The sequence below is a fragment of the Massilia niastensis DSM 21313 genome (assembly GCF_000382345.1).
Classification (GTDB): Bacteria; Pseudomonadota; Gammaproteobacteria; order Burkholderiales; family Burkholderiaceae_D; genus Telluria; species Telluria niastensis.
This window is the reverse complement of record NZ_KB908121.1, coordinates 1-49,728: the sequence shown is the minus strand read 5'-3', so window position 1 is coordinate 49,728 and position 49,728 is coordinate 1. Positions and strand designations below refer to the sequence as shown.

60 protein-coding genes and 1 tRNA gene are annotated in these 49,728 nt (G+C 64.5%); 15 read left to right on the top strand and 46 right to left on the bottom strand.

Translation table 11 applies throughout. The annotated features are described in order from the left end of the window. Nucleotides 1-255, top strand: a 255-nt coding sequence (locus H162_RS35020; RefSeq protein WP_211223737.1) for a hypothetical protein, incomplete at its 5' end; no start/stop codon positions are given. 71 nt (nucleotides 256-326) lie between these two features. On the opposite strand, the gene cyaY is transcribed toward H162_RS35020, so the two are convergent. Beyond that, nucleotides 327-656, bottom strand: coding sequence for an iron donor protein CyaY (cyaY, locus tag H162_RS0122330; protein WP_020655716.1), 330 nt, complete (start codon nucleotides 654-656; stop codon nucleotides 327-329). Between the two features lie 28 nt (nucleotides 657-684). On the opposite strand from cyaY, the gene lptM reads away from it, so the two are divergent. Both lptM and lysA read left to right on the top strand, forming a co-directional pair. Then, nucleotides 685-876, top strand: a complete 192-nt coding sequence (gene lptM, locus H162_RS33460; protein ID WP_084677094.1) for an LPS translocon maturation chaperone LptM — start codon at nucleotides 685-687, stop codon at nucleotides 874-876. 2 nt (nucleotides 877-878) lie between these two features. Next, nucleotides 879-2,156, top strand: coding sequence for a diaminopimelate decarboxylase (gene lysA / locus H162_RS0122325; RefSeq protein ID WP_020655715.1), 1,278 nt, complete (start codon nucleotides 879-881; stop codon nucleotides 2,154-2,156). A gap of 331 nt (nucleotides 2,157-2,487) precedes the next feature. On the opposite strand, the gene ilvD is transcribed toward lysA, so the two are convergent. From ilvD to H162_RS0122295, 6 genes are all read right to left on the bottom strand, one after another. Continuing rightward, entirely contained in the window at nucleotides 2,488-4,350 is a 1,863-nt protein-coding gene (ilvD, locus tag H162_RS0122320) for a dihydroxy-acid dehydratase (RefSeq protein ID WP_020655714.1), read from the bottom strand. Nucleotides 4,351-4,468: 118 nt separating this feature from the next. After that, on the bottom strand, nucleotides 4,469-5,089 hold the full coding sequence (msrQ, locus tag H162_RS0122315; RefSeq protein WP_020655713.1) for a protein-methionine-sulfoxide reductase heme-binding subunit MsrQ: 621 nt from the start codon (nucleotides 5,087-5,089) through the stop codon (nucleotides 4,469-4,471). Nucleotides 5,090-5,092: 3 nt separating this feature from the next. Further along, nucleotides 5,093-6,070: a protein-methionine-sulfoxide reductase catalytic subunit MsrP gene (gene msrP / locus H162_RS0122310; protein ID WP_020655712.1), complete on the bottom strand. Its 978-nt coding sequence runs from the start codon at nucleotides 6,068-6,070 to the stop codon at nucleotides 5,093-5,095. A 79-nt stretch (nucleotides 6,071-6,149) separates the two neighbouring features. Beyond that, complete coding sequence (gene ccsB, locus H162_RS0122305; RefSeq protein WP_020655711.1) at nucleotides 6,150-7,310, bottom strand: c-type cytochrome biogenesis protein CcsB; 1,161 nt, start codon at nucleotides 7,308-7,310, stop codon at nucleotides 6,150-6,152. A 24-nt stretch (nucleotides 7,311-7,334) separates the two neighbouring features. Next, on the bottom strand, nucleotides 7,335-9,425 hold the full coding sequence (locus tag H162_RS0122300) for a cytochrome c biogenesis protein ResB (RefSeq protein WP_020655710.1): 2,091 nt from the start codon (nucleotides 9,423-9,425) through the stop codon (nucleotides 7,335-7,337). Between the two features lie 184 nt (nucleotides 9,426-9,609). Next, a complete protein-coding gene (locus tag H162_RS0122295) occupies nucleotides 9,610-10,272 on the bottom strand; it encodes a c-type cytochrome (RefSeq protein WP_026354951.1) in 663 nt (220 codons plus the stop codon). 154 nt (nucleotides 10,273-10,426) lie between these two features. On the opposite strand from H162_RS0122295, the gene yihA reads away from it, so the two are divergent. Beyond that, entirely contained in the window at nucleotides 10,427-11,158 is a 732-nt protein-coding gene (gene yihA / locus H162_RS0122290) for a ribosome biogenesis GTP-binding protein YihA/YsxC (RefSeq protein WP_020655708.1), read from the top strand. An 18-nt stretch (nucleotides 11,159-11,176) separates the two neighbouring features. After that, the gene (hemB, locus tag H162_RS0122285) at nucleotides 11,177-12,190 is read left to right on the top strand and encodes a porphobilinogen synthase (RefSeq protein WP_020655707.1); all 1,014 of its coding nucleotides are present in this window, start codon (nucleotides 11,177-11,179) and stop codon (nucleotides 12,188-12,190) included. A gap of 78 nt (nucleotides 12,191-12,268) precedes the next feature. Here hemB and H162_RS0122280 read toward each other — a convergent pair whose 3' ends face one another. From H162_RS0122280 to H162_RS0122260, 5 genes are all read right to left on the bottom strand, one after another. Then, entirely contained in the window at nucleotides 12,269-13,180 is a 912-nt protein-coding gene (locus H162_RS0122280) for a hypothetical protein (protein ID WP_020655706.1), read from the bottom strand. 189 nt (nucleotides 13,181-13,369) lie between these two features. Then, nucleotides 13,370-16,465: an efflux RND transporter permease subunit gene (locus H162_RS31580; RefSeq protein WP_040787922.1), complete on the bottom strand. Its 3,096-nt coding sequence runs from the start codon at nucleotides 16,463-16,465 to the stop codon at nucleotides 13,370-13,372. Nucleotides 16,466-16,467: 2 nt separating this feature from the next. Continuing rightward, on the bottom strand, nucleotides 16,468-17,631 hold the full coding sequence (locus tag H162_RS0122270; RefSeq protein ID WP_026354949.1) for an efflux RND transporter periplasmic adaptor subunit: 1,164 nt from the start codon (nucleotides 17,629-17,631) through the stop codon (nucleotides 16,468-16,470). 97 nt (nucleotides 17,632-17,728) lie between these two features. Beyond that, on the bottom strand, nucleotides 17,729-19,093 hold the full coding sequence (locus H162_RS0122265) for an ATP-binding protein (protein ID WP_020655703.1): 1,365 nt from the start codon (nucleotides 19,091-19,093) through the stop codon (nucleotides 17,729-17,731). Further along, a complete protein-coding gene (locus H162_RS0122260) occupies nucleotides 19,090-19,818 on the bottom strand; it encodes a response regulator (RefSeq protein ID WP_020655702.1) in 729 nt (242 codons plus the stop codon). Before H162_RS0122260 ends, H162_RS0122265 begins: the two co-directional genes overlap by 4 nt. A gap of 192 nt (nucleotides 19,819-20,010) precedes the next feature. Between H162_RS0122260 and H162_RS0122255 the strand changes: the two genes are divergently transcribed. After that, nucleotides 20,011-20,541: a Spy/CpxP family protein refolding chaperone gene (locus H162_RS0122255; protein WP_020655701.1), complete on the top strand. Its 531-nt coding sequence runs from the start codon at nucleotides 20,011-20,013 to the stop codon at nucleotides 20,539-20,541. Between the two features lie 138 nt (nucleotides 20,542-20,679). Here H162_RS0122255 and dsbD read toward each other — a convergent pair whose 3' ends face one another. From dsbD to H162_RS0122110, 30 genes are all read right to left on the bottom strand, one after another. After that, nucleotides 20,680-22,539 (bottom strand): protein-disulfide reductase DsbD, encoded by a 1,860-nt coding sequence (gene dsbD, locus H162_RS0122250; RefSeq protein ID WP_026354948.1) that lies wholly within the window; start codon nucleotides 22,537-22,539, stop codon nucleotides 20,680-20,682. Nucleotides 22,540-22,667: 128 nt separating this feature from the next. After that, nucleotides 22,668-23,063 carry a 50S ribosomal protein L17 gene (gene rplQ, locus H162_RS0122245; protein ID WP_026354947.1) on the bottom strand — a complete coding sequence of 132 codons (396 nt, stop codon included), beginning with the start codon at nucleotides 23,061-23,063 and terminating at the stop codon, nucleotides 22,668-22,670. A 216-nt stretch (nucleotides 23,064-23,279) separates the two neighbouring features. Beyond that, complete coding sequence (locus H162_RS0122240) at nucleotides 23,280-24,257, bottom strand: DNA-directed RNA polymerase subunit alpha (RefSeq protein WP_026354946.1); 978 nt, start codon at nucleotides 24,255-24,257, stop codon at nucleotides 23,280-23,282. A 288-nt stretch (nucleotides 24,258-24,545) separates the two neighbouring features. Then, the gene (gene rpsD / locus H162_RS0122235) at nucleotides 24,546-25,169 is read right to left on the bottom strand and encodes a 30S ribosomal protein S4 (RefSeq protein ID WP_020655697.1); all 624 of its coding nucleotides are present in this window, start codon (nucleotides 25,167-25,169) and stop codon (nucleotides 24,546-24,548) included. 273 nt (nucleotides 25,170-25,442) lie between these two features. Continuing rightward, nucleotides 25,443-25,847 (bottom strand): 30S ribosomal protein S11, encoded by a 405-nt coding sequence (rpsK, locus tag H162_RS0122230; RefSeq protein WP_005663404.1) that lies wholly within the window; start codon nucleotides 25,845-25,847, stop codon nucleotides 25,443-25,445. A gap of 14 nt (nucleotides 25,848-25,861) precedes the next feature. Beyond that, nucleotides 25,862-26,227 (bottom strand): 30S ribosomal protein S13, encoded by a 366-nt coding sequence (rpsM, locus tag H162_RS0122225; protein WP_020655696.1) that lies wholly within the window; start codon nucleotides 26,225-26,227, stop codon nucleotides 25,862-25,864. A gap of 16 nt (nucleotides 26,228-26,243) precedes the next feature. Then, nucleotides 26,244-26,357 (bottom strand): 50S ribosomal protein L36, encoded by a 114-nt coding sequence (gene rpmJ / locus H162_RS33455; protein WP_005663407.1) that lies wholly within the window; start codon nucleotides 26,355-26,357, stop codon nucleotides 26,244-26,246. 37 nt (nucleotides 26,358-26,394) lie between these two features. Beyond that, nucleotides 26,395-26,613 (bottom strand): translation initiation factor IF-1, encoded by a 219-nt coding sequence (infA, locus tag H162_RS0122220; RefSeq protein WP_005663428.1) that lies wholly within the window; start codon nucleotides 26,611-26,613, stop codon nucleotides 26,395-26,397. 20 nt (nucleotides 26,614-26,633) lie between these two features. Then, nucleotides 26,634-27,968 carry a preprotein translocase subunit SecY gene (gene secY / locus H162_RS0122215; protein WP_026354945.1) on the bottom strand — a complete coding sequence of 445 codons (1,335 nt, stop codon included), beginning with the start codon at nucleotides 27,966-27,968 and terminating at the stop codon, nucleotides 26,634-26,636. 28 nt (nucleotides 27,969-27,996) lie between these two features. Continuing rightward, entirely contained in the window at nucleotides 27,997-28,428 is a 432-nt protein-coding gene (gene rplO / locus H162_RS0122210; protein ID WP_020655694.1) for a 50S ribosomal protein L15, read from the bottom strand. Nucleotides 28,429-28,454: 26 nt separating this feature from the next. Further along, nucleotides 28,455-28,634, bottom strand: a complete 180-nt coding sequence (gene rpmD / locus H162_RS0122205) for a 50S ribosomal protein L30 (RefSeq protein ID WP_020655693.1) — start codon at nucleotides 28,632-28,634, stop codon at nucleotides 28,455-28,457. 11 nt (nucleotides 28,635-28,645) lie between these two features. Beyond that, nucleotides 28,646-29,164 carry a 30S ribosomal protein S5 gene (rpsE, locus tag H162_RS0122200; RefSeq protein WP_026354944.1) on the bottom strand — a complete coding sequence of 173 codons (519 nt, stop codon included), beginning with the start codon at nucleotides 29,162-29,164 and terminating at the stop codon, nucleotides 28,646-28,648. A gap of 12 nt (nucleotides 29,165-29,176) precedes the next feature. Beyond that, nucleotides 29,177-29,539, bottom strand: coding sequence for a 50S ribosomal protein L18 (rplR, locus tag H162_RS0122195; RefSeq protein ID WP_020655691.1), 363 nt, complete (start codon nucleotides 29,537-29,539; stop codon nucleotides 29,177-29,179). 12 nt (nucleotides 29,540-29,551) lie between these two features. Beyond that, a complete protein-coding gene (gene rplF, locus H162_RS0122190; RefSeq protein ID WP_026354943.1) occupies nucleotides 29,552-30,085 on the bottom strand; it encodes a 50S ribosomal protein L6 in 534 nt (177 codons plus the stop codon). Nucleotides 30,086-30,095: 10 nt separating this feature from the next. Further along, nucleotides 30,096-30,491 (bottom strand): 30S ribosomal protein S8, encoded by a 396-nt coding sequence (gene rpsH / locus H162_RS0122185; RefSeq protein ID WP_020655689.1) that lies wholly within the window; start codon nucleotides 30,489-30,491, stop codon nucleotides 30,096-30,098. A gap of 14 nt (nucleotides 30,492-30,505) precedes the next feature. Next, nucleotides 30,506-30,811, bottom strand: a complete 306-nt coding sequence (gene rpsN / locus H162_RS0122180) for a 30S ribosomal protein S14 (protein WP_020655688.1) — start codon at nucleotides 30,809-30,811, stop codon at nucleotides 30,506-30,508. A gap of 4 nt (nucleotides 30,812-30,815) precedes the next feature. Beyond that, entirely contained in the window at nucleotides 30,816-31,355 is a 540-nt protein-coding gene (gene rplE, locus H162_RS0122175; RefSeq protein WP_020655687.1) for a 50S ribosomal protein L5, read from the bottom strand. Between the two features lie 5 nt (nucleotides 31,356-31,360). Then, nucleotides 31,361-31,675 (bottom strand): 50S ribosomal protein L24, encoded by a 315-nt coding sequence (gene rplX / locus H162_RS0122170; RefSeq protein ID WP_020655686.1) that lies wholly within the window; start codon nucleotides 31,673-31,675, stop codon nucleotides 31,361-31,363. 9 nt (nucleotides 31,676-31,684) lie between these two features. Beyond that, complete coding sequence (gene rplN, locus H162_RS0122165; RefSeq protein WP_020655685.1) at nucleotides 31,685-32,053, bottom strand: 50S ribosomal protein L14; 369 nt, start codon at nucleotides 32,051-32,053, stop codon at nucleotides 31,685-31,687. A 235-nt stretch (nucleotides 32,054-32,288) separates the two neighbouring features. After that, nucleotides 32,289-32,561, bottom strand: a complete 273-nt coding sequence (gene rpsQ / locus H162_RS0122160; protein ID WP_020655684.1) for a 30S ribosomal protein S17 — start codon at nucleotides 32,559-32,561, stop codon at nucleotides 32,289-32,291. Continuing rightward, a complete protein-coding gene (rpmC, locus tag H162_RS0122155; protein ID WP_005663455.1) occupies nucleotides 32,558-32,749 on the bottom strand; it encodes a 50S ribosomal protein L29 in 192 nt (63 codons plus the stop codon). The genes rpsQ and rpmC overlap by 4 nt, the downstream gene beginning before the upstream one ends. Nucleotides 32,750-32,761: 12 nt before the next feature. Beyond that, nucleotides 32,762-33,181, bottom strand: coding sequence for a 50S ribosomal protein L16 (gene rplP / locus H162_RS0122150; RefSeq protein ID WP_005663456.1), 420 nt, complete (start codon nucleotides 33,179-33,181; stop codon nucleotides 32,762-32,764). A 2-nt stretch (nucleotides 33,182-33,183) separates the two neighbouring features. After that, nucleotides 33,184-33,981, bottom strand: coding sequence for a 30S ribosomal protein S3 (gene rpsC, locus H162_RS0122145; RefSeq protein ID WP_020655683.1), 798 nt, complete (start codon nucleotides 33,979-33,981; stop codon nucleotides 33,184-33,186). An 11-nt stretch (nucleotides 33,982-33,992) separates the two neighbouring features. Beyond that, a complete protein-coding gene (gene rplV / locus H162_RS0122140) occupies nucleotides 33,993-34,325 on the bottom strand; it encodes a 50S ribosomal protein L22 (protein WP_211223736.1) in 333 nt (110 codons plus the stop codon). Continuing rightward, nucleotides 34,322-34,597 carry a 30S ribosomal protein S19 gene (gene rpsS, locus H162_RS0122135; protein ID WP_026354942.1) on the bottom strand — a complete coding sequence of 92 codons (276 nt, stop codon included), beginning with the start codon at nucleotides 34,595-34,597 and terminating at the stop codon, nucleotides 34,322-34,324. The genes rplV and rpsS overlap by 4 nt, the downstream gene beginning before the upstream one ends. A 10-nt stretch (nucleotides 34,598-34,607) precedes the next feature. Then, a complete protein-coding gene (gene rplB / locus H162_RS0122130; RefSeq protein ID WP_026354941.1) occupies nucleotides 34,608-35,435 on the bottom strand; it encodes a 50S ribosomal protein L2 in 828 nt (275 codons plus the stop codon). Further along, nucleotides 35,435-35,752, bottom strand: a complete 318-nt coding sequence (gene rplW, locus H162_RS0122125) for a 50S ribosomal protein L23 (RefSeq protein ID WP_020655679.1) — start codon at nucleotides 35,750-35,752, stop codon at nucleotides 35,435-35,437. The genes rplB and rplW overlap by 1 nt, the downstream gene beginning before the upstream one ends. Beyond that, entirely contained in the window at nucleotides 35,749-36,369 is a 621-nt protein-coding gene (rplD, locus tag H162_RS0122120; protein ID WP_020655678.1) for a 50S ribosomal protein L4, read from the bottom strand. The genes rplW and rplD overlap by 4 nt, the downstream gene beginning before the upstream one ends. 3 nt (nucleotides 36,370-36,372) lie before the next feature. Beyond that, nucleotides 36,373-37,029, bottom strand: a complete 657-nt coding sequence (rplC, locus tag H162_RS0122115; RefSeq protein WP_020655677.1) for a 50S ribosomal protein L3 — start codon at nucleotides 37,027-37,029, stop codon at nucleotides 36,373-36,375. Between the two features lie 267 nt (nucleotides 37,030-37,296). Next, nucleotides 37,297-37,373: transfer RNA gene (locus H162_RS0122110), tRNA-Val, on the bottom strand. Nucleotides 37,374-37,685: 312 nt separating this feature from the next. Here H162_RS0122110 and H162_RS0122105 point away from each other — a divergent pair. Then, nucleotides 37,686-38,792 (top strand): mechanosensitive ion channel family protein, encoded by a 1,107-nt coding sequence (locus H162_RS0122105; protein ID WP_020655676.1) that lies wholly within the window; start codon nucleotides 37,686-37,688, stop codon nucleotides 38,790-38,792. Here the strand turns inward: H162_RS0122105 and H162_RS31575 are convergent. Next, nucleotides 38,789-39,820, bottom strand: a complete 1,032-nt coding sequence (locus tag H162_RS31575) for a LacI family DNA-binding transcriptional regulator (RefSeq protein WP_229452190.1) — start codon at nucleotides 39,818-39,820, stop codon at nucleotides 38,789-38,791. The genes H162_RS0122105 and H162_RS31575 overlap by 4 nt on opposite strands. A 187-nt stretch (nucleotides 39,821-40,007) precedes the next feature. On the opposite strand from H162_RS31575, the gene H162_RS0122095 reads away from it, so the two are divergent. The 7 genes from H162_RS0122095 to H162_RS0122065 are packed head-to-tail and all read left to right on the top strand — an operon-like array spanning nucleotide 40,008 to nucleotide 46,794. Further along, nucleotides 40,008-40,583 carry a TerD family protein gene (locus H162_RS0122095; protein ID WP_020655674.1) on the top strand — a complete coding sequence of 192 codons (576 nt, stop codon included), beginning with the start codon at nucleotides 40,008-40,010 and terminating at the stop codon, nucleotides 40,581-40,583. A gap of 56 nt (nucleotides 40,584-40,639) precedes the next feature. Continuing rightward, nucleotides 40,640-41,659, top strand: a complete 1,020-nt coding sequence (locus tag H162_RS0122090; protein WP_020655673.1) for an ATP-grasp domain-containing protein — start codon at nucleotides 40,640-40,642, stop codon at nucleotides 41,657-41,659. After that, nucleotides 41,656-42,840 (top strand): phosphoribosyltransferase domain-containing protein, encoded by a 1,185-nt coding sequence (locus tag H162_RS0122085; protein WP_020655672.1) that lies wholly within the window; start codon nucleotides 41,656-41,658, stop codon nucleotides 42,838-42,840. Before H162_RS0122090 ends, H162_RS0122085 begins: the two co-directional genes overlap by 4 nt. Next, the gene (locus H162_RS0122080; protein ID WP_020655671.1) at nucleotides 42,818-43,570 is read left to right on the top strand and encodes an HAD family hydrolase; all 753 of its coding nucleotides are present in this window, start codon (nucleotides 42,818-42,820) and stop codon (nucleotides 43,568-43,570) included. The genes H162_RS0122085 and H162_RS0122080 overlap by 23 nt, the downstream gene beginning before the upstream one ends. Next, complete coding sequence (locus H162_RS0122075) at nucleotides 43,567-44,652, top strand: cysteine protease StiP family protein (protein WP_020655670.1); 1,086 nt, start codon at nucleotides 43,567-43,569, stop codon at nucleotides 44,650-44,652. Before H162_RS0122080 ends, H162_RS0122075 begins: the two co-directional genes overlap by 4 nt. Continuing rightward, a complete protein-coding gene (locus tag H162_RS0122070; RefSeq protein ID WP_020655669.1) occupies nucleotides 44,645-45,550 on the top strand; it encodes an HpcH/HpaI aldolase/citrate lyase family protein in 906 nt (301 codons plus the stop codon). The genes H162_RS0122075 and H162_RS0122070 overlap by 8 nt, the downstream gene beginning before the upstream one ends. Continuing rightward, a complete protein-coding gene (locus H162_RS0122065; protein ID WP_020655668.1) occupies nucleotides 45,547-46,794 on the top strand; it encodes a TerD family protein in 1,248 nt (415 codons plus the stop codon). Before H162_RS0122070 ends, H162_RS0122065 begins: the two co-directional genes overlap by 4 nt. A 17-nt stretch (nucleotides 46,795-46,811) precedes the next feature. On the opposite strand, the gene H162_RS0122060 is transcribed toward H162_RS0122065, so the two are convergent. Next, nucleotides 46,812-47,720, bottom strand: a complete 909-nt coding sequence (locus H162_RS0122060; RefSeq protein ID WP_020655667.1) for a hypothetical protein — start codon at nucleotides 47,718-47,720, stop codon at nucleotides 46,812-46,814. 172 nt (nucleotides 47,721-47,892) lie between these two features. Between H162_RS0122060 and H162_RS0122050 the strand changes: the two genes are divergently transcribed. Further along, a complete protein-coding gene (locus H162_RS0122050; RefSeq protein ID WP_156885749.1) occupies nucleotides 47,893-48,330 on the top strand; it encodes a hypothetical protein in 438 nt (145 codons plus the stop codon). Between the two features lie 107 nt (nucleotides 48,331-48,437). Here the strand turns inward: H162_RS0122050 and rpsJ are convergent, their stop codons facing one another. Both rpsJ and H162_RS0122040 read right to left on the bottom strand, forming a co-directional pair. After that, the gene (rpsJ, locus tag H162_RS0122045) at nucleotides 48,438-48,755 is read right to left on the bottom strand and encodes a 30S ribosomal protein S10 (protein WP_005663509.1); all 318 of its coding nucleotides are present in this window, start codon (nucleotides 48,753-48,755) and stop codon (nucleotides 48,438-48,440) included. A gap of 187 nt (nucleotides 48,756-48,942) precedes the next feature. Then, nucleotides 48,943-49,728, bottom strand: a 786-nt coding sequence (locus tag H162_RS0122040; RefSeq protein WP_020655664.1) for an elongation factor Tu, incomplete at its 5' end; no start/stop codon positions are given.

Sequence of the window (49,728 nt, the reverse complement as noted above, 5' to 3'; positions counted from 1 at the left end):
CGCTTCCGCGGATTGGCCAAGGTAAAGGCACAGGCGCTGCTTGCCGCTGCATGCCAGAACATGAAGAAGATGGCGTGCCTGCTGGAACAGGCCTTGCGCCTATTTTTGCGCCGAAAATCAGGCTCACCGCGCCATCACAAGCTCTCGTATGGACTCCACACGGACTTGTTGCGGTACCAGCGAATTTTTTCGCCAGGTACGCTCCCAATGTCCTGGGCAAGCTGCCTCAAAATGCAACAAACCCTGCCTTCGTAAAAAAGACGGGGTTTGTCAGCGGTCTGAGGCGGCCACCGGCCGCCTTTTTCATTGCTTCGCCGGCTCGCCGCTTACACCAGCGACACCTGCGCTCCGCCCTGCTCGCCCGCATAACGCGACAGCGAGGCAAACAGCTCGCTGTCGTCGCGGGTGTTGCGCCACTCGTCGCCCACGCGCTTGTAGTGGAAGCCGCCCGAACGCGCCGCCACCCACATCTCCTGCAGCGGGGCCTGGCTGTTGACGATGATCTTCGTGCCGTTGTCGATGAACTCGATTTCCAGCACGTTGCCGCTGCGCTTGCACTCGACATCGAGCGTGTCTTCGTCGTTCAGGCGGTCGAAGGCTTCTTCGATCCGGTTGAGGGTGCTTTCGGCCAGGTCCAAAAATTCGCTTTCGGTCATGCTACACTCCAAAATCTGCCAATAAACCATGATTCTAATCGTGAAGTCCTCCATCGCGCTCCTTCCCGGCGCTGCCCTGCTCGCGCTAGCGCTGTCCGGCTGTGGCCAGACGGGTCCGCTCTACCTGCCGAACCCGCCCGCCAAGCCGGCCACCACCGCTTCGCAACCGCCCCAGCCTGTCCCGTCCAATAACGCCTCCGTCCCTGCCCCGACCAAATAATCATGTCGCATTTTTCGTACCAACACGGCGTCCTGAACGCCGAAAGCCTGCCTTTGCCCGAGATCGCCGAAGAGTTCGGCACCCCGACCTACGTCTACTCGAAAGCCGCGCTGCTCGAGAACTTCGGCGCCTACCACGACGCCTGCAAGGGCCGTGACGCCCTGGTCTGCTATGCGATGAAGGCCAACTCGAACCTGGCGATCATCGACCTGCTGGCGCGCGAAGGCGCGGGCTTCGACATCGTGTCGGGCGGCGAACTGCTGCGCGTGATCGCGGCCGGCGGCGATCCGGGCAAGACCATCTTCTCGGGCGTCGGCAAGACGGTCGAGGAAATGCAGCTGGCGCTGGAAAAAGGCATCCTCTGCTTCAACGTCGAATCGATCCCCGAACTGCACCGCCTGAACGACGTCGCCGGCCGGATGGGCAAGCGCGCGCCGGTATCGCTGCGCGTGAACCCGAACGTGGACGCCAAGACCCACCCGTACATCGCGACCGGCCTGAAGGCCAACAAGTTCGGCGTGGCCTTCGACGACGCACTGGACACCTACCGTACCGCCACTTCGCTGCCGCACCTGGAAGTGGTCGGCATCGACTGCCACATCGGCTCGCAGCTACTGGACGACGCGCCGCTGCTGGAAGCGCTGGACAAGCTGATCGAGCTGATCGACACCCTGGAAACCGAAGGCATCCGCCTGCACCACCTGGACATCGGCGGCGGCATTGGCGTGGACTACGGCGCGGCCGGCGACAAGCCGCCGGTGCCGGTCGGCGAGTACCTGGGCCGCCTGTTCGCGCGCATCGACGCCTGGCGCAACGAACGCCACGGCGGCCAGCCGATCAAGGTGATCTTCGAGCCGGGCCGTTCGATCGTGGCGAATACCGGCGTGCTGGTGACGCGCATCGAATTCCTGAAGCCGGGCGCGGAAAAGAACTTCTGCATCGTCGACGCGGCCATGAACGACCTGATGCGCCCGACCCTGTACCAGGCCTGGATGGGCGTGCAGGCGGTGACGCCGCGCGATGGCCAGGCGCTGACCTACGACCTGGTCGGTCCGATCTGCGAGTCGGGCGACTGGCTGGCGCGCGAGCGCGACCTGGCGGTCGAGCCGGGCGACCTGCTGGCGGTCATGACGGCCGGCGCCTACGGCATGACGATGGCGTCCAACTACAACACCCGCGGCCGCGCGGCCGAGGTCATCGTCGACGGCGGCCAGGTCCACCTGGTGCGCAAGCGCGAGAATCCGGCCGACCTGTTCGCGCTGGAGTCGATGATCAAGTAAGCAAAACAAAAAACCGCCTCCCGGCGGTTTTTTTGGGTTCTTCAAGCATTCAGGGTCAGGTCTGTCATTCGGACACCGATAGTGCACTTTTGCTCTATCTCAAAATGCTGGCTTGTTTATCTCAAACCCGTCAATGCCCGATTCCCATTTATCACCGCAACCCGCGCATCACGGACCATGTCCGAAAGAGGAAAAAAGTCTCAGCATACTTAAAACCGTTCTGAGATTTCGCAAGAACTGTGCGTCCATGTCCGAATGACAGACCTGACCCTGAATGTCCAGGAAGAAAAAAACCGCCTTCCGGCGGTTTTTTTTTGCCTCTGGCGCCGGGTTAGCGCTTCAGCTGCGACAGGTCGCGCACCGCGCCGCGGTCGGCGGAGGTGGTCAGCGCGGCATAGGCCTGCAGCGCCTGCGAGACATAGCGTTCGCGACCCACCGGCTGCCATGCGTCCTGGCCGCGCGCTTCCATCGTTGCGCGGCGCTGCGCCAGCTCGGCGCTGTCGACGCGCAGGTTGATGGTGCGCGCCGGGATGTCGATGTCGATCATGTCGCCCTCTTCCACCAGGCCGATCGCGCCGCCTTCCGCCGCTTCCGGCGAGGCGTGGCCGATCACCAGGCCCGACGAGCCGCCCGAGAAGCGGCCGTCCGTGAACAGCGCGCAGGCCTTGCCCAGTCCCTTCGACTTGATGTACGAGGTCGGGTACAGCATCTCCTGCATGCCCGGACCGCCCTTCGGGCCTTCGTAGCGGATGATGACGACGTCGCCCGCATGCACGGTGTCGCCCAGGATCGCTTCCACCGCCGCGTCCTGGCTTTCGAACACGCGCGCCTTGCCAGAGAACTTCAGGATGCTTTCGTCCACGCCGGCGGTCTTCACGATGCAGCCCTTTTCCGCGATGTTCCCGTACAGGACGGCCAGGCCGCCATCCTGCGAATACGCGTGCGCGCGGTCGCGGATGCAGCCGGCGCTGCGATCGAGGTCGTTGGCGTCGAAGCGCTCCGACTGCGAGAACGCCACCTGGGTCGGCACCCCGCCCGGCGCCGCGCGGAACAGCTGGTGCACCTCGCGGTCGTCGCTACGGCGGATGTCGTACTTCTCGATCGCTTCACCCATCGTCGGGCTGTGCACCGTCGGCAGCGACGTGTCCAGCAGGCCGGCGCGCGCCAGCTCGCCCAGGATCGCGATGATGCCGCCGGCGCGGTGCACGTCCTCGATGTGGTACTTGTCCGTCATTGGCGCCACCTTGCACAGGCACGGGACCTTGCGCGAGATGCGGTCGATGTCGGCCATCGTGAACTCGACCTGCGCCTCGTGCGCGGCGGCCAGCAGGTGCAGCACGGTGTTGGTCGAGCCGCCCATCGAGACGTCCAGCGCCATCGCGTTCTCGAACGCCGCCTTGGTGGCGATGTTGCGCGGCAGGACAGAGTAGTCGTCCTGCTCGTAGTGGCGCTTGGCGATGTCGACGATCAGGCGGCCGGCGCGCAGGAACAGTTCCTTGCGGTCGGAGTGGGTAGCCACGATGGTGCCGTTGCCCGGCAGGGCCAGGCCCAGCGCCTCGGTCAGGCAGTTCATCGAATTTGCCGTGAACATGCCCGAGCAGGAACCGCAGGTCGGACAGGCCGAGCGCTCGATTTCCGCGACGTCGGCATCGGACACCGAGGAGTCGCCGGCCTTGATCATGGCGTCGATCAGGTCGAGCTTGATGACCTTCCTGTCGTTGTTGACGACCTTGACCACCTTGCCCGCTTCCATCGGGCCGCCGGACACGAACACCACCGGGATGTTCAGGCGCATCGCGGCCATCAGCATGCCGGGCGTGATCTTGTCGCAGTTCGAGATGCAGACCATCGCATCGGCGCAGTGCGCGTTGACCATGTATTCGACCGAGTCGGCGATCAGGTCGCGCGACGGCAGCGAGTACAGCATGCCGCCGTGGCCCATCGCGATGCCGTCGTCGACGGCGATGGTGTTGAATTCCTTGGCGACGCCGCCGGCCGCTTCGATCTCGCGCGCCACCAGCTGGCCCAGGTCCTTCAGGTGCACGTGGCCCGGCACGAACTGCGTGAACGAGTTGACGACGGCGATGATCGGTTTCTCGAAGTCGCCATCCTTCATGCCGGTGGCGCGCCACAGCGCGCGCGCTCCCGCCATGTTGCGGCCCTGGGTGGTGGTACGGGAACGGTAAGTCGGCATGGGATCTCCTCGAACGGCAAACAAAATGGGAGTATCAGGGTGCCGCCTGCGTCACGAGTTGTCCAATATTTGATTCAGCAGCCTGTGATTCATTTGGCATATCACAGACTGCGTCAGCTCAGGCGCGCGCCGGCTGGGCCTGGGAGCGCGCCCAGTACACTCGCACCCCGAGCAGCACGGCCACGATCGACCCGAGCAGGATCGGTTCGGCGAAATCGCTCTTCCCCGCCCTCATCCACCAGAAATGCAGGATCGCCAGCGGCGCGATCAGGTAGATCAGGCGGTGCAGCCAGCGCCAGCGCTTGCCGCCCAGGCGCCGGATCATGCCGTTGGTGCTGGTCGCGGCCAGCGGGATCAGCATCACGAAGGCGATGAAGCCGACCGTGATGAAGGGCCGCTTGAGCACATCCTTCCACATTTCGGCCAGGTCGAAGAAGTGGTCGAACCACAGGAAGGTGATGAAGTGCAGCAGCGCGTAGAAGAAGCAGAACAGCCCGAACATGCGGCGCAGCTTGATGACCCAGTTCCAGCCGGAGAGGCGCCGCAGCGGCGTCACCGTCAACGTGATGCACAGGAAGTACAGCGCCCAGTCGCCGGTGGCGTGCGTGATGTAGGCCAGCGGCTCGGTCAGTTCGCCCTGCACCGTCAGCCATGCGGTGCGCGCGAACGGAACCAGCGACAGCGCGAACAGCACCGCCTTGATCCAGCCGAGCTGCCTGTCGTTCGGGGTGGTCGCCATCGCTCAGTAGAACTTCTTCAGGTCCATGCCGGTGTACAGCGACGCCACCTGGTCGTAGCCGTTGAACATCAGGGTCTTGCGCTTGGGCTGGAAGAAGCCGTCCTCGCCGATGCGGCGCTCGGTCGCCTGCGACCAGCGCGGGTGGTCGACATTCGGGTTCACGTTCGAATAGAAGCCGTATTCGTTCGGCGCCGAATCGTTCCAGGCGGTGCGCGGCTGCTTGCCCAGCAGGCGGATGCGCACGATCGACTTGGCCGACTTGAAGCCGTACTTCCAGGGCACGACCAGGCGCACCGGGGCGCCGTTCTGGTTCGGCAGCACCTGGCCGTACATGCCCACGGTCAGGAGGCTGAGCGGATGCATGGCTTCGTCCATGCGCAGGCCCTCGACATACGGCCAGTCCAGCACCCGGCTGCGCAGGCCCGGCATCTGGCTGCGGTCGGCCAGGGTGGTGAATTCGACGAAGCGCGCGTTACCGGTCGGCTCGACCTGGCGCAGCAGGTGCGACAGCGGATAGCCGACCCAGGGAATCACCATCGACCAGCCTTCGACGCAGCGCAGGCGGTAGATGCGCTCCTCGAGCGGCGCCAGCTTGAGCAGGCGGTCGATGTCGAGCGTGACCGGCTTCTTCACTTCGCCCTCGATGGTCACCGTCCACGGACGGGTGCGCAGGGTGTGGGCGTTTTCCGCCGGATCGGATTTGTCGGTCCCGAACTCGTAGAAGTTGTTGTAGCGGGTGGCGTCCTTGAAGGGCGTCTGCTTTTCGCTGGTCGACAGCGCAGGGTTGGCCTGCGCGGCCAGGCGCTGGCCGGCGGCCTGGGCGAAGGCCTCGCGGTTGGCCATCTCCCAGATGCCGGTGCCGACCGCGGCCGTGGCCGCGATACGGGCAAGAAAATCGCGCCGCCCTTCGTAGACTGCGCGCGGCGTGATCTCGGACGGGAACGGGAGATCGATCCCGTTCGGAGGACGTTTGATGAACATGGTGAACCCCGCAAGCAGAGAGAATCTTCACCATACACGAATTGGCTTAAGCAGGCGTTATGGCCTGCTTGAGCTCGCCTTACAGCTCGCCGTAGGAGTGCAGGCCCGACAGGAACATGTTCACGCCCAGGAAAGCGAAGGTCGTCACCAGCAGGCCCACCAGCGCCCACCAGGCCGCCGCGCGGCCGCGCAGGCCCGACATCAGGCGCATGTGCAGCCAGGCCGCGTAGTTCAGCCAGACGATCAGCGCCCAGGTTTCCTTCGGGTCCCACGACCAGTAGCCGCCCCAGGCTTCGGCCGCCCACAGCGCGCCCAGGATGGTGGCCACGGTGAAGAAGGCGAAACCGACCGAGATCGACTTGTACATCACGTCGTCCAGCACCTCGAGCGCCGGCAGGCGGTCGACCAGGATGCCGTGCGACTTGAGCAGGTAGGCGGTGCCGACCATCGCGGCCAGCGCGAAGGTGCCGTAGCCGATGAAGTTGGCCGGCACGTGGATCTTCATCCACCAGCTCTGCAGCGCAGGCACCAGCGGCTGGATCTGGGCGGCGTCGCGCGACACCGTGTACCACAGCAGGAAGGCGACCGCCGCCGAGATGATCAGCATGACGAAGGCGCCCAGCTGGCGGGTGCGGTAGTGCTCTTCGTAGTACAGGTAGAACATCGCGGTGATCAGCGCGAACAGGATGAACACTTCATACAGGTTCGACACCGGGATGTGGCCGACGTCGGGCCCGATCAGGTAGGACTCGAACCAGCGCACCATCATGCCGGTCGCGCCCAGCACCACGCCGGCCCAGCACAGCTTGGCCCCGACGGCGCCGCCGAAGCTGCTGCGGCCGATCAGGCCGATCCAGTAGAACGCGGTCGAGAACACGAACAGTGCGCTCATCCACAGGATGGCCGACTGGCTCGACAGCATGTACTTGAGGAAGAATTTCTGGTTGGCCGCCTCCAGGCTGTCGCCGTAGAGCGCGATCGCCCCCAGCGACAGCGCGCCGACCAGCGGCAGCAGCCAGCGCATCGGCTTCCAGTACCAGCCGAGCGCGGCGAACACCGGCGCGCTGCACAGCAGGATCGCCTTTTCGTAGATATCCATGTAGTCGGCGTAGCGGTTCAGCGCGAACAGCGCGGCCGCGAACAGGCCGATACCGTACAGCCAGTCGATGGCATTCAGGCGCCGGAAGTAACCCGGTTCCTCCTGATAGGTTTGAGACTGGCTTGCTTGAGACAAATCCATCGTTTCCTCCAGTTCGCCACCAGCTTACGCCGGTTGCGGCAGCTTTGCTTTCAGTTCTTCGTATTCACGCTCGAAGTCGAGCGTCTTGCGTTGGGTGCTCATCGCCATCAGCGCATGCGCGCCGCCGTCGACATTGCGGACCCAGACCCAGATCCGGCGTTCGCGGATATAGAACATCGCGAATACCCCGGCCACCAGCAGCAGGCAGCCCAGGTAGACCACATTCTTGCCCGGCGAGCGCGTCATCTGCAGCACCGAGGCCTTGACCTCGGTGAATTCGTCGAGCTGCAGGTAGACCGGGGCGCCGTACAGGAAGCTGTCGGCCAGGGCGTTGGTGGCCAGCTGCAGGAAGCGGCCATTCGCCTCGTTCGGCTCGGCCGCCTTGCCGCCGGCCCCCTCGCGCGCCACCTGCCACAGTTCCCACATGGAGCCGTTGAGCATCTTCATGAAGATATTCGCGGCCTTTTCCTGCTCGGCGGCCGGGATTTTTTCGAGGAATTCCGCGACCGCGACGAAACCGCCGCGTCCGCCCTCGCCGGCGAAGATCGTCAGGGTGCGCGTCGCCGAATCCTGCAGCTGGGCGGACAGCTCGGCGTCGCGCTGGGATGGCGAGAGTGCGCGCTGCGCATAGCGGCGGGCGGCCTCGGCGCGCGCCTTCGGATCGGCGAGCGCGGCGCGCAGGCGCATCCAGTCGCCCACGCCATGCTGGTCGTCGACCGGGATGCGCAGGAAGCTGAACGGCTCGGACGGGCTGGAACGCACGCCCGCCAGGTAGACCTGGGCGCCGTCGACCGTCACCGGCTGCATGTAGTTCAGGAATTCGCGCGCCTGGCCGGTCTTGTCGCGCAGCTTGTACTGGACGCTCGGGCCGACGTTCTTCATGTCCTTGTCGTTGGCGTTCTTGCCGGCCGAGCCGGACGCCTTGCCGAGCGTGGCGGCGAACTGCTCGTTGAACGAGGTGTTCTTGGCGACGGCGCGCGCATCGTTGCCGGCGGCGACGTTCTCGACGTTGAACGGACGGAAGCCGGACCATTCGATCGCATAGGTGTCGTCGCCAAGCTTGAGCGGGGTGGAAGCGTTGACCTGGCCCTGGATCGGGAAGGTCTTGGCGCCCGCCCCCGTCATCGGGAAACCGGTCAGCTTGAGCTTGCTGCCGCCATCGTCGAAGCTCGACTGGTAGACGGCGATGCCCTTGTAGATCAGCGGATGGTTGACCTTGATGCTGGCCGGGAAGCTCTTGCCGTTCTCGGGATCGTGGACCACGACTTCGCTGGCGAACAGCTTGGGCATGCCGGTCGAGTAGAACTCGATGACGAACTTCTTCAGCTCGATGGAGAACGGCAGTTCCTGCACCAGCACGCCGGACGGCTGGTTCAGGATCGCGGTATTGCTGGTCTGGCCTTCCGAGATCGCGGTATTGCCGCGGAAGCTGGGATTCGCGGCGCTCAGGCGGTGCTGGGCCGGGATCTCGGCGATCACGCCGCTGCCGGTAAAGGGGGTCTTGCCGAGGAACCACTGCTGGAAGCGGACGGGCAGCTCGGAATCGAACACGCCGCCCAGCAGGATCACGATGATGGCCGTATGCGCGAAGATATAGCCGAACTTGTTGCCGGCGCCCTTCTTCGCCGTCACCAGGGTGCCGCCATCCTTGGCCACCAGCTTCACCGCATAGCCGGCATGGCGCAGGCGGGCCTGGGTCTGGGCGGCGAGCTCGGCGCCGCCCAGCGGCGCCTGCCATTCGGCCTTGTGGTGGAAGTTGCGCAGCGAGTCTTCGCGCACGTGCTCGCGCCAGCTGCGCATGTCGCGCATCATCTTGGGAGCATTGCGCACGACGCACAGGCCGGTCGAAAGGATCAGCACCGCCAGGATCAGCAGGAACCACCAGGTCGTGTACACGCTGTACAGGCCGAGCATGCCGAACACTTCGAACCAGAACGGCCCGAACTGGTTGACGTAGTTGGTCATCGGCTCGTTCTGCTTGAGCACGGTACCGAGGGCGGAGGCGATCGCGATGATGGTCAGCAGGCTGATCGCGAAACGCATCGAGGACACCAGCTCGACGGTTTCGGCAAGCCAGCGGCGACGGGTATTCAGTTCAATTCCGGTGGTACTCATCTTCTACAACTCATCTGGTGTGCCGGTCGGGGCGCGGTCCGGACTACGCTCCCCGGCCACGCACGCCGCGCAGGCAGGCTGCGCAGGAAACCGGAGCATACAGCAAAAAAGGGCGCCAACTTCCGCGGACACCCTTTCTTTTTGTCAATATTTTGTAATTACAGGAACTATCGGCGGCGCCCGTTCAACGCAGGCCGGCGATGTAATCGGAGACCGCCTTCATCTCTTCCGGCGACATGCGCTGCGCCAGGGTGGTCATCTGCGGGCTGTTCTTGCGCACGCCGTTCTTGAAGGCGTCGAGCTGGGCGAAGGTGTAGTCCTGGTGCTGGCCGGACAGGCGCGGATATTGCGCCGGGATGCCGCCGGCGTTGGCGCCGTGGCAGCTGGCGCAGGCCGCGACGCCCTTCTCGGCGATACCGCCGCGATAGATCTTGCGGCCCAGTTCGACGGTATCCTTGTTCTTGGCCGCGCCCGGCTTCTGCTTCTGCATGGCGAGCCAGGCGGCGATGTTCTTTTTCTCGTCCTCGGTCAGCATCTTGGCGTAGGTCGTCATGACCGGCTGCTGGCGGTTCGGCGTCGTGAAGTCGATCAGCTGCTTGTGGGTGTATGCTTCGAACTGGCCGGCCAGCTTCGGGTTGGCCACGATGGTCGAGTTGCCCGCGGCGCCATGGCAGGACAGACAGGCCGGCAGGCCGCGCGCGGCGTCGCCGCTGTCGTACAGGGTGCCGCCCTTGGCGGGGTCGACCTTGGCGACGGCCTTCGGTGCTTCGGCCGCGGAAGCGCTAGCGCAGACAGCCAGGGTTGCAACCAACAAGGATCTCACAAACGGAAACGTCAAACGATTCATTCAAGCACCCTGAAAAAGTCAAAAACAGATTTCTGGAATTGTTCAGTGCAGCGGCCTTACTGGCGCCCCCCAGCAAAGGAGCATGGTTCAACCCCTTATTGTACAATAGCTTTGTTTCCACATCGCCATTCAGTTGTCTTTTACACCTCTCCTCATGTCCAAATTATGGCAGGCCCGGTTCTTCACGACCGTTAATCAGCTGCGCGATCTTCCTGGTACCTCGGTACCCGAAATCGCCTTCGCCGGGCGCTCGAACGCGGGCAAATCCACGGCGATCAATATCCTTACCAACCAGAAGGGCCTGGCTTTCGCGTCCAAGACGCCGGGCCGCACCCAGCACATCAACTATTTCTCGATCGGCGGCGCCCACGTGGGCCAGCACCGCAAGGATGCGGTGCGCGTCGACGAGATCGAAGCGCTGCTGGTCGACCTGCCGGGCTACGGCTATGCGGAAGTGTCGGGCACGGCCAAGCTGCACTGGCAGAAGCTGCTGGGCGACTATGTCCAGCGCCGCGAGCAGCTGGCCGCGCTGGTCCTGATCATGGACTCGCGCCGCCCGTTCACCGACCTCGACATCCAGATGCTGGAATGGTTCGCCCCGACCGGCAAGCCGATCCACTGCATCCTGACCAAGGCCGATAAGCTCAACCGCAACGAATCGACCAACGCCCTGCGCCAGGCGCGCTCGCTGCTCGACAGCTATGTCGACGAGGAAGGCAACGGCTTCCCGTTCACGGTGCAGCTGTTCTCCTCCCTCAAGCGCATCGGCATCGAGGAAGCGGATGCCAAGATCCTTGAACTGCTGGGGCTGGATGCCGGGGAGGCGCCAGCGGCGGAGGCTCGGGCAGACGAACCGCAGGCCGACGAAGACCAGGATTCCGAATAACTTTCCAGGAAGATTACGATGACGATCATCACCCCCGCCGCCTATCCTTCCGCACGCATGCGCCGCATGCGTCGCGACCCGTTCTCGCGCGCCCTGATGCGCGAAAACACGATCACGGCGTCGGACCTGATCTATCCGGTCTTCATCCTGGACGGCCAGAACCAGCGCCAGCAGGTGGCATCGATGCCGGGCGTGGAGCGCCTCTCGGTCGACCTGCTGCTGGGCCTGGCGGAAGAATGCGTCGGCCTGGGCATCCCGGCGCTGGCGCTGTTCCCGGTGGTCGACCAGTCGCTGAAGACCTATGACGGCGTCGAGGCGACCAATCCGGACGGCCTGGTGCCGCGCGCGGTCCGCGAACTGAAGCGCAACTTCCCGGAACTGGGCGTGATCTGCGACATCGCGCTGGATCCGTACACGACCCACGGCCAGGACGGCCTGCCGGACGAGACCGGCTACATCGTCAACGACAAGACCATCGAGATGCTGGTGCGCCAGGCGCTGACCCAGGCCGACGCCGGCGTGGACGTGGTGGCGCCGTCGGACATGATGGACGGCCGCATCGGCGCGATCCGCGCCGCGCTGGAAGAGCGCGGCCACATCCACACCCGCATCATGGCGTATTCGGCCAAGTACGCGTCGGCCTTCTACGGCCCGTTCCGCGACGCGGTGGGCTCGAGCGCCAACCTGGGCAAGGCCGACAAGAACACCTACCAGATGGACCCCGCCAACAGCGACGAGGCGCTGCGCGAAGTGGCGCTCGACCTGGCCGAGGGCGCGGACATGGTGATGGTCAAGCCGGGCATGCCCTACCTCGACGTCGTGCGCCGCGTGAAGGACGAGTTCAAGGTGCCGACCTTCGCCTACCAGGTCAGCGGCGAGTATGCGATGCTCAAGGCGGCGGCGCAGAACGGCTGGCTGGATCACGACAAGGTCATGATGGAGTCGATGATGGCGTTCAAGCGGGCGGGCGCGGATGGCGTGCTGACCTACTTCGCGCTGGAGATTGCGCGCAAGCTCAAGGCCAAGGGCTGAGTTTCGTACTGAACCAATGAAAAACCGTGCCTCGGCACGGTTTTTTGTTTGGGCTGGTAGTGTGCGAGCAAACCTGGCTCAGCGCCGCGCCGACTTGTACTCGGGGAACATCTCCTTGTACAGGAACTCCATCAGCTGCTGCGTATCCTCCGGCCGCGCACTGAGCTTCACCACCCTGCCCAGGCGGTGCGAATCCCACTCGAAGTCGCCTTTCTTCTCGCGCCGGATCAGCTCGATCATCTTCTTGATCACGGCCGTCTCGACATCCGGCTCGCTGCCCTGCTCCACCGTCACCTGCGTCAGCCAGCGGCGCTGGAAGTTCGGGTTCCAGCCGCGGAACTTCAGGTCCATGCTGTGGAAGGTCTTGTTCGAGATCGAGAAGATGCCGCCCGTCTCGTTGCGGTCTTCGCGGCCGCGGCCGTTGATGGCGGCGATATTGGCCAGCGCGTTGCGCGTGCCGCGTGCGGCGTCGCTTTCCTCGACCGGCTGCTCGCTGCCGGTCGGCGCTCCGCGCTGCTTGCGGCGCGCCTCGACCAGGGCGGCCATGTCCGTGATTTCCGGCGGCACCTCGGTCTTCGGCTGGGGCTGCGGCTTCGGCTCTTCCACCGGCCGCTCTTCCGGCTGGGTGATCGTGTTCTTCAGGCGCGCGATGTCGATCCGCTCCTTCTGCGGACGCGGCGTGCTCTTGATGGGCGAAGGCTTGGTGACCGGCTTCGGCGCCTGCTCGCGCTGCTGCGGCTTGGGCGGCTGCATCGGCTGGACGTACACCACCTCCCCCTCGCTCTCCGACGCCGGCCTGGCCTGCTTCTGGTCGGTCTCGGGCTGGAAGAACCAGATCGCGATCAGCAGCAGGTGCAGCCCGATCGTGGCGGCCAGTGCAGGACGGTTCGGCCCCTTGCGCCCATAGGTCGGCACGGCGCGCGGCAGCGGCTGCCCGCAGTGCGAGCATACTTCGCTGTCCGTGTCGTAGGTGTGGGAATGGTCACGCAAGGTAGATCGGTTTCCTGAAGACAACGTCAAAAAAACGCCAGAGAGCCGAAGTCTAACCGTTTTGCGGCGGCGGCGCACCTGATGCGCTGCCCGCCAGACTTAATTGATCGTTAAGGGATGTTACAGAATGTTTCGATCCATTTAAAACCGGCGGGCGCAGGGCTTGATGCCGCCGCGCCCGCCATGCCGTCAATGGGTGGCGGTCTCCAGCTTGGCCAGCTGCTCGTCCGACATCGGACCGGTACCGCTGTAGCGGTCGAGGTAGAGATAGATCACTGGCGTGATGTAGAGCGTGATGACCTGCGAGAAGATCAGGCCGCCCACCACCGCCAGGCCCAGCGGCTGGCGCAGCTCGGCGCCGGCGCCGATGCCGAGCGCGATCGGCAGCGCGCCCATCATTGCCGCCAGGGTGGTCATCAGGATCGGACGGAAGCGCAGGATGCAGGCCTCGCGGATCGCTTCCTGCGGCTTCATGCCGTGGCTGCGCTGGGCCTCGAGCGCGAAGTCGATCATCATGATCGCGTTCTTCTTCACGATACCGATCAGCATCAGGATGCCGATCATGGCGATCAGGGTCAGGTCCATGTCGAACAGCCACAGGGTCAGCAGCGCGCCCACCGCCGCCGACGGCAGGCCGGCCAGGATGGTCAGCGGGTGGATGTAGCTCTCGTAGAGCACGCCCAGCAGCACGTAGATCACGCCGATCGCCGTGATGATCAGGATCAGCTGGCTCGACTGGGTGTCCTGGAACACGGCCGCGTCGCCGCCGTAGTTGGTGATCACCGAGGCCGGCAGCTTGATGTCGCGCGCCATCTCGTCGATGGCGGCGGTGGCGTCGCCCAGCGGCACGCCCGGCGCCAGGTTGAACGACAGGGTGATCGCCTGCAGCTGGCCCTGGTGGTTGACCGCCAGCGGGCCGACCGTGCGCTTGATCGTGGCAAAGCTGGACAGCTTGACCAGGTCGCCGTTCTTGCTGCGCACCGAGACCCGCCCCAGCGCTTCTTCATAGTAGCGGTCGGCCGCGGCGGCCTCGAGGATCACGAAATAGCTGGCCGCGGTGGAATAGATGGTGGACACCTGGCGCTCGCCGAACGAGGCGTACAGCACCGTGCGCACGTCGGCCATTTCCACGCCCAGCAGCGCGGCCTTGTCGCGGTCGATGTCGACCGTCGCCTGCAAGGCCTTGTTCTGCGAGTCGCTGGTGACGTCGCGGAAGCGCTGGTCGGCACGCATGCGCTCGATGAACTGCGCGGCCCAGCCGCCGATCTCGCCGCCGGACACGCTCTGCAGGGTGTACTGGTAGCGGCTCTTGCTCTGGCGGCCGCCCAGCTGCAGGTTCTGCACCGGCGCCAGGAACACCTGCACGCCGGCGACCCCGCGCGTGGACTTGCGCAGCTCGTCGACCACCAGCGGCATCGGCGGACGCTCGCCGCGCGGCTTGAGCACCAGGAACATGCGGCCGGTGTTGCCGCCGCCGGTGAACGAGGTCACGTCCTTGACGTAGGGGCTGGCGCGGATGATGTCCACCACCTTGCCGTGCAGCTCGGCCAGCGCCGCCGACGAGGTGTCTTCGGAAGCCTCGACGGTCACGCGGATCTGGCCGATGTCTTCCTCAGGGAAGAAGCCTTTCGGCATGGTCATGTACAGCACGGCGGTCAGCGCGAAGGTGCCGGCGGCCAGCATCAGGACCAGGAAGCGGTGGCGCAGCGCCACGTCCAGGGTGCGCGCATAGGCGTCGCGCACGTTGACGAACATGGCTTCGAAGCGGCGCCCGATCCAGGACATTTCCTTCGGATCGACGTGGCCGCCGCCCTTGAGCATGCGCGAGCACAGCATCGGCACCAGGGTCAGCGACACGGCGGCCGAGACCAGCACCGCCAGGCCGACGATGACGGCGAATTCGCGGAACAGCAGGCCGATCACGCCCGGCATGAAGAAGATCGGGATGAACACCGCCACCAGCGAGATCGAGATCGAGATGATGGTGAAGCCCATCTCGCGCGCCCCGACCAGGGCCGCCTGCATCGGCTTCTTGCCCATCTCCATGTGGCGCACGATGTTCTCGAGCACCACGATGGCGTCGTCGACCACCAGGCCGACCGCCAGCGTAATGCCCAGCAGCGAAATGTTATCCAGGCTATAGCCGAGCGAGTAAAGCAGCGACAGCGCGCCCAGCAGCGAGATCGGCACCGTGATGGCGGGAATGAAGGTCGCAGCGAGGCGGTGCAGGAACAGGAAGATCACCAGGATGACCAGCACCACGGTGCCGGCCAGGGTCAGGTTGACGTCGTGCATCGCTTCGCGGATCGAGGTCGAGCGGTCGTTGACCAGGCTGATCTGGATCGAGGCCGGCAGCTGGCCCTCGAAGCGCGGGATCAGGGCGCGCACGGCATCGACCACCTGCACCGTGTTGGCGTTCGGCTGGCGCTGCACCATCAGCGAGATCGAGCGTTCGCCGTTCAGGCTGCCCGCCGCCTTGACCGACTGGTAGCTGTCCTCGACCTCGGCGATTTCCTTCAGGCGCACCGGCAGGCCGTCGCGGGTGGCGACGATCAGTTCCCTGAAGTCCTTGGCGCGCATCAGCTGGCCGCCGCCCTGGATGGTCAGGGACTGGGCCGGGCCGTCCAGGATGCCCAGCGGCGTGTTCGAGTTGGCGGCGCGCAGGGCCGTGGCCAGCTCGTCCATCGAGATATTGCGCGCATTCATCAGGTCGGACTTGGCGCGCACCCGCACGGCGAAGCGCTTCTGGCCGTTGATCGTCACCTGGGACACGCCCGGCACGGTCGAGATCGCCGGCGACACCAGGTTTTCGGCGTAGTCGTTCAGCTCCGCCAGGTCCATCGACGGCGAGCTCATGTGCATGAACAGCACCGGCGCATCGGCCGGGTTGATCTTGCGGTAGGACGGCAGGTCGGTCATTTCCTGCGGCAGCTGGCGCTGCGCCAGCAGCAGCGCGGCCTGGACGTCGACCGCGACCTTGTCGACGTCGATCGAATTGTCGAACTCCAGGGTCAGCGAGGTATTGCCCTGGGTGCTGGTGGAGGTGATCAGGTTGATGCCGGCGATCGTGGAGAACTGTTTCTCGAGCGGCAGCGCGACCGAGGACGCCATCGTCTCCGGGCTGGCGCCCGGCAGGTTGGCGTTGACGTTGATGACCGGCGTGTTATAGCTCGGCAAAGCCGCGACCGGGATGTGCATGTAGGCCAGGACGCCGACCAGCACCAGGCTGATCGACAGCAAGACCACCATCACCGGACGGCGGATACACAGCTCGGAAATATTCATGCTCAGGCACCCTTCTTCTGGCCAGCTGCCGCGCCCGGCTTGCCCGCGCCGGCCAGGCGCACCTTGCTGCCCGGACGCAGGTTCTGCTTGCCTTCAGTGATGACTTTTTCATTCCCGGACAGGCCCGACACCGCCGCGAAATCGCCGAACGCATGCAGTCGCTTGACCGGTATTTGACGCGCCGAACTGTCCTCACCGACAACATACACGAATGTGCCGCTGGTGTTGGTGATGATTGCGTTTTGCGGGACCACGACCGCGTCCTGCAGGGTCTGCACGGTGACGCGCGCGGTCACGTACTGGCCCGGCCACAGGCCGGTGTCGTGGTTGGCGAATTCGCCTTTCACGCGGATGGTGCCGGCTTCCGGGTCGACCGTGTTGTCGATGAAGCTCAGGTGGCCCAGCACCGCCTGGGACTCGGGCGTGACATTCGCGCGCAATTCGACCTTGCCCTGCTTCTGGGCGGCCATCAGGGCCGCCAGCGAGGATTCCGGCAGGGTGAACGAGACATTGATCGGATCGAGCTGGGTGATGGTGGTGAGCGAGGTCGTCATCTGCACCAGGCTGCCCGGGTGCACGTCGATCGCGCCGACCCGGCCCGACATCGGCGCGCGGATCGAGGTATAGCTGGCGCTCACCTGGCTGGCGCGCGCCGCCGCCTGGTTCGACTGCACCAGCGCGCGCTGGGCCTCGGCCTGGCTCTGCAGCGAATCGACGGCGCTCTGGGCCATGAATTTCTGCGCCACCAGTTCCTGGGCGCGCTTGAGCTGGCGCTCGAGATCGGCCAGGGTGGCACGGTCGCGCGCGACCTGGGCTTCGGCCCTGGCGACGTTGGCGCGGTCGGCGCGGTCGTCCAGCGAGAACATCAGCTGGCCTTCCTTGACGAACTCGCCTTCGCGGATGTGCACGGTGCGGATCGCGGCCGTGGTCTGCGGATGCAGGTCGACCGTGCGCACCGGGGTGACGGTGCCGGTGGCGAGCAGCTCGACGCCGACGTCGCGGCGCTGCGGCGCCACCACGTTGACCACCGTCGGCGGCATCGCGCCCGGGCCCTTGGCGCCGGCGCCGTTGTCGGCATGGGCCCCGCTGCCCTGGTTCAGGTACCATGCGCCGGCCACGGCTAGCGCAGCGATTCCGCAGATCAATCCCAGATTCTTCTTTTTCATTCGGTTCCCTTGCCGCCAGTGCCGGCGGCTCTTTCTATATCGTCGTTGGCGCGAGCGCGCAAATCGCGCCGCATTCTCGCACACCGTTGTTACAGGATTATTTTTTGTTCGGGTAATACTCAGGCAACATCAGGGTCACCTCGAGCCCTCCCTCGGGATGGTTGGCCAGCGCAATGCTGCCGCCATGGTGTTCGGCAATATTGCGCGCAATCGTCAGGCCCAGCCCGGTACCGCCGGACGCGCGCGAACGCGAGGTCTCGACCCGGTAGAACGGGTCGAACACCCGCACCAGTTCGCCCTGGGGGATGCCGGGACCGCGATCGCGGATACGCACGCGCGCCGCGCCGTTGATGCGGTCGACGCACACGCGCGCCTCGCGGCCATACTTCACCGCGTTGTCGATCAGGTTGCCGAGGCAGCGGCGCAGGTCGAGCGGGCGGCCCAGCAGGGCCATCGACGCCTTGCCCTCCAGCTCGACCTGCTGGCCGGCGTCGCTGGCGTCGGCGCACACCGCTTCCAGCAGCGAATCGAGGTCGAGCATCTGCATGGGCGCGGTGGTGTCCATGCTGCGCGCCAGCACCAGGCCTTCGCGCACCATTTCCTGCATCGCCGACAGGTCGCCGATCAGGCGTTCCTGCAGCTCGGCGTCGGACACCTTCTCGAGCCGCAGGCGCATGCGCGTCAGCGGGGTCTGCAGGTCGTGGGTGATCGCGGCCAGCATCTGGGTGCGCTGGAAGATGTACTGGCGCAGGCGCGCCTGCATCGCATTGAACGCGGCGCTGGCCTGGCGGATCTCGCTGGCGCCGGTCAGGTCGAGCGGCGCGCGGTTGATGTCCTGGCCGAGGTCCTGGGCGGCCTGGGCCAGCTGCTTGAGCGGGCGCGTGGTCATGCGCGCCACCACATAGGCCAGCGAGCCGATGCTGACCAGGAACAGGGCGATCACGGAGCGGAGATCCATCTCGGGGCCGGCCATCGCCGAGCGCGGCGGCAGCACCAGCAGGCGCAGCTCGGCGCCGTCGCGCAGGCGCACGTTGAGCGTCTCGCAGGCGCCGCGCCACTGGGTGCGCAGCAGGCCGTAGAGCACCGGCTGGTGGTGCGGCATGTCGCACGAGGGCGGGCGCGAGGCGGCCGAGGCGACGGTATAGCCCTCGCCCAGGCGCGCCGCCAGCGAGTGCGCAAACCAGCTCGACGAGGCCGCCAGCGGCTGGGCCGTGCCGACTTCCAGGCGCAGGCCGGGACGGTTGGCCACCGCCAGGTAGACCGAGCGCGCCGAGTCCGGCACGATCTCGGTCGCCATGATCAGTTGCTCGGCGCGTTCCAGCAGGTGCTGGTCGCGTTGTTCCTCGATGGCGCGCTGGCGTTCGTAGTCGGATGCCAGCTGGGTCAGGGTTGCGGAGATCAGGATGCCGAGCAGCATGGTGATGAACACCCGCCCGGTCATCGATCCGAAGAAGGCTTTCACACCGGGGGCTCCACGGTGACTTGTCCGGCCAGCACATAGCCGCCGTTACGCACCGTCTTGATGATCTGGGGCATGCGCGCATCTTCGCCCAGCTTCTGGCGCAGGCGGCTGATCTGGATGTCGATCGAGCGGTCGAACGGGTCGGCGTCGCGGCCCTGGGTCAGGTTCAGCAGCTGGTCGCGGTTCAGCACCCGGTTCGGATGCTCGAGGAATACGCGCAGCAGGCGGAATTCGGCGCCCGACAGCATGATCACGATGCCGTCCGGATTGACCAGGTGGCGCGCGGTGAGGTCCAGGGTCCAGCCCGAGAAGCGCATCTGCTGCACGTTGTCGGACGGCGCGTTGGAGGGCATCGCATGGGAACGGCGCAGCACGCTGCGGATGCGCGCCAGCAGTTCGCGCGGCTCGAAGGGCTTGGGCAGGTAGTCGTCGGCGCCCATTTCCAGGCCGAGGATGCGGTCCAGCGGCTCGTTGCGGGCGGTCAGCATGATGACCGGCAGGCTGGACGTGGCGCGCAGCTTGCGGCACAGGGTCAGGCCGTCGTCGCCGGGCATGTTCAGGTCGAGCACGATCAGGTCCGGGCGGGCGTCGTCGAGCGCCTTCCACATCGCGCTGCCGTCGGCGGCGGCCATGGTGCGGTAGCCGTTCGACTCGAGATAGTCCGCCAGCAAGGTGCGGATGTCGCGGTCGTCGTCGACGATCAGAATCGTAGAGGGAGTATCCATAAGCTCAATTATCCGCGTCTGGCGGAAGGCCGGAGTGCCGTTTTGTATCGGTTTTGTATAAGCGCTCACCCACGAAACATATTGATACAAAGTACCAGACAGGGGAAATCCAGTGGTTACAAGTTTTGGCGAAGATGGATCCCGTGCAGCAAACGACCGGTGCACACCACCTACCCTTACAAAGGAACAAGCATGAACACCCTCCGCAAGAATATCGTGATCGCCCTCGCCGCTCTCGGCATCGCTGGCGCCGCAGTCGGCGTCCAGGCGCAGACCCAGGCCCCGGCCGCCGATGGCCGCCACGGCCACGCATTGACCGTGGAGCAACGCCAGGCCAAGAAGGCCGAGTTCCGCGCCAAGCATGCCCAGGCGCGTGCCGAGCACCAGGCGAAACTGCGCGACGCGCTGAAGCTGACGCCGGCGCAGCAGCCGGCCTGGGATGCGTTTGTCGCGAGCATGACGCCGGACCGGAAAGGCGAGCGCGCCGGCCGCCCGGACCGCGCCGCCTGGGACAGCCTGAGCGCGCCGCAGCGCATGCAGAAGCGCATCGACATGCAGAAGGAACGCACCGCGCGCATGGAAGCGCGCCTGTCGGCCCTGAACAGCTTCTACACGGTGCTCACGCCCGAGCAGCGCAAGGTCTTCGACGAGCAGTCGAAACAGCGCCACGGCGGGCGTCATCATCGCGGCCATGGCCATGGTCACGGCATGATGCACGGCTGATTGGCTAAACCATCAACGCAAAAGGACGCCCGCGGGCGTCCATTTTTTTGGTGCATCCGTAGGGCTGGCGGGTTCCCCGCCAACGCGTCCAGGCAGCGTTTGCCGATCGCGTTGGCAGCGAAGCTGCCAACCCTGCTGTCACCTCTCCAGTTTGCCCAGCGACACCAGGAACTTGCGCGCATCCTGGTAGCCGATCACGCGGCTGTCCGGAATCTCGCGCCCATCGCGGTCGAACAGGATGATGCCCGGCGGCCCGAACAGGCCGAAGCGCTTGAGCATCGCCTTGTCGTCGGCATCGTTGGCGGTGACGTCGACCTGCAGCAGCACGGTGCCGGCGAGTTTCGCCTGCACCGCCGGATCGATGAAGGTCAGCTTTTCCATTTCGATGCAGGACACGCACCAGTCGGCATAGAAGTCCAGCATCGCGGTCTTGCCCTTGTGATCGGCCAGCACCTGCTCGAGCTGGGCCACGGTCTTCACGCGCTGGAACTTCAGGTGCGCCTGCGGTGCGCCGCCGCGCAGGTGGGCCAGCGGCGCGAGCGCATCGCGCCCGCCGCTGGCCGCGCCGACCAGCTGCATGCCGCCCAGCAGCGCGAACGCGACGCCGGCGGCCATCGACGCCCAATGGCGGTGATGGCGCAGCAGGTAGAGGCCATAGCCGAGCAGCAGCGCGGCCCACAGCAGCATCTGGGCCAGCGCCGGGATCACCGGCGACACCATCCACACGGCCATGGCCAGCATCAGGACGCCGAACAGGCGCTTGACCGATTCCATCCACTTGCCCGCGCGCGGCAGCAGCGAGCCGGCCGAGACGCCGACCAGCAGCAGCGGGATGCTCATGCCGGCCGCCATCGAGAACAGCGCGGCGCCGCCCACCAGCACGTCGCGCGTCTGGCTGATGTAGACCAGCGCGCCGGCCAGCGGCGCGGCCACGCAGGGTCCGACGATCAGGGCCGAGATCGCGCCCATCGCGAACACGCCGGCCAGCTTGCCCGAGGCCTGGCGGCCGGACACGCCGGCCAGGCGGGTCTGCAGCGCGGCCGGCATCTGCAGCTCATAGAAGCCGAACATCGACAGCGACATGGTGACGATCAGGAGCGCGAAGCCGCCCAGCACCCACGGGTTCTGCAGCGCGGCCGCGAGGCCCTCGCCGACCAGGCCGGCCGCGATGCCCAGCGCCGTGTAGACGATCGCCATGCCGAGCGAATACGCCAGCGACAGCACGAAGCCGCGCGAGCGGCGCACCTGGCGGCCTTCGCCGACGATGATCGAGGACAGGATCGGCACCATCGGCAGCACGCAGGGCGTGAACGCCAGGCCCAGGCCCAGCAGCACGAAGGCCGGGATGATGGCCAGCAGGCGGCCGCCCTGCAGGATGCTGGCGATGCTGGAGAGCTCGGATTGCGCCGCCGGCGCGGCCGCGGCGGACGGGGGATTCGCGTCGGCGCTGTTCGCAGCCGGCGCGCTGTCGGCAACCGGCTGGGACGGGAGCGGCACCGACATCGCGGGTGACGCGCCCGCCGCGGCGCCGATCGGCAGGCCGCCGCCGGACTGGGCCCCGCCCACGGCGAGCGAGGCCGTGTGTTCCTGCGGCGGATAGCACAGGCCGGCGTCGGCGCAGCCCTGGCTGCTCGCCACCAGCGTGAAGTTGCCGCTGCCTTCGACCGGAATCCGGATCGTCACCGAACCCTTGTAGGTCTCGACATCCTTCTGGAAGGTCTCGTCGAACTTGACCTTGCCCGGCGGGATCTGCGGCGTGCCGAGGGTGACGCCATCGGCCTTGAAGCCGAAACGTTCGCGGTACATGTAGTAGCCGTCGGCGATCTGGTAGCGCACTTCGAGCGTCTGCGGGTCGGCCATGCGCGCGGCGAAGCGGAAGGCCACGGCGGGATCGAGGAACTCCTCTTCGGCGCGCGCAGCGCTGGAAAAGAACAGGGCGAAGGCTGCGAACAGCGTCAGGCAGGCCTGCAGCAGGCTTCTGGTAGTCAAACGGTGCATGGTCTCGGATGGGTTGTTACAGCGCACCGGAATGGTACACCGGCTGGACATTTCGCGTACTCGGCCGTGTTTACGCAGGGACGAAAAAAAACCAGGCCGGAGCCTGGTCTTTTTTTCCGTGTCGCCGATTACTCAGCGGTCGGTGCTTCGTCAGCAGCGCCGACTTCCGGACGGTCGAGCAGCTCGACGTAGGCCATCGGCGCGTTGTCGCCAACGCGGAAACCCATCTTCAGGATGCGCAGGTAGCCGCCGTTGCGGGTGGCGTAGCGCGGGCCCAGTTCAGCGAACAGCTTCTGCACGATTTCGCGGTCGCGCAGGCGAGCGAACGCCAGGCGCTTGTTGGCCAGCGTGTCGGTCTTGCCCAGGGTCAGGATCGGCTCGACGACGCGACGCAGTTCCTTAGCTTTCGGAACGGTGGTCTTGATGGCTTCGTGGCGCAGCAGCGAAACGGTCATGTTGCGCAGCATTGCCAGGCGGTGGGAAGAAGTACGGTTCAGCTTACGGAGGCCGTGACGGTGACGCATGGTAGTTCCTTTCGGTGTTTTCGATTCCAGTTCTTCGATCGTTCATGCCAGGGCATGACCGCGGACCGGTTCAGGGTTAAAACCGCCTGCAGCAACATGCCTCAGACGGGGTGCAACAAAAACGGATCAACAGCTAACGTCGCGGGACCTCGAGAAACCGTAGCGAGCAGGCCGGAAATGTGCCCGCGCAGCAGGTTTATCGAGGTCCCGCCACGATTACTTCTCGAGGCCGGCTGGCGGCCAGTTTTCGAGTTTCATGCCCAGGGTCAGGCCGCGCGAAGCCAGCACTTCCTTGATTTCGTTGAGCGACTTGCGGCCCAGGTTCGGGGTCTTCAGCAGCTCGTTTTCCGAACGCTGGATCAGGTCGCCGATGTAGTAGATGTTCTCGGCCTTCAGGCAGTTCGCCGAACGGACGGTCAGCTCCAGGTCGTCCACCGGACGCAGCAGGATCGGATCGACCAGCGGAGCGCGCGACGGCGCTTCGGCGGCGGCTTCGGTGCCTTCCAGGGCGGCGAACACGTTCAGCTGGTCAACCAGGACGCGGGCCGACTGGCGGATCGCTTCTTCCGGGGTGATCACGCCGTTGGTCTCGATGTTGATGATCAGCTTGTCCAGGTCGGTACGCTGTTCGACACGGGCCGATTCCACGGCGTAGGACACGCGACGCACTGGCGAGAACGATGCATCCAGGATGATGCGGCCGATGGTCTTGTTGGTGTCTTCCGACAGGCGGCGCACGTTACCCGGCACATAGCCACGGCCCTTCTCGACCTTGATCTGCATGTCGAGCTTGCCGCCAGCGGTCAGGTGAGCGATCACGTGGTCCGGGTTGATCAGTTCGACGTCATGCGGCAGGTCGATGTCCGAAGCCAGCACCGCGCCCTCGCCTTCCTTCTTCAGGGTCAGGGTGACGGAGTCACGGTTGTGCACCTTGAACACCACGCCCTTCAGGTTCAGCAGCAGGTCGACCACGTCTTCCTGGACGCCGTCCAGCGACGAGTACTCGTGCACGACGCCGGCGATGGTCACTTCGGTCGGAGCGTAGCCGATCATCGACGACAGCAGCACGCGGCGCAGCGCGTTGCCCAGGGTGTGGCCGTAGCCACGCTCGAACGGCTCCATCACGACTTTGGCGTGACCGGCGCCCAGGGCTTCGACATCGATAATACGTGGCTTCAACAGACTGTTTTGCATGAATGTCCTCTTCAATACCCTCGGCTCGTTACACCGATAAGGCTGATGGCATTAGAAAAAAAAGCTCGCTCGAAAGAGCAAGCGGTGATACGAATTCGGTTGCGACGGAGGCGGTGGAAGTCCGGGACTCGTTGCGGCGCCAATCCTTGATTGCTGCGGCCGCGCCACCACCACGTCGATCCCGCGCAGGCGGGGACCCAGGTTTCGCGATGTAGCCGGCAAAACCGGGCCCCGCCTTCGCGGGGGTGACGACTGGGGGACGGCCAATGGCCATCCCCCGGGTCGTCATTAACGCGAGTACAGTTCGACGATCAGCGCTTCGTTGACGTCAGCAGCGATCTCGTTACGCTCAGGGAACGAACGGAAGGTGCCTTCCAGCTTCTTGGCATCGACCGAGACCCAGCTCGGGAAGCCGACTTGCTCAGCCAGCGACAGGGCTTCAGCGATACGCACTTGCTTCTTGGCCTTTTCGCGGACGGCGATGACGTCGCCGGTCTTGACCGAGTACGAAGCGATGTTGACCACGTTGCCGTTCACGGTGAAGGCTTTGTGGCTGACCAGCTGGCGCGCTTCGGCGCGGGTCGAGCCGAAGCCCATGCGGTAGCAGACGTTGTCCAGGCGCGATTCCAGCAGGCGCAGCAGGGTTTCACCGGTGTTGCCCTTGCGGCGCGACGCTTCGGCGAAGTAGCGGCGGAACTGACGCTCCAGCACGCCGTAGATACGCTTGACCTTCTGCTTTTCACGCAGCTGGTTGCCGTAGTCCGAGGTGCGGGCACCCGACTTGACGCCGTGCTGGCCTGGCTTGACGTCCAGTTTGCACTTCGAGTCGAGCGAGCGGCGTGCGCTCTTCAGGAACAGATCGGTGCCTTCACGGCGCGACAGTTTTGCTTTTGGTCCGATATAACGTGCCACGTTAGAATCCTTTTAAATAATCACGCCCCAGCGGTGTCAGCGACACCCAGGCGCTAGTCCGGTTCTGCATGAGACCGGACGTGGCTTAAACAAAAGCCCGCCATGGAAATGGCAGGCGACAAGAGCCGGGCAGTATACCCCATTTCGGGGAACTGCACCGGCAATCTCTTGAAACACGACGGAGCTGAGCTCGTCGCGTTGGCGCGTCGCCACAGTCGGCGGCAGAGTCCAGCCCTCGCTTCCGAGGCCTGTCCCCTGCCCGCCAGGACCGTATTAGATACGACGACGCTTCGGCGGACGGCAGCCGTTGTGCGGAACCGGGGTCACGTCCTGGATTTCGGTGATCTTGATGCCCAGGTTGTTCAGAGCACGCACAGCCGACTCGCGGCCCGGGCCTGGGCCCTTGATACGCACTTCCAGGTTCTTCACGCCCGATTCCTGCGCGACTTTGCCAGCAGCTTCAGCAGCAACCTGCGCTGCGAACGGGGTCGACTTGCGCGAGCCCTTGAAGCCGGCGCCGCCGGAGGTTGCCCACGACAGGGCATTGCCCTGACGGTCGGTGATCGTGATGATCGTGTTGTTGAAGGACGCGTGCACGTGAGCGATGCCCTCGGCGACGTTCTTCTTGACTTTCTTGCGCACGCGAGCTGCTGCTGCGCTGCTTTGTTGCTTAGCCATGGTCGGTTCCTAGATTATTTCTTGAGCGATTGAGCGGCCTTGCGCGGACCTTTGCGGGTACGAGCATTGGTACGGGTACGCTGACCGCGGACCGGCAGGCCCTTGCGGTGACGCATGCCGCGGTAGCAACCCAGGTCCATCAGACGCTTGATGTTCATGGACAGTTCGCGGCGCAGGTCGCCTTCCACGACAAACTTCGCAACTTCGTCGCGCAGCTTCTCGAGTTCGTTATCGTCCAGGTCCTTAACCTTTTTGTTGGTCGGGATACCGGTTGCGTCGCAGATTTTCTGCGAACGCGGACGGCCAACACCGTAGATCGCCGTCAGGCCGATAACAGTGTGCTGATGATTTGGGATGTTAACCCCTGCAATACGTGCCATTCGTTATTCCTCGAAATTAACCTTGACGCTGCTTGTGACGCGGCTCGACGCAGATCACACGGACCACGCCCTTGCGCTTGATGATCTTGCAGTTGCGGCAGATCCGCTTGACTGAAGCGTTAACTTTCATTTTGCACTCTCTTCGGTTCGTTTACTTTGATGATTTTTTACTTGGTGCGGAACACAATGCGGGCCCGGGACAAATCGTACGGAGTCAACTCCACCGTTACCTTGTCGCCCGGGAGAATGCGGATGTAATTCATCCGCATTTTACCCGAGATATGCCCCAGCACCACGTGCCCGTTTTCCAGCTTTACGCGAAATGTCGCATTCGGGAGATTCTCGAGGATCTCCCCTTGCATTTGGATGACGTCGTCTTTTGCCATTCGGTCTATGCACTCCCCGCTTATCGCGTCGGAATTCCGCCCTTGAAGTTTGCCTTGCGCAGCAGCGAATCATATTGCTGCGACATGACGTAGTTCTGCACTTGTGCCATGAAGTCCATCGTCACCACCACGATGATCAGGAGCGACGTGCCGCCAAAGTAGAAAGGAACTTTCCACTGCGACTGCATGAACTCCGGCACCAGGCACACCAGGGTGATATAGACTGCACCGGCCAGGGTCAGGCGCATCAGGATCTTGTCGATATAGCGTGCAGTCTGCTCGCCCGGACGAATGCCCGGAACAAACGCACCGCTCTTCTTCAAGTTGTCCGCCGTCTCCTTGCTGTTAAATACCAGCGCGGTGTAGAAGAAGCAGAAAAACACGATCGCCACCGCATACAGCAACGCGTGGATCGGTTCGCCTGGTCCAAGCGATGCGGCCAGATCCTTCAGGAACCCGATGACGGGGCTGTTGGTATCCTTGCCACGCGTGAACCAGTCGACGATCGTTGCCGGGAACAGGATGATCGACGAAGCGAAGATCGGCGGGATCACGCCAGCCATGTTCAACTTCAGCGGCAGGTGGCTGGTCTGGCCACCGTAGATCTTGTTACCGACCTGGCGTTTGGCGTAGTTGACCAGGATCTTGCGCTGGCCGCGTTCAACGAACACGACTGCGTAGGTCACTGCCGCCACCAGGACCACGATCAGGATCGCGGCGAAGCTGCTGATCGAACCGTTCGACACCAGGGTGAACAGGCCACCGAGCGCCGAGGGCAGACCGGCTGCGATACCGGCGAAGATGATGATCGAGATGCCGTTGCCAAGACCACGCTCGGTGATCTGCTCGCCCAGCCACATGAGGAACATGGTGCCGGTCAGGAGGGTCGTCACGGTAACGAAGCGGAAGCCCATGCCCGGATCGAGCACGAGTCCCGGCTGCGCCTCGAGCGCGACCGCGATACCGAACGCCTGGAACAAGGCCAGTGCAACCGTGAAGTAACGGGTGTACTGGGTGATCTTGCGGCGGCCCGATTCGCCTTCCTTCTTCAGCGCCTCCAGTTGCGGCGAGACCATCGATGCGAGCTGCATAATGATCGAAGCCGAAATGTAGGGCATGATGCCGAGCGCGAACACGGTAAAGCGGGACAGGGCGCCGCCCGAGAACATGTTGAACATGCCCAGGATGCCGCCCTCGTTCTGCTTGAACAGTGCTGCCAGCTGCACCGGGTCAATCCCGGGGACCGGGATATGAGCACCGATGCGGTATACGACCAATGCGCCAAGCAAAAACCACAGCCGACCCCAGGGGAAGCCGGACGCGGCGCTTTTACCAAGTTGTGAATTAGTCGCCAATTTTTGCTCCGATCAGGCAGCGGTCGCTTTACGCGACCGAGCCGCCAGCTGCTTCGATCGCCGCTTTCGCGCCGGCGGTCACTTTCAGGCCCTTGAGAGTCACCGCTTTGGTGACTTCGCCGGACAGGATGACGCGGACGTCACGTGCCAGGACCGGCAGGATACCTGCCTGCTTGAGCACCAGGATGTCGATTTCGCCGACAGCCAGGTTGTTCAGGTCCGACAGGCGCACTTCAGCCTTGAACGTAGCGTTCAGCGACTTGAAGCCACGCTTCGGCAGACGGCGCTGCAGCGGCATCTGGCCGCCTTCGAAACCGACCTTGTGGAAGCCGCCCGAACGCGACTTCTGACCTTTGTGACCGCGACCGGCGGTCTTGCCCAGGCCGGAGCCGATACCGCGGCCGACGCGGCGCTTGTAGTGCTTGGCGCCGTCAGCTGGTTGAATGGTATTGAGTTCCATTGATTTCTCCGTTCGCAAGCCGAGGCTTACGAGACAACTTTAACGAGGTACGCGACTTTGTTGATCATGCCACGCACGGACGGGGTGTCCTGCAGCTCGGAAACCGAGTTGACACGACGCAGACCCAGGCCGCGCACGGTGGCACGGTGATCCTGACGGGTACCGATCAGGCCCTTGACGAGCTGAACTTTGACAGTGTTTGCCATGTTTGTTCCCCTTAACCCAGGATGTCTTCAACCGACTTGCCGCGCTTGGCAGCGATGTCAGCCGGAGTGCTCATTTTTGCCAGACCGTCGAGGGTCGCACGAACCAGGTTGTACGGGTTCGAGGAGCCGGTCGACTTGGCGACCACGTCGGTCACGCCCATGACTTCGAAGATTGCGCGCATTGCGCCACCTGCGATCACGCCGGTACCAGGCTTGGCCGGCGACATCATCACGCGCGAGGCGCCGTGGCGGCCGGTCACGGTGTGGTGCAGGGTGCCGTTCTTGAGCGGGACCTTGATCAGGTTGCGGCGGGCTTCTTCCATCGCTTTTTGCACGCCGACAGGAACTTCCTTCGACTTGCCTTTGCCCATGCCGATGCGGCCATCGCCGTCACCGACAACGGTCAGCGCTGCAAAACCCATGATACGACCACCCTTGACCACCTTGGTCACGCGGTTGATCGCGATCATTTTCTCGCGCATGCCATCATCCGGCTTGTCGCTTGCCATTTTCGCTTGCATTTTTGCCATGACGATTCTTCCTTAGAACTTCAGACCGGCTTCACGCGCGGCTTCCGCCAGCGCCTTCACACGGCCGTGGTAACGGAAACCCGAGCGGTCGAACGCAACTTCGGTGATTCCTGCTTTCAGTGCCTTCTCGGCGACGCGCTTGCCAACCAGGGCAGCCGCGGCAGCGTTGCCGCCGCCGCCGGTCTTGCCGGCCAGTTCGGCGCGCACTTCCGCTTCCAGCGTCGAAGCCGACACCAGCACCTTTGCGTCCGGGCTGATCAGGTTCGCATAGATGTGCAGGTTGGTGCGGTGAACCGACAGACGGTTCACGCCCAGCTGGGCGATCTTGATGCGGGTTTGACGTCCGCGACGCAGACGCGATTCTTTCTTGTCCATCGTCAGCTCCGATTATTTCTTCTTGGTTTCTTTAAGCTTCACCACTTCGTCCGCATAGCGGACACCCTTGCCCTTGTAAGGCTCAGGCGAGCGGTAAGCGCGCACTTCAGCAGCCACCTGGCCGACCTTCTGGCGATCGATACCCTTGATCAGGATTTCGGTCGGGGTCGGGGTGGTTGCAGTGACGCCTTCCGGCATCGCGTGCAGCACCGGGTGCGAGAAGCCCAGCGACAGGTTCAGGGCGTTGCCCTGCACAGCTGCCTTGTAGCCCACGCCGACCAGGTTCAGCTTCTTCTCGAAGCCCTTGGTCACGCCGGTCACCATGTTGTTGACCAGGGCGCGCAGGGTGCCCGACATGGCGTTCGATTCACGCGAATCGTCCACCACGTCGAAGGTCAGCGTGCCGTTGTTGTTTTCTACTTTGACCAGGCCGTTCAGGGCCTGGGTCAGGGTGCCCAGCGGGCCCTTGACGGTGATCGACGACGCGTTGATCGCGACATCGGTACCGGCCGGGACGGCGATTGGCATCTTAGCTACTCGAGACATCGTCTACTCCTTAAGCCACGTAGCAAATCACTTCGCCACCGACACCGGTAGCACGTGCTTTGCGGTCGGTCATCACGCCCTTCGGGGTCGAGACGATTGCCACGCCGAGGCCATTCATGACCGACGGGATTTCATCCTTGCCCTTGTAGATGCGCAGGCCAGGACGGGACACGCGCTCGAGGCGCTCGATGACCGGACGGCCGGTGTAATACTTCAAACCGATTTTCAGTTCCGACTTGCCACCATCGGTGGACACGGCGAAATCTTCAATGTAACCCTCGTCCTTCAGGACGTTGGCAATTGCAACCTTGACTTTGGACGACGGCATTGCAACCGTGGTCTTCTGGACGCCTTGGGCGTTGCGAATGCGGGTCAGCATATCGGCGATAGGATCGCTCATACTCATTGCTTGTTCTCCTATTACCAGCTAGCTTTGGTCATACCCGGGATTTCGCCTTTCATGGCGAATTCGCGGAGTTTGGTGCGGGCCAGACCGAATTTACGGAAAGTTCCACGTGGACGGCCGGTGATGGCGCAGCGGTTACGCTGGCGGGTCGGGGCCGAGTTGCGCGGCAGAGCCTGCAGCTTCAGGCGCGCTTCGTAACGTTCTTCTTCCGACTTCGATTGGTCGTCGATGATCGCTTTCAGAGCGGCACGCTTTGCGGCGAATTTCTCCACCAGGTCTGCACGCTTCTGTTCGCGGTTAATCAGTGCAAGTTTTGCCATGCTCTTAGTTCCTGAACGGGAATTTGAAGGCGGCGAGCAGCGCTTTGGCTTCTTCGTCGCTCTTAGCGGTGGTGGTGATCGAGATGTTCATGCCACGCAGCGCATCGATCTTGTCGTAATCGATTTCCGGGAAGATGATCTGCTCTTTGACGCCGATGTTGTAGTTGCCACGACCATCGAACGAACGGCCATTCACGCCACGGAAGTCACGCACGCGCGGCAGGGCCACGGTGATGAAACGGTCCAGGAATTCGTACATGCGGGCGCCGCGCAGGGTCACCATCGTGCCGATCGGGTAGCCTTCGCGGATCTTGAAACCTGCGATTGCCTTGCGAGCCTTGGTCACGACCGGCTTCTGGCCGGCGATCTTGGTCAGGTCGCCAGTTGCGTGCTCGATGATCTTCTTGTCAGCGACGGCTTCCGAGAGACCCATGTTCAGGGTGATCTTGGTCAGGCGCGGCACTTCCATCACCGATTTGTAACCGAATTTCTCGGTCAGCTCGGCGACGACTTTTTCTTTGTAAATCTGTTGGAGACGGGCCATTGTTCTTACCCCTTCACTACTTCGCCGTTCGACTTGAAGACGCGGACTTTTTTACCGTCCACATCCTTGAAGCCCACGCGGTCTGCTTTGCCGGTCGCTGCGTTAAACAGAGCGACGTTCGACACGTGAATCGGCATAGTCTTGTCGACGATACCACCAGTAACACCGGTCATCGGGTTCGGCTTGGTCGCCTTCTTGGCAACGTTAACGCCTTCGACGATGACGTGTTCAGCGTCAACACGCTGCTGAACGACGCCACGCTTGCCCTTGTCTTTCCCGGCCAGAACGATGACTTCGTCGTTTTTACGAATCTTATCCATTGCGACTCCTTACAGAACTTCAGGTGCCAGGGACACGATCTTCATGAACTTCTCAGTCCGCAGTTCGCGGGTGACAGGTCCAAAGATACGGGTACCGATCGGCTCCAGCTTGTTGTTCAGCAGGACAGCGGCGTTGCCGTCGAACTTCACCAGGGAGCCGTCTTGGCGGCGCACACCCTTGGCGGTACGCACAACCACAGCGTTGTAAATTTCACCTTTTTTGACACGGCCACGAGGCGCCGCGACTTTGACGGTGACTTTGATGACGTCGCCAATGCTCGCATAACGGCGCTTGGAGCCGCCCAATACCTTAATGCACAGTACTTCTTTCGCACCGGTATTGTCGGCTACTTCGAGCCGGCTTTCAGTTTGAATCATAGTATTTTCTTTCCCAACTTAAGCCGAAGAAACCCCACGGAAACCGTGGGCCTGCGGTCAGTCTTGGTCCCGCCGGCACGCCCCTGCTGGAGCATGACGATTGGGTGATTGGACTTTCCAATAACTTTCGTTACAGGCCGCAGTTACCGAGGGGGACAAACTGCGGCAACACATGAACGAAGCCCGCTAGTATCACACAATACCAGCGGGCCACGCAAGACAAATTTTTTGAGACTTACAGTACCTGTGCTACCTGCACAACACGGGTCACGGTCCACGCCTTCGTCTTCGAGATCGGACGACCTTCCGCGATCTCGACCGTGTCGCCGGTCTTGGCCTGGTTGGTCTCGTCGTGCGCGTGATACTTGTTCGAGCGCACGATGATCTTGCCGTACAGCGGGTGCTTGACGTGACGCTCGATCAGCACGGTCACCGTCTTGTCCATTTTGTCGGACACGACTTTGCCGACCAGCGTACGCTTCAGCGCCGTTTTAGTGGTGTCGTTCATTTGGCTTCCTTCTGGTTCATCACAGTCTTCACACGCGCGATATCGCGACGTACTTTCTTGAGCTGCGCGGTGTTACCGAGCTGCTGGGTAGCGACTTGCATGCGCAGGCCGAACTGGGCCTTCAGCAGCTCGTTCAGCTCCTTCTGCAGCGCTTCCTGGTCCTTGCCGCGGAGTTCCGATGCTTTCATATTCAACTCCTGTTATTGGCCGACCTGGCGCACCACGAAGGTGGTTGCCAGTGGCAGTTTGGCAGCGGCCAGGCGGAACGCTTCGCGCGCCAGTTCTTCAGCGACGCCGTCCATCTCGTACAGGACTTTGCCTGGCTGGATTTCAGCGACGTAGTACTCCGGGTTACCCTTACCGTTACCCATACGGACTTCAGCCGGCTTGTTCGAAATCGGCTTGTCCGGGAAGATACGGATCCAGATACGGCCGCCACGCTTGATGTGACGGGTCATCGCACGACGGGCTGCTTCGATCTGGCGTGCGGTGATACGGCCGCGGGCAACTGCCTTCAGACCGAATTCGCCGAACGACACAGCGGTGCCGCGGGTGTGCGAAATGCCGGTGTTACGGCCCTTCTGCTCTTTACGATACTTTCTGCGGGATGGCTGCAGCATGCTTATTCTCCTGCTTTCTCAGCTGCGGCCGGCTTGGCAGCGCGGCGACCGGCTGGAGCGGTTCCTGGTTTGGCGCCTGGGCGCGGACGGCCGCCCGGCTTGCCATCATCGCGGCGCGGGCCGCGTGGCTTCTTCTCGTCGGCCGGGACGTCGATCACAGGTGCTTCGCCCGTTGGGGAGCGGTCGCCCTTGTAGACCCAGACCTTGACGCCGATGATGCCGTAGGTGGTCGAAGCTTCGCTGGTGCCGTAGTCGATATCGGCGCGCAGGGTGTGCAGAGGCACACGGCCTTCACGGTACCATTCGGTACGTGCGATTTCGATGCCGTTCAGGCGGCCCGACGACATGATCTTGATGCCGACAGCGCCCAGGCGCATTGCGTTCTGCATGGCGCGCTTCATCGCGCGGCGGAACATGATGCGCTTTTCGAGCTGCTGCGAGATCGAGTCGGCGATCAGCTGCGAGTCGATTTCCGGCTTGCGGATCTCTTCGATATTGACGTGCACAGGCACGCCCATGATCTTGGTCAGCGACGACTTCAGCACTTCGATGTCTTCGCCCTTCTTGCCGATCACGACGCCCGGACGCGAGCTGTAGATCGTGAAGCGTGCGTTCTTGGCAGGACGCTCGATGACGATGCGGCCGACCGAAGCGTTCTTCAGCTTCTTTTTCAGGAAGGCGCGCGCTTCCAGGTCTTCCTTCAGCATCTCGGCGAAGTTGCCGTTGCCAGCGTACCAGCGCGATGCCCAGTTACGGGTGACCGCCAGGCGGAAGCCGGTTGGGTGGATTTTCTGACCCATCGTATGACCCCTTAGTTACCGACAGTCACGAAGATGTGACAGGATTGTTTCGAAATGCGATCGCCGCGGCCTTTGGCACGTGCCGTAAAGCGCTTGAGGATCGGGCCCTTTTCAACGTAGATCTGGGTGACCTTCAGCTCGTCGATGTCGGCGCCATCATTGTGCTCGGCGTTCGCGATTGCGGACTCCAGAACCTTCTTGATGATGGTCGCGCCCTTCTTCGGGCTGAACTGCAGAATGTTGAGTGCTGCGTCAACTTTCTTGCCACGGATCAGGTCCGCCACCAGGCGGCCCTTTTGTTCCGACAGGCGCACGCCTTTGAGGATAGCTTTAGTTTCCATTATTTTTTCGCCTTCTTGTCAGCGGCGTGGCCCTTGAACGTACGGGTCAGCGCGAATTCGCCGAGCTTGTGGCCGACCATGTTCTCCGACACATACACCGGCACGTGCAGCTTGCCGTTGTGGACAGCGATCGTCAGACCGATGAAGTCCGGAGTGATCGTCGAGCGGCGCGACCAGGTTTTGACTGGCTTCTTGTCTTTGGTCGCTTGCGCGGCTTCGACTTTTTTCACCAGGTGGGCGTCAATGAACGGCCCTTTTTTCAATGAACGAGTCATGTGTTATCCCTTATTTCTTGCCGCGGCGCGAGACGATCATCGACGAAGTGCGCTTGTTCGAACGCGTCTTCTTGCCCTTGGTCTGCTGGCCCCATGGCGACACCGGATGACGACCGGCTGCCGTACGACCTTCACCACCACCGTGCGGGTGGTCGATCGGGTTCATGACGACACCGCGGACGGTCGGACGCACACCGCGCCAACGCATCGCACCGGCTTTACCGATCTTGCGCAGGCTGTGCTCGGCATTGCCGACTTCACCCACGGTGGCGCGGCACTCGATGTGCACGCGGCGCACTTCACCCGAGCGCAGGCGAACCTGGGCGTAGGTGCCTTCACGGGCCATCAGCACGACAGCGGCGCCGGCGGTGCGGGCCATCTGTGCGCCTTTACCTGGCAGCATTTCGACGCAGTTCATCACGGTACCGACCGGGATGTTGCGGATCGGCAGGCAGTTACCCGACTTGATCGGTGCTTCCGCGCCGTTCATGACGGTGTCGCCGACAGCCATGCCCTTGGTGGCGATGATGTACTGACGCTCGCCGTCCGCGTAGCACACCAGTGCGATGTGCGCGGTACGGTTCGGGTCGTATTCGATACGCTCGACCTTTGCCGGGATGCCGTCCTTGTTGCGCTTGAAGTCAACCAGGCGGTAGTGATGCTTGTGACCACCGCCGATGTGGCGGGTGGTGATGTGGCCGTTGTTGTTACGGCCAGCAGTCTTCGATTTCTTCTCAACCAGTGCTGCGAACGGACGGCCCTTGAACAGGCCTTCGGTCACAACTTTCACCATGCCGCGACGGCCTGGGGAGGTTGGCTTCATCTTAACGAGTGCCATTATTTAGCCTCCTCGACAAAATTGATTTCCTGGCCAGGCTTCAGGCACACGAAAGCACGCTTGGTGTGGTTGCGACGGCCGGTGAAACGGCCCGAACGCTTTTGCTTGCCTTCGCGGTTCACGGTCTGGACCGATTCCACTTCGACCTTGAACAGCAGTTCGACGGCAGCTTTGATTTCTGGCTTGGTCGCGTCAGGCAGGACCTTGAACACGATCTGCTCGTTCTTTTCCGCGACGAAGGTAGCCTTCTCGGAAATGACCGGAGCCAGCAGCACCTTCATCAGGCGCTCTTCGCTAAATTTGATTGCGGCGCTCATGCGTACAACTCCTCGATCTTGGCCAGAGCAGCTTTCGTGACCAGGACTTTCTTGTAGAACACCAGCGACATCGGGTCAGCATGCTTCGGCTCAACGACCAGCACGTTAGGCAGGTTGCGCGAGGCCAGTTGCAGGTTTTCTTCGATGGTGTCGGTGATGACCAGGACCGATTCCAGGCCCATGCCCTGCAGCTTTTGCGACAGCAGCTTGGTTTTCGGCGCGTCGATCGACAGGCTTTCCACCACGCTCAGGCGGCCTTCGCGGGCCAGCTGCGAGAAGATCGAGCAGATACCTGCGCGATACATCTTCTTGTTGACCTTGTGCGAGAAGTTCTCGTCAGGGCTGTTCGGGAAGATGCGACCACCGCCGCGCCACAGTGGCGACGACGACATACCAGCACGAGCGCGGCCGGTGCCTTTCTGGCGCCATGGCTTCTTGGTGGTGTGGCTGACTTCTTCACGGTCTTTCTGCTTGCGGTTACCGCTACGTGCGTTTGCAGCGTAGGCGACCACGACCTGGTGAATCAGGGCTTCGTTGTACTCACGGCCGAACACGGTGTCGGCGGCGTCAACGTTCGAGCCGGCTTGACCTTGCTCATTCAGAAGCTTCAGTTCCATCGTTTAAGCTCCTTTCTGTGCTTTGGTTTTGACGGCTGGCTTGACGACCACGTGGCCGTTCTTCGCACCAGGCACGGCACCCTTGACCAGCAGCAGCTGGCGCTCGGCGTCGATGCGGGCGATTTCCAGGTTCTGGGTGGTGACAGTGACGTCACCCATGTGACCGGTCATGCGCTTGCCCGGGAACACGCGACCCGGATCCTGCGCCATACCGATCGAACCCGGCACGTTGTGCGAGCGCGAGTTACCGTGGGTCGCACGACCCGACGAGAAGTTGTAACGCTTGATGGTACCGGCGTAGCCTTTACCGATCGAGGTGCCTTGCACGTCGATTTTCTGGCCGACTTCGAACAGGGACACGTTGACGGTGTCACCGGCTTTGAGTTCAGCGGCTTTGGCGGAATCGATGCGGAATTCTTTCAGCACCGTACCGGCTTCGACGCCAGCTTTGGCGTAGTGACCGGCGGCGGCTTTGTTCACGCGGGAAGCGCGACGCTGACCGAACACGACCTGAACAGCGGTATAACCGTCAGTTTCAGGAGTTTTGACTTGCGCAACACGGTTGTTCGACACGTCCAGCACGGTGACAGGGATCGAATCACCGTCATCCGTAAAGATACGCATCATGCCAACCTTGCGACCGAGGAGGCCCAGGCTCATTTTTTCTCCATTCCCACCTACGATTGGGCGGGGGTAGTTGAACTACTAAAAAAGTACGGGCAAAAAAAGACGCGCCCATACCGAAGCCGGCTAGTATAGCGTGCAAACGGCAACGGCGCAACAAGATAATCGGAGGTCAATCCGGCCTGTTGCGTTTTCCGCAGTTCATGGAGAGAGCGAAGAAATCTGACCTGGCTGGTCAGCACAGAAAAGGCACACCTCTGCACCTTTTCTCTGCAAGCCTAAGGGGCTTGCGATATGGAAGTCTGGTGGGCGGTGCAGGATTCGAACCTGCGACCCCTTGGATGTCGACCAAGTATTCTAACCAGCTGAACTAACCGCCCGGGGAGCCGCATTATACGAAGCCCGCTTGGTGTTTTGCAATAGGTTTTTTCATCGCGCAGTATTTTTTCTCGCATCCCCGCTGGCGGCAGCCCGGCAAGGCAATCGTGCGCGGGTTGTCGATGTCGAAATGCAATGCTATTGTACAAATGCATTTCGCGGGCGACGCCCCCGATCGCCAACCATGAACATGGCGCGCCGGAACGAAGGTTTCCCGGCCCGCCCCTCTCTCCCGAGCCCGGCTCCACTGCAGCGCTGGCGGACGAACGTTCCGCCGCCTGGGCGCCGGGCTGACCATATAGAAGGAAATCACGATGAACTACATCATTCTGGGCAACCCGGTGGCCGACTGGCTGGTCGCGCTGGTGGCGGCGCTGGCCGTCGCGCTGGGGCTGGACGCCATCAAGTCGATTGCGGTCCGGCGCCTGGGAGCGCTGGCCGCGCGCACCACCACCCGCCTGGACGATGTCGCCGTGGCCGCCCTGTCGTCGACCAGGCTGGCGGTGCTGGTGATCCTCGGCCTGTATGCCGGCGCCAGCCTGCTGGCGCTGCCGGAGCGGGCGCAGCTGTTCGTGACGCGCGCGGCGATTGCCGCCAGCCTGATCCAGTGCGCGATCTGGGGCGACCGCGCCCTGCGGGCCTGGCTCGCCTGCTACCGCGCGCAACGCGAGGACGATCCGGGCCGCGCCACCTCGTCGGCCGCGATCGGCTTCATCGCGCGGGTGACGCTGTGGGTGGTCGTCATGCTCATGATCCTCGACAACCTCGGCGTCAACATCACGACCCTGGTGGCCAGCCTGGGGATCGGCGGCATCGCGGTCGCGCTGGCGATGCAGAACATCCTCGGCGACCTGTTCGCCTCGCTGTCGATCGTGCTCGACAAGCCCTTCGTGATCGGCGACTTCATCATCGTCGGCGACGCCATGGGAACGGTGGAATATGTGGGCCTGAAGACCACCCGGGTACGCAGCCTGGGAGGCGAACAGATCGTGTTCTCGAACAACGACCTGCTCAAGAGCCGCATCCACAACCTGCGCCGCATGGAAACGCGGCGCGTGGTGTTCCGCTTCGGCGTCAGCCACGACACGCCGGAAGCCGAACTGCGCGCACTGGCCGGGCTGGTCGAGGGCATCGTCACCGCCCAGCCCCAGGTGCGCTTCGACCGCGCCCACTTCTGCGGGCTGAGGGCGCCGTCCTTCGAGTACGAGGTGGTCTACTTCGTCAACAGCCCGGATTACCGCGTGTTCATGGACGTGCAGCAGGAAATCTACCTGGAGCTGGTGGGCATGCTGGCCGCGCGCGGCATCCGCCTGGCGCTGCCGGCCCAGACCGTGCACCTGGCCGAGGCGCGCGCCGTCCAGGCACAGCACCCTGCCGGGAACGACAGCAGGGGCGATGGGGACGAGCGGGAAGCCGCCTAGGTACCGGTTGGCGCGAGCACCTCGTGCTCCTGCGGCCGGCCCGAGGACTGGCGCACCACCAGCCTGCCCGGCAGGCGCTCGCGATGGCGCGGCAGGGAGCCGCCGCCGATGCGGTCGATCAGGAGCGCGGTGAGGCGGCGCCCCATCGCATAGGTCGGCTGGGCCACCGTGGTCAGGCGCGGCATGGCGAAGGCCGCCATGCCGAGGTCGTCGGCGCCGACCACCGACAGCTGGCCGGGCACCGCGACGCCGGCTTCCTGGGCCGCGCACAGCGCCCCCAGCGCCATCAGGTCGTTGCAGGCGAACAGCGCGGTGGGCGGCAGCGCCAGCGCCAGCAGCGCGCGCGCCGCATCGTGCCCGCCTTCGCAGTCCGGCTCGCCGTGCACGAGATGGGCGGGGTCGAGCTGCAGCCCGGCTTCGGCCAGCGCGCGCCGGACGCCGGCCAGGCGTTCCTGCCCCGCCGGCTGGGCCCGGGGCCCGGCGATGCAGGCGATGCGCCGGTGGCCCAGTTCCACCAGGTGGCGGGTGGCCAGGTAGCCGGTCTGCTCGTGATCGAGGCCGATGAAGTCGGTGTCGACGGCGGCGATGTCGTGGTCCGCCAGCACGATCGGCACGCGCTGCGCCGCCAGCAGCGGGGCCAGTTCGTCGCGCGCCGCGCCGGCCACCAGCACCAGGCCGTCGATGCGCTTCTCGATCAGGCTGCGCAGGTGGGCCGCCTGGCGCTGCGGATCCTCGTAGCCGTTGCCCAGCATGATGGTGTAGCCGACCTCGAAGGCGGCATCCTCGATGCCGCGCAGCAGTTCGGCAAAGCCGGGGTTGGTATTGTCGGGAACGGACACGCCGATGGTGCGGGTCTTGTCGTTCTTGAGGCTGCGGGCCACGGCGCTCGGGATGTAGTGCATCTCGTCGATCACGGCCAGCACCCGGGTCCGCACATCCTCGCTCACGGCCCGCGTATTGTTGATCACATGGGACACCGTGGAGGTCGATACCCCGGCGCGCTGCGCCACCTGCTTCATTGTTGCCATCCTGCCTCCTCGAGAGGCATTATTACCTGAATGTTAAAAGTGGGCAACGTGTACACACGAGTTCTCTCGAAGCAATGTGAAATCCCGGTTATGTACAATTGAGCAATAACAGCCTATAGTTGGTGCGATGCGCGCCGTCTGCGGCGACTGCATCGACTCGTTTTAACCCCGATAGAAAGGAGTTCGTATGGCAATCAGTTTGCAAAAAGGCGGGAACGTCAGCCTCAGCAAGGAAGCACCCGGCCTGACCAAGGTCATCATCGGCCTGGGCTGGGATCCGCGCTCCACCGATGGCGCGGCGTTCGACCTGGACGGTAGCGCCTTTCTGCTCAAGAACGACGCCAAGGTTCGTGGCGACACCGACTTCATCTTCTATAACAACCTGAAATCCGGCGATGGCTCGGTCGTCCATGCGGGCGACAACACCACCGGCATGGGCGCGGGCGACGACGAGAAGATCTCGGTCGACCTGGCCGCCGTCCCCGCCGAGATCGACAAGATCTCGTTCTGCGTCACCATCCACGATGCCGACGCGCGGCGCCAGAATTTCGGCATGGTCGGCAAGGCCTACATCCGCTGCCTGAACGCCGCCGGCGAAGCCGAGATCGCACGCTACGACCTGTCCGAGGACAGCTCGACCGAAACCGCGATGATCTTCGGCGAACTGTACCGCCACAACACGGAATGGAAGTTCCGCGCGGTCGGCCAGGGTTTCAATGGCGGCCTCGGGCCGCTGGCGCGTTCGTTCGGCGTCAACGTCTAAGCATTCCGGCCCGCGCCCGGCGCGGGCCTGTCCGGCATCTTCACCTGGAACTCTGCATGCGTGTCTGGTACAACAGGACATTCTCGTCCGTCTACACTGCGATCAAGCTGATTCGCCAAGCCGATACCGAAGGCCGTTTCACCATCGTCCACAGCAACCCCAGCCGCCACGCGCCGGCGGCGCGCCTGGCCCACGAGTTCCATACCGAACCGACGGGCCTGGATCGCGAGGCCTACCTCGACTGGTGCCTGGCCTTCTGCCGCAAGCACGCCATCGACATCTTCGTGCCGGGGCGCGAGGCGACCGCGCTGGCGGGCGAGCATGCGCGCTTCGCCGACATCGGCACGCGGGTGCTGAGCGCGGCAACGGGCTCCACCCTGCAACTGCTGCACGACAAGGCGCGCTTCTACGCCGATACCGAGCTGCCGGAGGCGCCGGTCGCCGAATTCCGCCGCTTCGAGAACCTGGCCGAATTCGACGCGGCCTATGCCGAACTGCGCGCGCGCCATCCGAAGCTGTGCGTGAAACCCTCGCACTCGATCTATGGGCTGGGCTTCGCCATCGTCGACGAGGAGCGCAGCAGCGCCGCCCTGCTCCTGGCCGGCGTCGAATACCACATCGGGCGCGACGACCTGCGCCGCGGCCTGGGTGAACTGGGCCAGTTCCGCACCATGCTGCTGATGGAATACCTGGACGGCCCGGAATACAGCGTCGACTGCGTCGGCGACGAAGGCCGCCTGGTGTCCGCGGTGGTACGCCGCAAGCCGCCGCAGGCCGGCAGCGGGCAGCTGATCGACATGCGCCAGGACATCCTGGACGCGACCGAGCGCCTGACCCGCCGCCACCGCCTCAACGGCGTGTTCAACGTCCAGTTCCGCGAGGGCGGCGGCAGGCCGCGCCTGCTGGAAATCAATCCGCGCATGTCGGGCGGGATCGGCATGGCCTGCGTGGCCGGGCCCAACCTGCCCTGGATCGCGCTGCGCGGCTTCGCCGACGGCTACGGACAGGTGCAGGTGGCCCCGGTGCGCAACGGCATCCGGGTGGCCGAACTGGCCGAAGCGATGGAGCTGGGATGAACGCGCCTTCCACCGCCGCGCTGCTGGCCCGGCGCAGCATCGTCCTCCCCACCGGGACCCTCGACCTCGACCTCGAACGCGGCGCCGAGGAACTGGACGAGCTGCTCGGCTTCGCGGCGCGCGCCAACGCGAAACGCGGCTTCCTGTTCCTGAGCAAGGTGCTGGGCAAGCACTGGCCGGCGCGCCCCAGCGCCATGCTGGAGGTCCACGACCGGCTGGCGGCCACCGTGCCGCCGGCCGAAGGACCGCTGGTCTTCATCGCGATGGCCGAGACCGCGATCGGCCTGGGCCAGGGCGTGTTCGAGGCCTGGCAGCGCCGCCACCCCGGCCACCCCGCCCTGTTCGTGCACACCACGCGCTACCGGGTGGGCAGCGGCCCCCTGATCGAATTCGAGGAAGCGCACAGCCACGCGCCGCGCCAGTTCCTGCACCTGCCGGACGACCCGGCGCTGCGCGCGCTGCTCTTGGGCGCGCGCGCCCTGGTGCTGGTGGACGACGAAGCCAGCACCGGCAATACCTTCGTCAACCTGGCCGCGGCCTGCCGGCGCCTGAATCCCGGGATCCGGCACGTGCACCTGGCCACCATCACCAATTTCATGGGACGCGCCGCGACCGGCGGCCTGGCGCAGCGCTTCGGCATGCCGGTCACCCTGGGCGCGCTGGTCGAGGGCGAATACCGCTTCGCGCCCGGAGCGCACGCCCCGCAGGCCGGCGTGGCCCAGCGTTTCGACCCGGGCGCGGACCGTGGCGCCAGCAGCGCCTTCGGACGGCTCGGGCTCGACGGCCCGGTGCGCACGCCCGAGGCGCTGGCCGAACGGCTGGCCGCCGGCGTCAAGCCGGGCGAGCGCGTGCTGGTGCTGGGCACCGGCGAATTCATGCACGCCTCGACCCTGCTCGGCGCGGCGCTGGAGCGGCGCGGCGTGGCCGCCTGGGTGCAGTCGAGCACCCGCTCGCCGATCCTGACCTGGGGCGCGGTGTCGCACGCGCTCGGCTTCCCCGACAACTACGGCGAAGGCATCGCCAACTTCCTCTACAACGTCGCGCCCGGGCAGTACGACCATGTGTTCGTCTGCCACGAGACCGCGCCGAACGCCGCCCTGCGCGAGCTGGCGGCGCTGTTGGGCGCACGCCTGTTCCACTTCCAGTCCGGAGATCTTGTTGAAGAAGTTCCTGTTCGCTGACCTGGACGACACCCTGTTCCAGACCTTCGAGAAGTGCCGCGGCGCCGACGCGCTCGAAGCCGCCGCCTATTACAAGGACGGCAGCGTGTGCTCGTACACCACGCGCGCCCAGCGCGCCTTCCTGTCCTTCGTCCAGGACGGCATGACCGTGATCCCGACCACGGCGCGCGACCTGGACGGCCTGCGCCGCGTGCACCTGCCGTTCTCCAGCTATGCCGTGATCGACTACGGCGGCGTGGTCCTGGAGCCCGGCGGCGCGGTCGACCGCCCCTGGCTGGAAGACATGCGCACGGCGATGTCGGCCGCCCTGCCCGGCCTGCAGGAGCTGGCGCGCCACATCGACGACCATGGCGCGCGCACCGGCTACGGCGGACGGGCGCGCATGATCGAGGATTACGGCACGCCCTTCTTCCTGGTCGTGAAGGATCCGGACAAGATCGCCAGCCGCCTGGCCCCGCTCGAGGAGGAAGTGGTGCGGCCCTGGATCGAGTCGGGCCGGCGCGACTATTTCATCCATCGCAACGGCAACAACCTGGCGATCCTGCCGACGGCGCTGAACAAGGCGCATGCGGTGGCCCACGTGACGGCGAGGCTGCGCGCCGAGCATGGCGAGATCGTCACCTTCGGGATGGGCGACAGCCGTTCCGACGCGCGCTTCATGGCGGCCTGCGACTACGCGATCGTCCCGCGCGGCACCCAGCTGGCCGGGCTGACCGTGGGGGCGCTATGAACTTCTCGGGCAGCTACCGGCGGGACGACGTGACCTTCCTGCTGCGGCGCCTGCCGATGCACGGCTTCGTCGGCGTGCAGGAGAAGGAAAAGCTGATCCAGAGCGGGCAACGCCACTACAGCCAGATGCTGTCGCCCGAATCGGCTCCCTCGGAACGCTACATGCGGGTGTTCGACGAGGCCTGCCGCGCCAACAATGCGCGCATGGCGCGCGACTGCCTGCGCCTGGCGACCCTGATTGCCCGGCGCAGCCTGCACCGGCTGGCGGTGGTGTCGCTGGCGCGCGGCGGCACCCCGGTCGGGGTGGTGGTCGCGCGCCTGCTGCGCGAGCTGTTCGGGCGCGAGGCCACCCATTACTCGGTCTCGATCGTGCGCGACCGCGGCATCGACCAGGCCGCGCTGCGCCACATCCTCGCCCGCGGCCACCGTCCGGAGTCGCTCGTCTTCGTCGACGGCTGGACCGGGAAAGGCGTGATCGCGCGCGAACTCGCCGCCTCCATCGCCGACTTCAACCGGCGACACCAAGCGGCGCTGGGCGCCGGGCTGCATGTGCTGTCCGACCTCGCCGGCGCGGCCGAGTGCGCGGCCTCGAGCGAGGATTACCTGATCCCGTCGAGCATCCTGAACGCGACGGTGTCGGGGCTGGTCAGCCGCACCGTGATGGACGAGCAGATGGGCGCGGAGGACTTCCATGGCTGCGTCTACTACGAACAGTTCGTCGCGCACGACCGCTCGCAGGCCTTCGTCGACGAGCTGGTGCGGCTCGCCCTGGCCCAGGCGCCGGGCGAGCCCAATGCGCAGGCGGCCGATGCGCGCGCCGCGCGCGTCCGCTCCCAGGCTTACCTGGACGGGGCGATGCGGCGCTACGGCGTCGCCGACATCAACCTTGTCAAGCCGGGCATCGGCGAAGCGACCCGGGTGCTGCTGCGCCGCGTACCGCGCCTGCTGGTGCTGCGCGACGCGCAAGCGCCCGAGGTGGCGCACCTGGCCGTGCTGGCGGAAGAGAAACGTGTGCCGGTCGAGATCGACCCGGCCCTGCCCTACCACGCAGTATCCCTGATCAGGAGTGCATCGGATGGTTAAGACCCTGGGTGCGTCGCTGTACGTGCCGGCCAATCACAAGAACCTGTCCGAGATCGCGGACGGCGACCGGATTCCGCAGGCGCGCTCGCTCATCTTCTGCCTCGAGGATGCGGTGGCGGACCGCGACCTGAGCTGGGCATTGTTCAACCTGTCGGTGGTGCTGGCGAACATGCGGCGCGAAGTGGAGACGCAGCGCTTCGTGCGGGTGCGCAGCCCCGAAGTGCTGGCGCGGGTGCTGGCCATGCCCGGCGCGGAGCATCTCGACGGCTTCGTGCTGCCGAAGATCACGCGGCAACACTTCGAGACCTACTTCCGCCTGGTGCGCGACACCGACCACGTCCTGATGCCGACCCTGGAGACGGCCGAGGTGTTCGACGACGCCGAGATGCGCCTGCTGCGCGCCGCGCTCGAAGCGCCCGGCGTGCGCCACCGGATCCTGGCGCTGCGCATCGGCGGCAACGACCTGCTGGCCCTGCTCGGACTGCGCCGTCCGCGCGGCATGACGATCTACCGCACCCCGCTCGGCCCCGTCATCGCGCGCCTGGTGACCACCTTCCGCCCGTATGGCTTCATGCTGACGGCGCCGGTGTTCGAATACCTCGACCTGCCCGAGCTGCTCGACCAGGAGGTAACCGAGGACCTGGCCTACGGCATGGTCGGCAAGACCGCGATCCACCCGACCCAGATCGCGTCGATCGAGCAGCACTACCAGGTGCGGCCGCAGGACCTGGCGGTGGCGCAGGCGATCCTGGACGAATCCAGCCCGGCCGTGTTCCGCATGAACGATGCCATGTGCGAAGTCGCGACGCACCGGGCCTGGGCGGAACGGATGGTCGAGCAGTCGCGCCTGTTCGGCGACGCCGGACGCAAACCATCGATGGAAGGAGAACCCACATGAATGTCTTCTCGCGCGGCCAGAAGGGCAAGCTGTCGGACCTCGGCTGCGGCAACGCCTTCGACGTCACCCTCGACATCCGGGCGCCCGGCCTGTCGGTCGACGTCTCGTGCTTCGGGCTCGATGCCTCGGACAAGCTGTCGGACGAGCGCTACATGGTGTTCTATAACCAGTTGAGCAGCCCGGGCGACGCGGTCCGGCTCGACCTGTCCGCTTCGCCGCGCTTCGCGGTCAAGCTCGACCAGCTGCCCCCAAGCATCGCCAGGCTGGTCTTCGTGGCGACGCTCGACGGCGCGCAGACCATGCGCGCGCTGGGCGACAGCGCGCTCACGCTGGGCAATGTCGTGCGCTTCGCCTGGAGCGGTCGCGATTTCGGCGACGAGAAAGCCGTGATCCTCGCCGAACTGTATCGCCGCGACGGCCAATGGCGCTTCGGCGCCGTCGGCCAGGGATTCAACGGCGGGCTGTCGGCGCTGCTGGCGCATTTCGGCGGCACCGAGGCGGCGCCGGCCGCGGCGTCCACGCCTGCGCCGGCCTCCACGCCCACACCCGCGCCCTCAGCGGCGCCGGCGCGGGTCTCGCTGTCCAAGGTGACGCTCGAGAAGCGCGGCGACAAGGTCTCGCTCGACAAGCGCGCCGGCGGCGGCGGCTTCGGGCGCATCCACGTGAACCTGAACTGGAACCAGTCCGCGCTGGCGCCGCCGCCGCCACCCTCGAAGCCGGGCTTTTTCGAACGCCTGACCGGCGCCACCGGCCGCAAGGGACGCGGCGGCATCGATCTCGACCTGGGATGCATGTTCGAGCTGGCCGATGGCCGGCGCGGGCTGGTGCAGGCGCTCGGCAATGCCTGGGGCGATTTCGACCGCGATCCCTTCATCAAGCTCGATGCGGACGACCGCACCGGCTCCGCCTCGGGTGGCGAGAACCTGTGGATCAACGGCGAACGCTTCGACCGGATCCGGCGCGCGCTGATCTTCTCGTTCATCTACGAGGGCGTGCCCAACTGGGCGGCGACCGACGGCGTGGTGACGATCGCGGCGCCGGACCAGGCGCCCATCGAAGTGCGGCTGGATGGCGGCGGCAACCAGATGATGTGCGCCATCGCCCTGATCGAGAATCGTGGCGGCAGCATGCAGGTGACCAAGCTGGCGGAGTATTTCCAGCAGCAGGGCATGACCAGTGCGCATGAGATGATGGACCGGCACTTCGGGTTCGGGCTGCGCTGGAAGACCGGCAGCAAGGGTTGATTCCGCCTCCGCCTGCGCTACCGCTGGCGCAGGCGCGCAGCCAGCAGCTCCGGCCGATCCAGGTACAGGAATACATAGCGCGGCGCCTGCCTGCGCACCTGATGGTGCAGGATCTCCACCTGCGCATCGGCCTTGAGCACCAGCACGCAGTTCGGCTTGTCGAACGGCGACACCAGCGTGGTCTCGGCGCTGCCGACGCCACGGCGGCGGCGCCAGACCCGCAGCGTGTCGTTCACCGCTTCGTAGCCTTCGATCGCCGCCAGCGGCAGCACGCCCGAGGTCCTCGCCCCGACCTGCAGGTCGAGCGCATCCTCCGTCAGCACATGCCGCCCCGCCCCGACATGCCAGCGGTCGCCCAGCACCCACACCAGCGCATACACGGCCGACGCGGCGCCGGCCGCATGGACGATGGCCAGCCTGCCGGCGTCCTTGACGAACAGGTTCACCAGCATCGCATGCACCGGCAGCTCGAGCAGCACACTGACGAGGACCCCGGCGGCCGCGGCGCCGTACGCGCCGCGCTCCAGGTAGGTCAGGGCGACGCCGTCCGGACGGGGCGCCGGCGCCTGGCGGCGAAGGCGGCGCAGGCAGCCTGTCCACATCAGGCGGTCGAGCTTGGCGAAGCCGGGCAGTCCGGGCGGCAGCAGTGCGGTGAGGTGCGCGTGCCACGGCTTGCGCGCGGCGCGGGCGGCGCGCAGCCGCTGCCATGCATCGGGCGCGTGGGCGAGGTCCTTGGCGGCCAGCAGGATCAGGACGATGGCGAAACCTGCACCGCGAATGAATGGCTTCATCGATGCGGGAGCGAGCAGCATCGCGATGGCGCTGCAAGAGAATGCGGCAAACGCATAGGCGCCAAGGTCCGGCCAGGACATGGCGCGCAGCTTGGCAGCGACATGGGAGAGGGAAAGGAAAAGGCGTTGCTGCATCGTTCGGCCCTGGTCCATGATTGCAATAGACCAATTAGACCATGCGTTTCCCGCCTGGACAACGCGGGCTGGCGTCGATTTCCATGCGGTGGGCATGAAATGCGCGTGCCGCTTCCACAAGGACGCGCGGGAGGGCTAGAGTCGGGGAAAGCCATGCATTCACGCCTATCCCATGAGACCACCGATCCGATTTCCGCGCGCCGTGATGCCTGTGCTGGTGGCAGTGATCGCGCTCCTGTCCGTGCCGGCGGACGCTCGGGCAGCGCCTGCCGACAGGTCGGGCGCGCCCTCCTCCGCCCCGCTGGCGGCGCATGTCCCGGTGGCCGATGCGCTGGAATCCGGCCCCTTGCAGGCGGGCGGGCCCAGACTCGATATCGAAGGCATGCGCCGCTCGGTGCGCGGCATGCCGCTCGAGGAAGCAGCGCAAAGCCGCGCCACGGCAGCCATGTCCGGCAGCGCGGACGCCGGCCGGGAACGCTTCCGGGAGAAGTTCGATTCCGGCAAACGCCGCGACTGCCTGACCGCATTCCAGGGCCTGGGCCTGCTGGCGCTGGTCGCCATGCCGCTGGCAAGCCTGCTGGACAAGAAGGACCACGGCTGCAAATGGTAAGCGCAGCCCTTGATTGAAGGCCGCGTAAACGGCAAAGGCCGGGTCATCCGCGATGCGAATGCCCGGCCTTCGGACACCGGAGGAAGTCCTCCGGCGCCAAGACGGTATTACTGCAGCTTGATTTCGACGTCGACGCCAGCCGGCAGGTCCAGCTTCATCAGTGCGTCAACGGTCTTGTCGGTCGGGTCCACGATGTCCATCAGACGCTGGTGCGTACGGATTTCGAACTGGTCGCGCGAGGTCTTGTTCACGTGCGGGGAACGCAGCACGTCGAAACGCTGGATACGGGTCGGCAGCGGGACCGGGCCCTTGACAACCGCGCCGGTGCGCTTGGCGGTGTCGACGATTTCCAGAGCGGACTGGTCGATCAGCTTGTAGTCGAACGCTTTCAGGCGGATGCGGATTTTCTGGTTCGGAGCGGACATGCTATTTCCTTTAAAAGAACGTTCCGGCGTATGCCGGCAATGTGTAAAAGGTGCTTCGGTACTACTCAAGAGGCGGGAGTATATCACCCTTCCTACTTAAACAGATGGGGACAGACCAAAAAGTCTGTCCCCATCCGTTGGGTGGAAGAGACGTCCCGGAGGACGCCCTTCCGATCTCACCTGGTAATTAGGCGATGATCTTGGCAACCACGCCGGCGCCGACGGTACGGCCGCCTTCACGGATTGCGAAACGCAGGCCTTCTTCCATCGCGATCGGGTTGATCAGCTTGACGGTGATCGACACGTTGTCGCCTGGCATGACCATTTCCTTGTCCGCCGGCAGCTCGATCGAGCCAGTCACGTCGGTGGTACGGAAGTAGAACTGCGGACGGTAGTTGTTGAAGAACGGGGTGTGACGACCACCTTCGTCCTTCGACAGCACGTAGATCTCGCCGGTGAAGTGGCTGTGCGGCTTGATCGAGCCCGGCTTGGCCAGGACCTGGCCACGCTGGACGTCTTCACGCTTGGTGCCGCGCAGCAGCAGACCGACGTTGTCGCCTGCCTGACCCTGGTCCAGCAGCTTGCGGAACATCTCCACGCCGGTGCAGGTGGTCTTCACGGTGTCGACGATACCGACGATCTCGATTTCTTCGCCGACCTTGATCACGCCACGCTCGACACGGCCGGTCACGACGGTGCCGCGGCCCGAGATCGAGAACACGTCTTCCACCGGCATCAGGAAGGCGCCGTCAACGGCACGTTCCGGGGTCGGGATGTAGGTGTCCAGGGCTTCTGCCAGGCGCACGATGCACTCTTCGCCCATTTCGCCCGGCTGGCCTTCCAGCGCCATACGTGCCGAACCCTTGATGATCGGCAGGTCGTCGCCTGGGAACTCGTACTTCGACAGGAGTTCGCGGACTTCCATTTCGACCAGTTCCAGCAGTTCTGCGTCGTCGACCAGGTCGCACTTGTT

Bases quoted from the DNA above. Each gene is read 5' to 3' on its own strand.
- rplE (WP_020655687.1), bottom strand. From the start codon at position 31,355: ATGGCCCGTCTCCAACAGATTTACAAAGAAAAAGTCGTCGCCGAGCTG.
- rpmJ (WP_005663407.1), bottom strand. From the start codon at position 26,357: ATGAAAGTTAACGCTTCAGTCAAGCGGATCTGCCGCAACTGCAAGATC.
- rpsS (WP_026354942.1), bottom strand. From the start codon at position 34,597: ATGACTCGTTCATTGAAAAAAGGGCCGTTCATTGACGCCCACCTGGTG.
- H162_RS0122090 (WP_020655673.1), top strand. From the start codon at position 40,640: ATGCGTGTCTGGTACAACAGGACATTCTCGTCCGTCTACACTGCGATC.
- rpmD (WP_020655693.1), bottom strand. From the start codon at position 28,634: ATGGCAAACACTGTCAAAGTTCAGCTCGTCAAGGGCCTGATCGGTACC.
- rpsE (WP_026354944.1), bottom strand. From the start codon at position 29,164: ATGGCAAAAATGCAAGCGAAAATGGCAAGCGACAAGCCGGATGATGGC.
- rpsJ (WP_005663509.1), bottom strand. From the start codon at position 48,755: ATGTCCGCTCCGAACCAGAAAATCCGCATCCGCCTGAAAGCGTTCGAC.
- H162_RS0122300 (WP_020655710.1), bottom strand. From the start codon at position 9,425: ATGAGTACCACCGGAATTGAACTGAATACCCGTCGCCGCTGGCTTGCC.
- msrQ (WP_020655713.1), bottom strand. From the start codon at position 5,089: ATGGCGACCACCCCGAACGACAGGCAGCTCGGCTGGATCAAGGCGGTG.
- dsbD (WP_026354948.1), bottom strand. From the start codon at position 22,539: ATGCACCGTTTGACTACCAGAAGCCTGCTGCAGGCCTGCCTGACGCTG.
- H162_RS0122095 (WP_020655674.1), top strand. From the start codon at position 40,008: ATGGCAATCAGTTTGCAAAAAGGCGGGAACGTCAGCCTCAGCAAGGAA.
- H162_RS0122085 (WP_020655672.1), top strand. From the start codon at position 41,656: ATGAACGCGCCTTCCACCGCCGCGCTGCTGGCCCGGCGCAGCATCGTC.
- H162_RS31580 (WP_040787922.1), bottom strand. From the start codon at position 16,465: ATGAATATTTCCGAGCTGTGTATCCGCCGTCCGGTGATGGTGGTCTTG.
- H162_RS0122295 (WP_026354951.1), bottom strand. From the start codon at position 10,272: ATGAATCGTTTGACGTTTCCGTTTGTGAGATCCTTGTTGGTTGCAACC.
- rplW (WP_020655679.1), bottom strand. From the start codon at position 35,752: ATGAGCGCCGCAATCAAATTTAGCGAAGAGCGCCTGATGAAGGTGCTG.
- rplP (WP_005663456.1), bottom strand. From the start codon at position 33,181: ATGCTGCAGCCATCCCGCAGAAAGTATCGTAAAGAGCAGAAGGGCCGT.
- rpsH (WP_020655689.1), bottom strand. From the start codon at position 30,491: ATGAGTATGAGCGATCCTATCGCCGATATGCTGACCCGCATTCGCAAC.
- H162_RS0122075 (WP_020655670.1), top strand. From the start codon at position 43,567: ATGAACTTCTCGGGCAGCTACCGGCGGGACGACGTGACCTTCCTGCTG.
- rpsQ (WP_020655684.1), bottom strand. From the start codon at position 32,561: ATGAACGACACCACTAAAACGGCGCTGAAGCGTACGCTGGTCGGCAAA.
- rplN (WP_020655685.1), bottom strand. From the start codon at position 32,053: ATGATTCAAACTGAAAGCCGGCTCGAAGTAGCCGACAATACCGGTGCG.
- H162_RS0122255 (WP_020655701.1), top strand. From the start codon at position 20,011: ATGAACACCCTCCGCAAGAATATCGTGATCGCCCTCGCCGCTCTCGGC.
- H162_RS0122105 (WP_020655676.1), top strand. From the start codon at position 37,686: ATGAACTACATCATTCTGGGCAACCCGGTGGCCGACTGGCTGGTCGCG.
- infA (WP_005663428.1), bottom strand. From the start codon at position 26,613: ATGGCAAAAGACGACGTCATCCAAATGCAAGGGGAGATCCTCGAGAAT.
- H162_RS0122270 (WP_026354949.1), bottom strand. From the start codon at position 17,631: ATGAAAAAGAAGAATCTGGGATTGATCTGCGGAATCGCTGCGCTAGCC.
- H162_RS0122240 (WP_026354946.1), bottom strand. From the start codon at position 24,257: ATGCAAAACAGTCTGTTGAAGCCACGTATTATCGATGTCGAAGCCCTG.
- H162_RS0122060 (WP_020655667.1), bottom strand. From the start codon at position 47,720: ATGCAGCAACGCCTTTTCCTTTCCCTCTCCCATGTCGCTGCCAAGCTG.
- H162_RS0122050 (WP_156885749.1), top strand. From the start codon at position 47,893: ATGAGACCACCGATCCGATTTCCGCGCGCCGTGATGCCTGTGCTGGTG.
- rpmC (WP_005663455.1), bottom strand. From the start codon at position 32,749: ATGAAAGCATCGGAACTCCGCGGCAAGGACCAGGAAGCGCTGCAGAAG.
- cyaY (WP_020655716.1), bottom strand. From the start codon at position 656: ATGACCGAAAGCGAATTTTTGGACCTGGCCGAAAGCACCCTCAACCGG.
- rpsK (WP_005663404.1), bottom strand. From the start codon at position 25,847: ATGGCTAAGCAACAAAGCAGCGCAGCAGCAGCTCGCGTGCGCAAGAAA.
- H162_RS0122065 (WP_020655668.1), top strand. From the start codon at position 45,547: ATGAATGTCTTCTCGCGCGGCCAGAAGGGCAAGCTGTCGGACCTCGGC.
- lptM (WP_084677094.1), top strand. From the start codon at position 685: ATGATTCTAATCGTGAAGTCCTCCATCGCGCTCCTTCCCGGCGCTGCC.
- yihA (WP_020655708.1), top strand. From the start codon at position 10,427: ATGTCCAAATTATGGCAGGCCCGGTTCTTCACGACCGTTAATCAGCTG.
- rplC (WP_020655677.1), bottom strand. From the start codon at position 37,029: ATGAGCCTGGGCCTCCTCGGTCGCAAGGTTGGCATGATGCGTATCTTT.
- rplX (WP_020655686.1), bottom strand. From the start codon at position 31,675: ATGGATAAGATTCGTAAAAACGACGAAGTCATCGTTCTGGCCGGGAAA.
- msrP (WP_020655712.1), bottom strand. From the start codon at position 6,070: ATGTTCATCAAACGTCCTCCGAACGGGATCGATCTCCCGTTCCCGTCC.
- rplF (WP_026354943.1), bottom strand. From the start codon at position 30,085: ATGTCTCGAGTAGCTAAGATGCCAATCGCCGTCCCGGCCGGTACCGAT.
- rplQ (WP_026354947.1), bottom strand. From the start codon at position 23,063: ATGCGTCACCGTCACGGCCTCCGTAAGCTGAACCGTACTTCTTCCCAC.
- rplD (WP_020655678.1), bottom strand. From the start codon at position 36,369: ATGGAACTGAAGCTTCTGAATGAGCAAGGTCAAGCCGGCTCGAACGTT.
- H162_RS0122260 (WP_020655702.1), bottom strand. From the start codon at position 19,818: ATGGATACTCCCTCTACGATTCTGATCGTCGACGACGACCGCGACATC.
- rplO (WP_020655694.1), bottom strand. From the start codon at position 28,428: ATGGAACTCAATACCATTCAACCAGCTGACGGCGCCAAGCACTACAAG.
- rpsM (WP_020655696.1), bottom strand. From the start codon at position 26,227: ATGGCACGTATTGCAGGGGTTAACATCCCAAATCATCAGCACACTGTT.
- ilvD (WP_020655714.1), bottom strand. From the start codon at position 4,350: ATGCCGACTTACCGTTCCCGTACCACCACCCAGGGCCGCAACATGGCG.
- lysA (WP_020655715.1), top strand. From the start codon at position 879: ATGTCGCATTTTTCGTACCAACACGGCGTCCTGAACGCCGAAAGCCTG.
- rplB (WP_026354941.1), bottom strand. From the start codon at position 35,435: ATGGCACTCGTTAAGATGAAGCCAACCTCCCCAGGCCGTCGCGGCATG.
- H162_RS0122070 (WP_020655669.1), top strand. From the start codon at position 44,645: ATGGTTAAGACCCTGGGTGCGTCGCTGTACGTGCCGGCCAATCACAAG.
- ccsB (WP_020655711.1), bottom strand. From the start codon at position 7,310: ATGGATTTGTCTCAAGCAAGCCAGTCTCAAACCTATCAGGAGGAACCG.
- rpsC (WP_020655683.1), bottom strand. From the start codon at position 33,981: ATGGGTCAGAAAATCCACCCAACCGGCTTCCGCCTGGCGGTCACCCGT.
- rpsN (WP_020655688.1), bottom strand. From the start codon at position 30,811: ATGGCAAAACTTGCACTGATTAACCGCGAACAGAAGCGTGCAGACCTG.
- hemB (WP_020655707.1), top strand. From the start codon at position 11,177: ATGACGATCATCACCCCCGCCGCCTATCCTTCCGCACGCATGCGCCGC.
- rplR (WP_020655691.1), bottom strand. From the start codon at position 29,539: ATGGACAAGAAAGAATCGCGTCTGCGTCGCGGACGTCAAACCCGCATC.
- H162_RS31575 (WP_229452190.1), bottom strand. From the start codon at position 39,820: ATGGCAACAATGAAGCAGGTGGCGCAGCGCGCCGGGGTATCGACCTCC.